This window comes from Paenibacillus sp. NPDC058174 (genome assembly GCF_042883865.1).
In the GTDB taxonomy this organism is placed as follows: domain Bacteria; phylum Bacillota; class Bacilli; order Paenibacillales; family Paenibacillaceae; genus Pristimantibacillus.
Genome location: NZ_JBHVUY010000001.1, coordinates 2,139,843 through 2,197,513, shown reverse-complemented (window position 1 = coordinate 2,197,513; position 57,671 = coordinate 2,139,843). Strand labels below are relative to the sequence as shown.

37 protein-coding genes and 1 tRNA gene are annotated in these 57,671 nt (G+C 45.6%); 33 read left to right on the top strand and 5 right to left on the bottom strand.

Annotation, left to right across the window (positions count from 1 at the left end; all coding sequences use genetic code 11):
* Nucleotides 1–164: 164 nt before the first annotated feature.
* The 4 genes from mutM (at nucleotide 165) to ACFVVF_RS09815 (ending at nucleotide 3,034) form a co-directional block, all read left to right on the top strand.
* The gene (gene mutM / locus ACFVVF_RS09830) at nucleotides 165–1,016 is read left to right on the top strand and encodes a DNA-formamidopyrimidine glycosylase (protein ID WP_387807771.1); all 852 of its coding nucleotides are present in this window, start codon (nucleotides 165–167) and stop codon (nucleotides 1,014–1,016) included.
* A gap of 139 nt (nucleotides 1,017–1,155) precedes the next feature.
* Nucleotides 1,156–1,854 carry a sporulation membrane protein YtaF gene (gene ytaF / locus ACFVVF_RS09825; protein WP_387807768.1) on the top strand — a complete coding sequence of 233 codons (699 nt, stop codon included), beginning with the start codon at nucleotides 1,156–1,158 and terminating at the stop codon, nucleotides 1,852–1,854.
* A 17-nt stretch (nucleotides 1,855–1,871) separates the two neighbouring features.
* Nucleotides 1,872–2,471: a dephospho-CoA kinase gene (coaE, locus tag ACFVVF_RS09820; RefSeq protein ID WP_387807765.1), complete on the top strand. Its 600-nt coding sequence runs from the start codon at nucleotides 1,872–1,874 to the stop codon at nucleotides 2,469–2,471.
* Nucleotides 2,468–3,034: a lytic transglycosylase domain-containing protein gene (locus ACFVVF_RS09815; RefSeq protein WP_387808979.1), complete on the top strand. Its 567-nt coding sequence runs from the start codon at nucleotides 2,468–2,470 to the stop codon at nucleotides 3,032–3,034. The genes coaE and ACFVVF_RS09815 overlap by 4 nt, the downstream gene beginning before the upstream one ends.
* A 100-nt stretch (nucleotides 3,035–3,134) precedes the next feature.
* Here ACFVVF_RS09815 and ACFVVF_RS09810 read toward each other — a convergent pair whose 3' ends face one another.
* Nucleotides 3,135–3,338, bottom strand: a complete 204-nt coding sequence (locus ACFVVF_RS09810) for an alpha/beta-type small acid-soluble spore protein (protein ID WP_042163543.1) — start codon at nucleotides 3,336–3,338, stop codon at nucleotides 3,135–3,137.
* A gap of 101 nt (nucleotides 3,339–3,439) precedes the next feature.
* On the opposite strand from ACFVVF_RS09810, the gene nrdR reads away from it, so the two are divergent.
* The 6 genes from nrdR (at nucleotide 3,440) to ACFVVF_RS09780 (ending at nucleotide 11,955) form a co-directional block, all read left to right on the top strand.
* Nucleotides 3,440–3,919, top strand: a complete 480-nt coding sequence (gene nrdR, locus ACFVVF_RS09805; RefSeq protein WP_042163624.1) for a transcriptional regulator NrdR — start codon at nucleotides 3,440–3,442, stop codon at nucleotides 3,917–3,919.
* 692 nt (nucleotides 3,920–4,611) lie between these two features.
* Nucleotides 4,612–4,684 (top strand) — tRNA-Ala (locus ACFVVF_RS09800).
* 536 nt (nucleotides 4,685–5,220) lie between these two features.
* Nucleotides 5,221–5,505 carry a hypothetical protein gene (locus tag ACFVVF_RS09795; protein ID WP_387807762.1) on the top strand — a complete coding sequence of 95 codons (285 nt, stop codon included), beginning with the start codon at nucleotides 5,221–5,223 and terminating at the stop codon, nucleotides 5,503–5,505.
* A gap of 75 nt (nucleotides 5,506–5,580) precedes the next feature.
* Nucleotides 5,581–7,281 (top strand): hypothetical protein, encoded by a 1,701-nt coding sequence (locus ACFVVF_RS09790; protein ID WP_387807759.1) that lies wholly within the window; start codon nucleotides 5,581–5,583, stop codon nucleotides 7,279–7,281.
* Between the two features lie 20 nt (nucleotides 7,282–7,301).
* Nucleotides 7,302–10,676 carry an ABC-three component system middle component 1 gene (locus ACFVVF_RS09785; protein ID WP_387807756.1) on the top strand — a complete coding sequence of 1,125 codons (3,375 nt, stop codon included), beginning with the start codon at nucleotides 7,302–7,304 and terminating at the stop codon, nucleotides 10,674–10,676.
* A gap of 16 nt (nucleotides 10,677–10,692) precedes the next feature.
* Nucleotides 10,693–11,955 carry a hypothetical protein gene (locus ACFVVF_RS09780; protein ID WP_387807753.1) on the top strand — a complete coding sequence of 421 codons (1,263 nt, stop codon included), beginning with the start codon at nucleotides 10,693–10,695 and terminating at the stop codon, nucleotides 11,953–11,955.
* A 554-nt stretch (nucleotides 11,956–12,509) separates the two neighbouring features.
* Here ACFVVF_RS09780 and ACFVVF_RS09775 read toward each other — a convergent pair.
* The gene (locus ACFVVF_RS09775; protein WP_387807750.1) at nucleotides 12,510–13,970 is read right to left on the bottom strand and encodes a DHA2 family efflux MFS transporter permease subunit; all 1,461 of its coding nucleotides are present in this window, start codon (nucleotides 13,968–13,970) and stop codon (nucleotides 12,510–12,512) included.
* Between the two features lie 101 nt (nucleotides 13,971–14,071).
* Between ACFVVF_RS09775 and ACFVVF_RS09770 the strand changes: the two genes are divergently transcribed.
* The 9 genes from ACFVVF_RS09770 to ACFVVF_RS09730 all read left to right on the top strand — a co-directional run bounded on the left by ACFVVF_RS09770 (nucleotide 14,072) and on the right by ACFVVF_RS09730 (nucleotide 29,314).
* Nucleotides 14,072–14,842: a TetR/AcrR family transcriptional regulator gene (locus ACFVVF_RS09770; protein ID WP_387807747.1), complete on the top strand. Its 771-nt coding sequence runs from the start codon at nucleotides 14,072–14,074 to the stop codon at nucleotides 14,840–14,842.
* A gap of 539 nt (nucleotides 14,843–15,381) precedes the next feature.
* Nucleotides 15,382–17,127, top strand: a complete 1,746-nt coding sequence (locus ACFVVF_RS09765) for a sensor histidine kinase (protein WP_387807744.1) — start codon at nucleotides 15,382–15,384, stop codon at nucleotides 17,125–17,127.
* On the top strand, nucleotides 17,124–18,746 hold the full coding sequence (locus ACFVVF_RS09760; protein ID WP_387807741.1) for a response regulator: 1,623 nt from the start codon (nucleotides 17,124–17,126) through the stop codon (nucleotides 18,744–18,746). Before ACFVVF_RS09765 ends, ACFVVF_RS09760 begins: the two co-directional genes overlap by 4 nt.
* Before the next feature lie 255 nt (nucleotides 18,747–19,001).
* Nucleotides 19,002–19,958 (top strand): ABC transporter permease, encoded by a 957-nt coding sequence (locus ACFVVF_RS09755; protein ID WP_387807738.1) that lies wholly within the window; start codon nucleotides 19,002–19,004, stop codon nucleotides 19,956–19,958.
* Nucleotides 19,959–19,978: 20 nt separating this feature from the next.
* On the top strand, nucleotides 19,979–20,863 hold the full coding sequence (locus ACFVVF_RS09750; protein WP_387807735.1) for a carbohydrate ABC transporter permease: 885 nt from the start codon (nucleotides 19,979–19,981) through the stop codon (nucleotides 20,861–20,863).
* A 123-nt stretch (nucleotides 20,864–20,986) separates the two neighbouring features.
* Entirely contained in the window at nucleotides 20,987–22,657 is a 1,671-nt protein-coding gene (locus ACFVVF_RS09745; RefSeq protein WP_387808975.1) for an ABC transporter substrate-binding protein, read from the top strand.
* Between the two features lie 227 nt (nucleotides 22,658–22,884).
* Nucleotides 22,885–26,016 carry a cellulase family glycosylhydrolase gene (locus ACFVVF_RS09740; protein ID WP_387807733.1) on the top strand — a complete coding sequence of 1,044 codons (3,132 nt, stop codon included), beginning with the start codon at nucleotides 22,885–22,887 and terminating at the stop codon, nucleotides 26,014–26,016.
* A gap of 379 nt (nucleotides 26,017–26,395) precedes the next feature.
* A complete protein-coding gene (locus ACFVVF_RS09735; protein WP_387807731.1) occupies nucleotides 26,396–27,949 on the top strand; it encodes an ABC transporter substrate-binding protein in 1,554 nt (517 codons plus the stop codon).
* 276 nt (nucleotides 27,950–28,225) lie between these two features.
* Complete coding sequence (locus ACFVVF_RS09730; RefSeq protein WP_387807729.1) at nucleotides 28,226–29,314, top strand: Gfo/Idh/MocA family protein; 1,089 nt, start codon at nucleotides 28,226–28,228, stop codon at nucleotides 29,312–29,314.
* A gap of 73 nt (nucleotides 29,315–29,387) precedes the next feature.
* Here the strand turns inward: ACFVVF_RS09730 and ACFVVF_RS09725 are convergent, their stop codons facing one another.
* The gene (locus ACFVVF_RS09725) at nucleotides 29,388–30,941 is read right to left on the bottom strand and encodes an SGNH/GDSL hydrolase family protein (RefSeq protein WP_387807726.1); all 1,554 of its coding nucleotides are present in this window, start codon (nucleotides 30,939–30,941) and stop codon (nucleotides 29,388–29,390) included.
* Nucleotides 30,942–32,391: 1,450 nt separating this feature from the next.
* Between ACFVVF_RS09725 and ACFVVF_RS09720 the strand changes: the two genes are divergently transcribed.
* The 4 genes from ACFVVF_RS09720 (at nucleotide 32,392) to ACFVVF_RS09705 (ending at nucleotide 45,041) form a co-directional block, all read left to right on the top strand.
* Nucleotides 32,392–33,720, top strand: a complete 1,329-nt coding sequence (locus ACFVVF_RS09720; RefSeq protein ID WP_387807724.1) for a hypothetical protein — start codon at nucleotides 32,392–32,394, stop codon at nucleotides 33,718–33,720.
* A 57-nt stretch (nucleotides 33,721–33,777) separates the two neighbouring features.
* Nucleotides 33,778–34,833: a tRNA dihydrouridine synthase gene (locus tag ACFVVF_RS09715; RefSeq protein ID WP_387807722.1), complete on the top strand. Its 1,056-nt coding sequence runs from the start codon at nucleotides 33,778–33,780 to the stop codon at nucleotides 34,831–34,833.
* Between the two features lie 533 nt (nucleotides 34,834–35,366).
* Nucleotides 35,367–43,664, top strand: coding sequence for an immunoglobulin-like domain-containing protein (locus ACFVVF_RS09710; protein WP_387807719.1), 8,298 nt, complete (start codon nucleotides 35,367–35,369; stop codon nucleotides 43,662–43,664).
* Between the two features lie 210 nt (nucleotides 43,665–43,874).
* A complete protein-coding gene (locus ACFVVF_RS09705; RefSeq protein WP_387807716.1) occupies nucleotides 43,875–45,041 on the top strand; it encodes a P1 family peptidase in 1,167 nt (388 codons plus the stop codon).
* Between the two features lie 105 nt (nucleotides 45,042–45,146).
* On the opposite strand, the gene ACFVVF_RS09700 is transcribed toward ACFVVF_RS09705, so the two are convergent.
* Nucleotides 45,147–45,704 carry a TetR/AcrR family transcriptional regulator gene (locus ACFVVF_RS09700; protein ID WP_387807714.1) on the bottom strand — a complete coding sequence of 186 codons (558 nt, stop codon included), beginning with the start codon at nucleotides 45,702–45,704 and terminating at the stop codon, nucleotides 45,147–45,149.
* Between the two features lie 149 nt (nucleotides 45,705–45,853).
* Here ACFVVF_RS09700 and ACFVVF_RS09695 point away from each other — a divergent pair, with 149 nt between their 5' ends.
* Nucleotides 45,854–46,843: an SDR family NAD(P)-dependent oxidoreductase gene (locus tag ACFVVF_RS09695; protein ID WP_387807712.1), complete on the top strand. Its 990-nt coding sequence runs from the start codon at nucleotides 45,854–45,856 to the stop codon at nucleotides 46,841–46,843.
* Between the two features lie 264 nt (nucleotides 46,844–47,107).
* Nucleotides 47,108–48,205, top strand: a complete 1,098-nt coding sequence (locus ACFVVF_RS09690; RefSeq protein ID WP_387807709.1) for an MBL fold metallo-hydrolase — start codon at nucleotides 47,108–47,110, stop codon at nucleotides 48,203–48,205.
* A gap of 94 nt (nucleotides 48,206–48,299) precedes the next feature.
* Here ACFVVF_RS09690 and ACFVVF_RS09685 read toward each other — a convergent pair whose 3' ends face one another.
* Nucleotides 48,300–49,148 (bottom strand): LysR family transcriptional regulator, encoded by an 849-nt coding sequence (locus tag ACFVVF_RS09685; RefSeq protein WP_387807707.1) that lies wholly within the window; start codon nucleotides 49,146–49,148, stop codon nucleotides 48,300–48,302.
* Nucleotides 49,149–49,309: 161 nt separating this feature from the next.
* Here ACFVVF_RS09685 and ACFVVF_RS09680 point away from each other — a divergent pair, with 161 nt between their 5' ends.
* From ACFVVF_RS09680 to ACFVVF_RS09645, 8 genes are all read left to right on the top strand, one after another.
* Nucleotides 49,310–50,284 (top strand): DMT family transporter, encoded by a 975-nt coding sequence (locus ACFVVF_RS09680; protein ID WP_387807705.1) that lies wholly within the window; start codon nucleotides 49,310–49,312, stop codon nucleotides 50,282–50,284.
* 107 nt (nucleotides 50,285–50,391) lie between these two features.
* Entirely contained in the window at nucleotides 50,392–51,180 is a 789-nt protein-coding gene (locus ACFVVF_RS09675; RefSeq protein WP_387807702.1) for a polysaccharide deacetylase family protein, read from the top strand.
* A gap of 87 nt (nucleotides 51,181–51,267) precedes the next feature.
* Nucleotides 51,268–51,840, top strand: a complete 573-nt coding sequence (locus tag ACFVVF_RS09670; protein WP_387807699.1) for a YdcF family protein — start codon at nucleotides 51,268–51,270, stop codon at nucleotides 51,838–51,840.
* Nucleotides 51,841–51,850: 10 nt separating this feature from the next.
* Nucleotides 51,851–52,669, top strand: a complete 819-nt coding sequence (locus ACFVVF_RS09665; RefSeq protein WP_387807696.1) for a GNAT family N-acetyltransferase — start codon at nucleotides 51,851–51,853, stop codon at nucleotides 52,667–52,669.
* 229 nt (nucleotides 52,670–52,898) lie between these two features.
* Nucleotides 52,899–54,479, top strand: coding sequence for a helix-turn-helix domain-containing protein (locus tag ACFVVF_RS09660; RefSeq protein ID WP_387807694.1), 1,581 nt, complete (start codon nucleotides 52,899–52,901; stop codon nucleotides 54,477–54,479).
* 172 nt (nucleotides 54,480–54,651) lie between these two features.
* A complete protein-coding gene (locus tag ACFVVF_RS09655) occupies nucleotides 54,652–55,836 on the top strand; it encodes an alpha/beta hydrolase family protein (protein ID WP_387808972.1) in 1,185 nt (394 codons plus the stop codon).
* 20 nt (nucleotides 55,837–55,856) lie between these two features.
* Nucleotides 55,857–56,834, top strand: coding sequence for an ABC transporter substrate-binding protein (locus ACFVVF_RS09650; RefSeq protein WP_387807692.1), 978 nt, complete (start codon nucleotides 55,857–55,859; stop codon nucleotides 56,832–56,834).
* Nucleotides 56,834–57,616 carry an IucA/IucC family C-terminal-domain containing protein gene (locus ACFVVF_RS09645; protein ID WP_387807689.1) on the top strand — a complete coding sequence of 261 codons (783 nt, stop codon included), beginning with the start codon at nucleotides 56,834–56,836 and terminating at the stop codon, nucleotides 57,614–57,616. The genes ACFVVF_RS09650 and ACFVVF_RS09645 overlap by 1 nt, the downstream gene beginning before the upstream one ends.
* The last annotated feature ends 55 nt before the right edge of the window (nucleotides 57,617–57,671 follow it).

Genomic DNA, 57,671 nt, shown 5'->3' with positions numbered 1-57,671 from the left:
TCGAAATGTTCGTCCAAGCAAAGCATTAGCTGCTGAATCAATTGGGTGTTTTATGATTTAGATGATGTCATTTATGGTTATATACAGGAAGGATGTACGGTTGGTATAGCCTTCCTGTCCCGCTGCGGGTGAAATCAGGTATAATGGGATTGAGGTGAATAGATATGCCTGAATTGCCAGAGGTAGAGACAGTTAAACGAACATTAATCGAGCTGGTCGCCGGAAAGCGGATTCAATCCGTAACGGTTAGACTGCCGAGAATTATACAGCGCCCGGATGAGCCGGAGCAATTCGCTGCTGCCCTCGAGGGGCACACGATTCAGACGGTGGAGCGCCGGGGCAAGTTTTTACGCATTATTTTGGACGGGCTGGTATTGGTATCGCATTTGCGGATGGAAGGCCGATACGGCGTTTTTCCAAGTGAAGAGCCTATTGAGCTTCATACGCATGTTCTGTTCCATTTCGACGACGGAACGGATTTGAGATATAAGGATGTCAGGCAGTTCGGCACGATGCATCTGTTCGAGGCCGGTAAGGATCTGGAGCTGCAGCCGCTTAAGAAATTAGGACTGGAGCCGCTGGATAATCCGGACTTTACATTGGATGCGTTCCGCTCCAAACTCGACAAGCGCTCGACGAAAATCAAGCCGCTGCTCCTTAATCAAGAATATATCGTTGGTCTTGGCAATATTTATGTAGATGAAGCGTTGTTCAGCGCCGGTATTCATCCGGAACGATCTGCGAATGAATTGAAGCCTGCAGAGTGGAAGAAGCTGCATGAATCAATCGTCAGCACGTTGTCCAGAGCAGTGGACGCGGGGGGCTCCTCCATAAAGTCCTATGTGAATGGACAGGGTGAGATGGGGATGTTCCAGCAACAGCTGCTGGTGTACGGCCGGAAGGATGAAGCCTGCTCAGCTTGCGGCCGTCCAATCGAGAAGTTTGTCGTAGGCGGCAGAGGTACGCATATTTGCAAGCACTGCCAGCCGCTTCCGAAAGTCCGTCAAAGCAAATAACGGGTTGTACGATGCACCGTCACTCATCGCCTGCATATGCTGTTGTTACATGACAATAGGCGAATGTCTATATTTCAGCGCTGAATGCAGTATTCATGCTGACTAACACAGACGTTCGATATGCGGGGAGTGATGCGAGATGTTCGCGCATATTGTATCTTTGCTGGTGCTTGCTTTCGCTGTAAGTGTAGACGGCTTTGGCGTAGGCATTACGTACGGATTGCGGAGAATCCGGATTCCGTTGTTTTCTGTCCTTATTATCGCATTATGCTCAGGATTGATTATTTGGCTGTCGATGCAGGTAGGCTCTTGGATTACCGGCTACTTGCCTCCAATTGCAGCAAAGCTTACGGGTGCTATCATACTGATGGTCATCGGAATCTGGGCGCTGCTGCAACTGCGCCGCAACCGGAAGGAAGAATCTGACGAAGCGGCTAAGGATCATACAGGTGTAGTGGGAGCAGATGCCTCTGTACCCGCAGAGCCTGCCAATCCTGTACTTGTAGTCATTGTAGAGTTGAAACGCATCGGTCTGGTCATTCAAATTTTACGCACGCCGCAAGCTGCCGACGTTGACAAGTCGGGGACGATATCCGCATCGGAAGCGCTTATGCTCGGATTTGCCTTGTCGCTCGACGCATTTGGCGCGGGCATCGGAGCTGCGATGATTGGTCTTCCGGCCCTGTGGACGGCAGTTGTCATTGCAGCGGCGAGCGCGTTGTTTCTGTTAACGGGAATACGCTTCGGCTTCCGGTTCTCCAATTGGAAGGGAATGCGGGCGCTGTCGGTGCTTCCCGGCATTTTGCTCATCTTGATTGGCATTACGAAGCTGTTATAAGAACGGGGTGAAGGCTTATGAAGATCGGTTTAACCGGCGGTATCGCTACTGGCAAAAGCACCGTTGCCTCCATGCTTGTGGAGCGCGGTGCGCTGCTGGTCGATGCGGATCAGGTGGCGAGAGAGGTTGTTATGCCCGGTGAACCGGCTTTGGAGGCGGTCGCCTCTAAGTTCGGACAAGCCGTTATACATAAGGAAGATGGCACGCTGGACCGTAAGGCGCTGGGTGCGATCGTATTCAATAATAAGGATAAGCTGGCGCAGCTGGAGGGGATTCTCCATCCCGCTATTCGTACCAGAATGCAACAGCGGATTCAGCAATACGAAATTGATTTTCCGCAAAAGCTAGTCGTAGCGGATATCCCGCTCTTGTACGAAACCGGACAAGCCTCGTTATACGATGGCATTATGGTCGCATACGTACCGGAGAAGCTGCAGCTGGAGCGTCTTATGCTCCGCAACGCTATTGATGCGGACGAGGCGCAGCACAGGGTCAAGCTCCAAATGGACATTGAAGAGAAGAAGCGGCGAGCGGAGTGGGTCATCGACAACAGCGGAACGCTGGAGGAGACAAGCCGCCAAATCAGTCTTTTCTGGAAAAGCCAGGGCCTGCTATGAGATGGCTGCTGAAAAAAAGGGTGTTTCTCGTCCTGCTCATTGGCTTTATCGGTATGCTATTTCTCAATTCGGATTGGATGGCCAGATGGATGTATCCGGTACAATTCCGGGAGGATATCCGGGCCAGCGCATCTAATTATAAGGTTGATCCCCATCTGGTTGCTGCTATTATCCGGGCGGAGACTAATTTCTCCAATGGCAAAGTATCTTCTAAAGGCGCACTGGGCTTGATGCAGATTATGCCGGATACGGCAGATTGGATCGTTGAAAAAGCCGGCTTCGAGAAGGTGACGCCGGATATTTTGCAGCATCGTCCGGATGTGAGTATTGAAATTGGAACCTGGTATTTGCAGTCGCTGCACAAGCAATTCGGGCAAAACAAAATCGCGGCAATCGCCGCCTATAACGCGGGACCCGGTAACGTGCGCAAATGGCTCGATTCCGGGCGCTGGGACGGCCGTGAGGAGACGGTAAACCTTATTCCTTTTGGCGAAACCCGGCACTATGTACAAAAAGTTATTTATTACTATAATAAATACAAAGACCTTTATCCCGATATGTAGCCGATTATTCCCTTCGCAAATAGAAGAAGCTTTGGCGTATCCGCGCCGCTTCAGGACGGGACAAGCCAAAGCCTCTAGTTATACATGACTGATGAAATCATTATTTACCGGCAAGGGATTGCTCGGCGATTTGCACCAGACGACGAGTGATGTTGCCGCCGATGTAGCCAGCATCTTTAGTCAGCAGGTTACCGCCGTATCCGTCTTGCGGAAACGCGATACCCAGCTCTTGAGCGACCTCATATTTCAGTTGGTCAAGCGCTGCGGATGCTTGTGGTACAACTAGTTGGTTGCTGTTGCTCATTGTTTGTCACCTCCTTGCGGTTGGTAAAAGTATTATGTGCGAAATTTCAAACTTCATTACAGGAAACGTATGGAAAATTAGACCAGAAGGAAGTGATGGATATGAAATGCCCTTATTGCGACAACTCCGGCACGAAGGTTCTTGACTCGCGTCCAGCCAACGAGAACAAGTCGATCCGCCGCAGACGCGAGTGCGAGCGGTGCAGCCGCCGGTTCACGACGTTCGAGATGATCGAGGAGACGCCGCTGATCGTAATCAAGAAGGACGGCAGTCGCGAAGAATTCAGCCGCGACAAGATTTTGCGCGGATTGATCCGTGCCTGCGAGAAGCGCCCGGTATCGGTTGAGAACCTGGAGGTTATCGTCTCCGAAGTAGAGAAGGAGCTCCGCACTACGGCGCTGGCCGAAGTGGAAAGCCGTGATATCGGCGAGATCGTGATGGGCCAGCTCTATCCGGTCGATGAAGTCGCCTACGTCCGCTTCGCGTCCGTATACCGCCAGTTCAAGGACATTGACATGTTCATGAAGGAATTGAACAGCCTGCTGTCCAAGCACCCGTTGAATGGGAATGGGCAGGGGTAGAAGTTGGCTCGTTCTTGCTTGATTGCGTGAGCCGGTGGGGTTAGCGAAGAGCGGGAAGAGTTAGGGGAAGGCAATGAGTAAGCGGATTTGAAATGGATTGAGAATAAGCAGCTTGTGATGCGCATGCTGCTTATTTTTGTTGTGTGCGGGTGGGAAGCTAATGTTAGCGGGTAAGAGAGGGCGGTTCATTGTAGGAGATAATGAGGGGTCTCATGTACACCTTTGAAGAGGTGATCTTACTCGATGGAGATTATGCTGATGATCAGATGCATATGTGCGTGACTACAACTTACGTTTGAACTGATGCGCTAAAGTAACTTTTTTCTCTGTTGAGTAACTAATTTCTTTATTTTTTTGGGAAAAGTCGTTTAAATCGAGGATAAGGATTAAAAGTTCATAAGGGCGGAAATAAATTTCGCAATAAGGAAAATTAGTCGGTTATTTGATGAGATAAAGAATAGACTGAATCGAATAACCCTTACATAATCTTGTTGGATTTTGAAATTAGAAACACACCGTCAAAGTGGAGATTAGCAACGTAAGAGTCAATGATATTCGAGCAGATAACCCTCAAGGGGAAGTTTTCCAGCACTATTGACTTCGATAATGGCAGCGTGCTAATATAAATCTTGTCGTTGCTTTAGTTTGAAGATAAGCGGTTACACAATTCAATTCCTTTAATAGTAAAATATGGGGCCTTAGCTCAGCTGGGAGAGCGCATCGCTGGCAGCGATGAGGTCAGGGGTTCGATCCCCCTAGGCTCCATAAAGAAAAAAGCCTTTAAACACAAGGATTTCCGAGTGTTTGAAGGCTTTTTTTGCATTTTGAAATAATGCTCGCAACTGTTCGTGGTCACACGTTTGGTTCACACTGAGCATTTTTTATGGTAGTTTGGCTACACTTCGAGTAATTAATGGGGATTGATGAACATACGAAATCTCTGTTACTGATATAACTTTTTGTTTTAACCACTATTCAATGATTAGAGTTGTTTGAATTATTCGAAAAGCTGTTCACCATATTTGCGTAGCGGTCTCTTTATGAGCAGATAGTAAAACATGGGAATAGTTATCTAAGGTCACTCTAATATCAGAATGACCAAGAATTCTTTTACCACTTTGGGGTTTATATTTTATGTTAGTAATTTTAAATTCTTTCAATCTCAGAGAAATTGGTAATCACTTTAAAAACAAACGTATGTTATCGGGCATTCAAAATTTTAACTAATGATTCTAAACCCTACTGAGTTAAAAGTATACATGATAAGAGAACTGTATGAATGTTGTAGGAGGTAACTTACAATGTTAAAGTTAAAAACCAAATCCGTCATTATTGAAATGGATAGGAATGACTTATGGCAAGTAGGTACTGCCTTAATTAATGGAATCATTATAGAAAGTCAAAATAAATGGATGGTATATTATAGAGGGAAGACAGAGGCAGGGTTTATACGTTATGTAAGACTTCAACATCATGTAATCTTCTTGTACCTTGAAGAAATTTATAGTTATCTAGACAGAATGGATTTACTGGAATCACTAGAAATAACTTTACGTTCACTTTATAGACAAAAAGCTTCATATTAGGACAAATGTAATTTACAGGAAACATCAGGTCATGTAAAATGTTGTTAGATTCTATAGATCAGCCAGGGGTGTGACATGACCGAATTTATTAACGTTTCAAGCCTCATTCCAGATCATTCTGGTCTTCAAGTTTGTCTTTCTGATACGACTCCAGTGCAAGTACTTCAATGGCAATGCAAAGGTAAGCCTTTTGCAGATATACATCGTGGTGTTTATTCAGATTCTGCTGTTCATCTACAGAAGGCCGAGTCTTTTATAAAATTGGCCAAAGAAACACGAGCTGACGTTGTACTTACTCCCGAATACTCGTTTCCAGATGAGATGTTAAATAAAATTGTTCATGAACCTACTCTGTGGCCTGGGAAAGGTGCTTTGTGGTGCTTAAGTATGGAAGGCTATTCTTTATATCAATTCGCTGAAAAGATGAATGAATGGGAAAGTACTGGTCGTACTGTAGTCAGACGGGATGCATACACTAGACTTTCAAATCGAAATTTTGTTGATGTACTTGTTTATCTGTTTTTAGTGGATGATGAAACTCTATGTATTCTTCCTCAATTCAAAACAGTTCCTATGTCAGAAAAATGGAATGACTACGAGGTGCCTGGTTTATGTACGGGGGAAATTATCTATATATTTGACCTTTCAGGATGCAAGGATGATCAGAATCGCTTTCTCTCCTTAATATGTTCGGATGCACTAAGTATTAATCTACAACGATTATTAGATGAGACACAGGGAAAACAGTTAACTATTTTTCACGCCCAGTTGAATCCTGATCCACGGCATCCGGGTTTTAGGGCATTTAGAAATGGACTTTTCGAACAAAATGCAGGTAGGGACATCAGGCTTATAACATTAAATTGGTCTGCTGAAACTTCAATTGATGAGATCTATTTTAATAAGCCGTGGTCGGCTTTTTACAAAAAGTCGAATGACGGAACTGTTGCAAAAAAAGATCTAAGAGTTAGAAATCTAGATAAAGGTACTTTTTATGCATTACATAGGCATACAGAAATTTGGTATAGCCATAGAGAGGAGCATTGTAAATGGTTTGATATTAATAAGGGTTTTCAAATAGGAGTCTCCCATACGCTAACTGCACACAATGAACCAATAACTCAATCCTGCTATAGTTTCGATGAATCTATAGATCAATGGATATCTGCAACATGCAGTCCATCATATTCAATTCAAGATTTGGTTAACAGTTTTGGTGAAGACTATGATTTTCCCCTATACGCTGACCCACACGATTGTGATGCCTTTTTTGGGCTGTGTTTTGGTCACTTTTTAACAGGTGAACTGAGGACCGAAGATGATGAGTTAGTCACACGAATGATGTTTGGTTCCGATTTGGAAGCAGACTTGAAAAGGAGGAGCAAAGCCAGTCAATACAAACGATTAGTAACTTTGCTTCAAAGGCAGCGACTCCCGCAAGAGTTTAAGGAGCTAGAAAATAATCATCGATTGTACATAGATCCGGAATCTGCAGAAACAACTAATATGTCTGGGAATGTGTATCCAAAAGATATTCCACTTGACAGATTAAATCCTTTTAACTCCATAATTTGCATCATTTCAGCCTATACTAATTCCTTTGATGTTGAGAAACAAATTCATGAGATTACTCAACAGTTACATTCTTATTTTCATAGTAGACTTATTGTTTATTATCGACCTGATGAATTGGATGAATATATTTATTATGATTTAAGTCAAACAAGAATAGATAAGGCAACACTTACCAGGGCTATAAGTTCTATAAAAGAATAGTATATATTGGGGAGATTACTATGCGTCTTGGGGATTTAGTAGAGCAGTTAGGGTATGGGACTGACATTGAACACGAGCTTTTTACATTCCAATTGGATTTGTTTAAAGTATATAAGATGAAGAGAAAAGAAGATTTCGTTAAAGGAGATGTTATTTCAGAGTACATTTTTGTTGAAGTTTCTAATTCTGCTCTAAAGAAATTGATTTCAGATACGGATATGAAGTATTTTCATGACTTTCAAGCGAAGCTATTGTCAGAACAATTTTTTAGCCATAAGAGTGACCTTCGCTGGAATCTTTATTTGATTATCATTGTCGAATCCTACGATCAGTTTAGTGATACGGGCATCCTGCAAATGATTGAAAATAATGCTGATTATGCAAGAAAGTTTGTAATGACTGCAAAAGATGCACTTCAATGGCTAGATAAATCATGGCTGAAGAGTTCATCTAATGAAGAAAACGTTTATATAGATCCTATGCAAGAGTGGCAAGATGAATTAATAAAAGCTGAATTGACGGGTTGCTTAACAGAAACATTTGCCCAACGGAATGTACAGAATTACCTAGATGGACATGTTATTCTTGCCCCTAATAATATTATATCACCTCGCAGGACTCGTCAGGATTTAGAATATGACGAAGTAATTGGGCAGATTGGTGTAGTGTCACTCAATGGTTTTCGAGCACATTGTTTTGATTCTTTAGAACCACTCTATCCATCACAGGTTAATCTACTACACGGACCAAATGGATCAGGAAAAACATCTGTTATGGAAGCCATTGAATTAGCCTTAACAAACGAAATTAACAGGTGTTCAGAATTCGGTGATGATATAATTGATTCATTTGAGTCGCTTAGAGTAAGTTGTATTACTGATTCAAGCAATACAATACACTTTCAGCCAGGGAAACCCAATTCTTTTTATAAAATGTTGGCTCAAAAGTGGTATGGATTACCTGCCGGTAGACAATCTTCTGAATTAAACAGTCTTTATCATCGGTATAACTTTTTTGACTCCGAAGCAGCCTACAGGTTCGCATTAAATGAGAGCAGTCAAGTTGAAAAGGGGAAATTTGATTATTCCGATAATCTTAGTCGTTTAGTTTTTGGTAATGATGTAATCGAAGCACAAAAAAATTGGACAAGGTATCTTCAAGAATTTGTTACAAGATCGGATGACTTGGCTAAACAGCAAAAAAAAATTTTTGCACAATTGGAAGCATTGAGGCAAGATCTTAGCAACAGTAGCCAGAATGACGATGTGCAACTTGATCAATTAGACCGTCACCTCAATGATGTATTCTTGAAATCGCCAAGGAAAAATCGTGCCGCCAATGAATCAACAAGTGATTACCTTTTACGCCTCTCTTTTCTTTTTCAATCTGTAGAAGCTCATAGGGAACAAATTGGGAACTATCGATTAAACGTAGATATACTATCATTAAATCAAATAGAAATGCAACATAAAGAACTTCAAGAAAATTTAAATGAGTTTTTGCAGAAAAAAAGAAATATGGAATCCGCTATAGCAAAATGGGAAGCCGAAAAAACAGCATTCGATCAACAATTACATCAAAACGAAACACAACTCATAAACACCAATCTGGCTTACGATAATATTAAACAAGTCCAAGAACAATGGGAAAAAATTAAGAAAACCATCGAACAGCCTGATCAAGTTGAAGTAAGAAAAAACTTAGATATGCGAGAAGAAGAAATTTCCAAGATAGTAGAATGGATCGATCAATTAAATTCCAAACACTATTTTTTGAATAATTTAACAGAAAATGATATAGCGATATTATCACCTGAAGATCACACTGCTCTATTAATAAGAATTAAAGAGAAAGAAGTTGCTCTTTCAAACCTCAAGGAGCAGCTTTTCACTACCGAACGACTTGCGGGGAAAATTGAGGCTATGCTCTCGCGTATTCATACAACTGGTGAAGAATTCTTATTAAATCATGAAAATTCTACTTTTTGTCCCCTATGTGCACAGGACTATGGTTCCCATCAGGCCCTTGTTGATGCTCTTTTACTAGCGAAAACAATCACTAGTGATAATGGAGAACAACTGGCAGAACTATATGAGAAAATTCGTTTATTAGAAAATGAAATCAAAGAGGCGAGCGAACAACATTTACTTCATGAAAAAAACATGCGAAATATAACGCTCATCAATAAAGCATATACTGAACTCTCATTAAGTCATTTCTTTAGAAATAGAAATCTCGATATTCCTTTAATTGAAAAGTTGAATGAATTTCGAATGTTTATTGCTACAAAAAGTGAATTCATTATTGAACTTTCCCAAGTTCAGGGACAAATACGAGTATTCGATGATTTTGGGATGAGTCGTCATTATATTCTTCAAGGAGAACATTTCCGCCAAGAGAATACTTTGTATAAAGAATTCAAAGTAAATGATCACCGTAATTCCTTCGAGGAGTTTCTAATGGAAAGGGAAGGGTCACTATTTCATCAATTATCTCAAGCTAGGAAAACTAAAGCAAAACTTGAAGAGCAGCGCCACGCTCTAATCGAATTAATTAAGCAGCAGTCCTTTGATTCTGTGGAAGCTTCTATTGAACACTTCGAACAAAAGATCCTGTATATTACGAAGATTTTTGAGAATGTAAAATTGCTTCTTGACGATTTTGACCTTGGAAGTGATGTCAACTTACTCGCTTGGTCCACTCAGCTTCAAAAGGTGCAGGTTTATATAGAATTGTTAGTTAAAAATCAAGAGCGTTTGAAAGATCAGGCTCGGCTACAAGCTGAGCTGGATGAAAAAGTAAATACACTTTTAACAATTGAGAATCAATTGAAAAAGTGTACGGAAGCATGTACAGCACTTGGGAAGCTCAAACCATTGAGGGATTACACAGAAGGTTTTATTGTGCGAAATATCTCATTAATCGAACGGTTCTTCAATGTACTTCATACCCCAAGAGAATTTGATCAATTGGAATTGGGTGAGAGTGGATTATCACTTCGTCGGAAGTGGGATGAAAAGCCAGTAAAGGCATACCAGATGTCATCAGGACAACGAGCTTCTTTAGCTCTTTCCGTTATGTTTGCGATTCACTTGGCAGCACCTAGAGCACCAAGAGTTCTTATGATGGATGAGCCTGTAGCTAATATGGATGATCTTCATCTTATGAACTTGCTAGATCTGCTTCGTGATTTGTCGTTATCTGGAAGGCAGATATTTTTTACTACCGCCAATCCGGATGTAGCAAATCTTTTCCGGAGGAAATTCAGTTTTTACGGTGAGCGGTTTACACACTTTGAATTCATGCGCTCATCAGGTGAGCCTGTACAAATTCAACCAATCCACTATTCCCCAAATATAGAACCTCCTGCTATCAAGCAGGTTAAACAGAGATAGAGGAGAATTTTAAAATATGATGACTAGTTCAAACATTCATAACCTTTTATTGCAACATTTTGAGAGTGGTGGTGGTGCTGCTGGCTACTTAAGAGGGAGGATTCCAGGTTTTTCAACACTCTTGTCAGGCTTCTTTGCATGCCGTTCAGATATCGACCGGATTCAAAAAGCAGAATATTTGAGTGAACGAATTTTGTCGTTGACTGACTTTGCAGATATGATTCCTTTACGTTCTGAAGTAGCAACGCTTGAGATTAAGCGCATGATTTCATACAAAAAACAAACAGATCATACGGCTCATACGTTGTACTTGTATTTGCTCGGTGTTTGGGTGTACGATAACGTCACTGAAATTAGAACTGCTTTAGATGTTAGTATTAATAGTTCGAAGCCCGTTAAGTTATTTCTTTTTCAGTGGACGTTTGCATCTCTACTTCACGACGTAGGATACTTGTTTTACGACTTTGATAGTGGAGCTAATGCTGGTTCTTGGAAAATATTTGATGATATGCTCTCCATTAAATATTTAAGTTCATATACTGAGGAGTTATCAGATAATGGAAAGTCGGAATTAAATCAAGCATGGAATAATTTTATAACAACCTACGATTTGAAGGAACATGCTTCGAATCTGACGTCTTCACAATTAATAGCCTCATTGGATCATATTCCGTGGCTCTCTGACCTCCTTCCTGGGCATCAGACAGGATTGCTGGCTATGGAATTAGGAGAAGTATTAGGACCAGGTTTGCAGAGTTTTGCTTATGATATGGCTAATAGTGGATACGATGGCACACCAGTTGTCGATCACGGGATTGCAAGTGGTTTAATGCTATTAAAATATACTTCAATTTGGTACTGGCTAAGCAAACATTCAGAAATAAACTATCCTCAATTGAACGCTGAACTTAATGCAAGTTTTCATTATTACCCGAGTATTTTAAATAAACATGTTATTTCTGCCTGTAAGGCAGTAGCTTATCATAATTTGCCGAATGTCACGTATTCACTTGAACAGGATCCATTGCTGTATCTGGCTGTATTGTGTGATGAATTACAGATTTGGGATCGTTTTATGTCGGGTGAAGGACACATTGACAATTGGAGAACAATTGACCATTGTGTCGCAGAGAAGCTCAAAGCCGAAGTGATTATGAATGAATTTAGTCAACCACTGCTTCACTTAATGACATCTAAAGCTCATTTTGAAAAGCTAGTAGGCTCATTAGATAAACGAGTCTCAAATTGGAGAAAGTATGTCCAGATTACTATGATTTGATCAGGAATGATCTATAAATAGTACGAGAGAAGTTCATTGTGGAACCTGAAATAATTAGATTGATTATATCCTTAGTTTTTTATACTAAATAGTAATAACAAAAGTTAGCTACACGAGATTAAAATAAGTATTAAATACTAGAAGTGAATATTTGGAGTAATGAACCATCCGGCTTTCATAGAAATCAAATGTTTCCTTTTCAAAAAACACACTTCAAAGAACTTATGTTACATTGGAAGAAGCGCTTCTTGGTCACACTTTTTCATTTTCTAGCGCTGCGGTGCACTCGAACGTAGAACCATCAAAATTAGAAAAGCCTTGTCCCACAAGGCTTTCTCCCGCATTTCCCTTACTTACAAACCGCATCTCTCCACGGCAGCGATGCGGTCGGGGAGAGATCCCCCTAGGATCCACCAAACTTAAACTCTACACGCCGATTCAGGGGTGTTTTTTGTTTGTGGAGTCTCAGGATATCGAGAGAATCCCAGTTTTAAAAAAATCGCCATTCTCTAATTTAGTGAGAGTGGCGATTTTTTTATATTTAATTTAAGCAATCACATCTCAGCAACTCCAACTGGAGTTTCTGCACGATCGGCAGTGGTTCTCTTTAGCGTTGCGGCCAACAGCAGGCTGACTGCTGCAAGCGCCGCAAGCAAAACATAAGCATTATGATAAGCATGTGTCATAGCATCAGTCATTACGGTTTCGCCTTGGCTTACATAATGAGTGGTGCGGCTCACAATGAAGGTCGTAAGCCCAGCGACCGCAAAAGAAGTAATAACCTGTTGAGCCGCACTGGTTAGCGATGTAACCCGGCCGACAAGCTCTCTTGGCGCGTTTTGAATCAGATGGGTGTTCAAAGCGAGGAACGACATGCCCATTCCTAAGCCGATCATGGCTCGAGGAGCGAGGAACGTCCAAGGGCTATTGCTCGGGTCGATGAAGGAGAGCAGAAAAGCTCCGATTCCCGCAAACAGCAATCCGGTAAAGACGAGAGGCCTTGCGCCAACCCGGTCGTACAGACGGCCGCCAATTGGCATCGCGATTCCTGCTGCAATCGCGTGAGGCAGTGTCCATAAACCGGCTTTTAGAGCGCTCATTCCCATTAATTGCTGCATAAAATACGGTACGGCAAACACAATTCCAAACATTGTGAATTGCAATGCCCATTGCAGCACAATCCCTCGTGTGAATTGGGAAGAACGGAAAACTCTCAATTCAAGCAAAGGTTCACTTTTACGGGTCAGCTCAACAATGACAAACAAGATTAATGCGGCGGCGCCGACGGAAAGACCGATGATTGTTTTCGCAGAATGCCAGCTTGTGCCTCCTTCGCTAATGCCGTAAGAAAGACCGCCAAATGCAAGCGGTGCTAGCGCCATACCTAGTAAATCGAGCGGAGCTGAAGCTTTCTTTGCCAAGTTCGGGAGCGCCGTCATGCACATGATTACGCCAATGATGCCAATCGGAACATTAATCAGGAATATCCATTGCCAATTGACATAGTCGATCAAATAACCAGAAACAATCGGCCCAAGAGCCGGTGCAAGCAGAACAGGGATACCCATCATGCCCATAATGCGGCCGACTTTATCGGGAGGGCTGAAGCGATACGTCATAGAAAAGGCAATCGGCATTACCATGCCGCCGCCAAGGCCCTGCAAAATTCGGAAAAAGATGAGCTGCTCAGCTGAGCCGGCAAATGCGCATAAGATGGAACCAAGCGTAAACAAAATGATTGAAATAATGAATATGCGTTTAGCGCCAAATCGGTCCGACATCCAGCCAGCAAGCGGAATAACCGCCGCTTGTGCGAGCGCATATCCGGTAACTGTCCATTGAATGAGACTTAAGGAGCTATTGAAGTCTTTTGCAAGCTCAGGAATGGCGACATTGACGGCCGTCGTGTCCAGAATAACCATGAACATTCCGATAATTAAAGCGATCAACGGGGCAACTAACGCTCGCATGGACAAGGGCTGTTCAGAGCCAAGCGACTCGGAATTTGTAGACATGGTGATCTCTCCTTATTTGTATGAATTTCATAAGAGTAATTTAGCACAGTGATCGAACGATGTAAACTAAAAACGTAAAATTAGTTTAATTGGTTTAAACGGTGTACTTATTTTTGATTTACGCTATACTTGTTTACATAGGCAGGAGGCGGGATTATATGATGGATTGCGAAGGTTTAGATGAAGCAGAAGCCAAGAAGCAGACAAATAAATTGAAATTTATTATTAAAATATTACCTTATATTCAAAAAAACGGCTTCAATTCATTGAAAATGGATGATGCCGCTAAATATATGGACATAAGCAAAGCAACGATGTACAAATATTTTTCTTCCAAGGATGAAATTATTGAATCGTTGGTTCTTCAGAGCGTTACCTACATCGATCAACTGTTGCTGGCGGAAGTGCCATCAAAATTAACGGCACAATCGGAACCTACTCATCGGGATATGATGCTCTATGGAGAAACCTTCAACATTACTTTTAAAATATCGATGAAGCTGGCTTATTATTTAAGCGATGTTCTTCTTGAAGATTTGAACAATACTTATCCCGAATTAGCGGCAACGCTTACAGAAGGATTGGAGCGTTGCCGGCATAAGCTGATGTCTTATTATGACAGCGGCATGGAGCTCGGTGTTTTTCATCGGCTGAACTCCAGAGTCTTGCTTATTCAATTAGACGTCGTATTTAGAGAATTGCTCGATCCGAAACTTCTGATGCTGCACAATATGACATTAAAGCAAGCATTGCTCGATTTCTATCAAGCGATGAAGTGTCAGGTCTTTAAAGAACAATGGATCCACGAGGATCAGCCGGGGATGGAGCCTTTTATCAACGAGTTCATTTTGAAAAAGTTTTCTAATGAATAGCGGGAGAGCGCATGGCTGGCAGTAATGGAGTCAGGGGGTGATCACCCTGGAATCCACCAACACCGTACACCAAAACGGCAGACTTTGCCGTTTTTTTTATTTTAAGATAAGTTGCTTGGGCAGGATGCCCTATACAGGACTGTTCTTGATATTGTGTGCAGACCAATGCATTGTGGCTTGTTGGAGGATTATTGCTGCCTCTGAGCCAATAACGATTATGAATTAACAAAGTGAGAAGCTCATGCTCTTAGAAGCATGGGCTTTTTACGTGGTGTTTATTGCTACAAACCAATTTACGAAGGCAATCAACAATCAGTCCCTAGAGGACTTATTATCTCCGATAAATAAGCGACGATGAAACATGACAAACCCTTCATTATCGTGGGCGTTAACGATATATGACCACTACCTCAATCTCACATTGCTCAAACACCGCTTAAATCAGTAACAATAGTGTTTACATTCGTCATCAAAATGATAGATGATCGAATAGCGCCGTAATATTCTAGAATAATCTAAATTCAACAGGGTGGTTGATCATGAAAGCTTCGCGGTCCGTTCGTTATAAATTTGTATTCGGTTTTATTGTTGTTCTTCTTCCGCTAGTATTCTTCTTATTCTACAACAACTATTACGCTATGAATGTTGTCCGTGACCAGGTATCGAGGTCCAATGCGAACCTGTTAAGAAGCGAGATTAATCAGATCGATAATACATTGAAGCAGACGCTCATTTATTTGTACAGGATTGCAACGCAAGATCAGGATGTCATGCTATTAGGCGCTTACTTGGATGGAAGCGACGATTATAACTTAACGAAGCAGCGAATATTTAATCAATTGTCCTTGTATATCGGACTGTACAATATCGCCGACAGTATGTTCATTTATAACAGCGGGAACGGCAATTTAATTTTGTCCACGCAAGGGAATTACAAAGAAACGACAGACACTCTTCAGCGCGAGGTTCCTTCGGTTATCAGCAGGATGAAGGAATCGCCTTCCCCCATGTGGCGAGTTATTCCGTCCGGGTCCGGGTATGCGATGATTCAATTGATACAAGCCTATGACAGCACTTATGTCGGGGCGCTCATACAGATTAACGAGAATAATAGAGAGATGGCTTTCTGGAAAGACGAGATTGGCAAAGGGTTCATGATGAACGGATCAAACGTGATCTCCCATATGCGTGTAACCGGAAGTCAGATCAGAATGATTGCGGAGGCGGAGGGGGAAGTAACGGACAAGCCCTATCTTATGGTCAGCGATTCAGATACCGATGAGAAATTCTTACTGCTTCGCCAGCGCTCGGAGATGTCCGACCTTTCGTTCAACGTTATGGTGCCGGAGAAAGAAATATTGGCCTATTTGCCGTTCTTCCAACGGGCGATGATTATTATCCCTATTGCTACAGCGGCGCTTCTCGTCTTTTATTTGGTGTTCATGCAGCGCGTGTTTTTTAGGCCGATGAGCGGGCTAATCAACGGGATGAACCGAATCGCGACAGGACAGGCGGATGTACGGATCAAGCCTGGAAAATCCAGAGAATTCGCCTTTATCAGCAGCGTGTTTAACCATATGTCTTCGCAGATCGAACGGCTGAAAATCGATGTATATGAGGAGCAGTTACGCGTCCAGCAAGTCGAATTCAAACGGCTGCAGATGCAGATCAATCCTCATTTCTATCTCAATACACTTAACATTATCCATAGTTTAGCAGGGATTAAGGACTTTCTTTCCGTGCAGAAGATGTCTCTGTATCTGGCGGACTATTTCCGCTTCACGATTCTGAACCAGAGCGATGTCTCGATTGAAGAGGAAATCCAGCACATTACGAATTACTTGAACATCCAATCGATCCGTTTCCCGGACCATCTCGATTATGACGTATCGCTGGAGGAGGCCGTTAAATTCATTCGGATCCCTCCGTTAACGCTGCAGCCGTTTGTAGAAAACTCGATCATTCATGGCATTACGAAAAAAAAGAAGAAGTTCACGATTCATATATCGGGCAGCATCCGGCAAGAGAATGATGACCGGATTCTAATCATGACGATTACCGATAACGGGGTCGGAATGGACGACCAGCTTTTGCAAAAATTGAATCAGCTGCAGCAGCATGATTCCTTCAGCAAGCATATCGGTATTTGGAATGTCAGACATCGGCTGCAGATGCGATTTGGGGAGCAAGCGAACGTTATTTTTGCACATGCGTATGGCGGGGGTACGGAGGTAGTCATTTCGTTGCCTATCCTGCAGCAAGGCATTGGGGAGGATTCTGCATGAATTGGAATATGCTCGTCGTCGATGATGAAATCTATGCGGTAAAAGGGATTACACAGGGGATAGATTGGTCGGATACCCCCATCCAGAACATTTATGAGGCGACGGATGCAGAAGAAGCGAAGCGGCTTATTCGATCCAAATCGATTGATGTGCTCATATCGGATATTGAGATGCCCGACGAGGACGGGATCCGATTGCTGGAATGGGTCCAGCAGCATTCGCCGTCAACGGAGACGATTTTTATCTCGGCCCATGCCAAGTTTTCTTATGCCCAGCAGGCGATCCATCACAGCTGCTTCGGCTATTTGTTGAAGCCGGTCGATTATTCGGTGCTTAAGGAGATGGTGCTTAGGGCATTCGAGAAAGTAAGCCAGGAGAACGAGCATGCTCAGTTCCATGAGATTTACCAAATAAATTACAATAACTGGAGAAATCAGCTGCCGATTCTAGTCGAGTGCTTTTGGATCGATGTTCTTGCAGGGAGATGGCCAACTGATGCCGAGAGATTGACCAGAGGCTATGAGCTGTATGATATTCCCCTTAATGAGAAGGGCAAAGTATTGCCGGTTCTGATTAGTATCGAGCAGTGGAAGGAAGATCTCAGCACGCGTGATGAGGAAATTATGGAATACGCGATTCGTAATGCGGCGTCAGAAATTATTCTTGGCTCTTTCAAAGGGGCAGTCATTCAGGAACGCAGCGGCGTTAATCTCGTCCTGGTGTACGAGTCCGACGATCAACCGCTTCAATATGAAGCGCTGCTTCGCAAATGTGAAGATTATATCGTGGAGAATGACCGGTACTTCCATTGCAAGCTGTCTTGTTATGTGGGGTTATCGGTTCCAGTCTATCAGCTTAGCGAATCAGTGCGAAATCTGCTTCGGTATGAAACGAAGAACACCATCCGTATTAACCAGGTCATTGATACGCGTTCATTCGCTGCTGAGACAGTCCATACTGAGCATCCTGCCTTGCAGCCGGAGGCGCCTCTCGACGAATGGGCAATGCTCCTGGAAAGCGGAAAAACCGAAGAGTTGTTCAGCCGCCTGGATCAATATATGAAAAGCATGCAGCACTCTGGCACTCATCCCGAATGGATTGAATCTCTTTATTACGGCATCATCGGCATGCTATATCAAGTTGCCCGACGCAAATCGGTCAGCGTCCAAGACATCTTGGCAGGTCAAGCGATAGCCGGGCAAGAAATGACGATTCGAACGGCCGCTCAGCTGCGGCCTTGGGCATTTAAGGTGCTTGATGCCGGAGCGAATTTCTTTTCTGTAAGGCATGATTCCGTTCACGAAGTTGTGGCGCGAGTAAGAACCTATATCAAGGAGCATTTGCATGAAGAGCTGACCCGGGAAGAGATCGCATCCAGTGTTTTTTTGAATCCGGCATATTTGTCCCGCTTGTACAAGAAAGAAACCGGAGTCTCTTTAACTGACTATATTCTGAAGCTGCGAATGGATAAGGCGAAGCTGCTGTTGTCGCAAACAAACGAACTAGTGAGCACGGTTGCGGATGCGGTTGGCTACACGCATTTCTCTCACTTTGCCAAGATGTTTAAGAAAATAACTGGCGTTAGCCCACAGGAATACCGTAAAACGTTCCAGGATTGATTCCGTTGTGCCGTAACAGCCCCCAGTAAGGACGTCATGTTCCTTGAACTGGGGGCTTTTTGTGCCGATCCGTCCCTGTTCACGACAAATTTCTTAGTCACAATTGTGTTCATGCAGGTCACAGGACAGTTAGAGGCAACCTAAGACTCTGTCTTACAATAAGGCTAGACATATTGGTAGAGAATTGGAGTACCGGGGATTTCAAGCTGATTTAGGTAAAAGAGAAATTCATTAACAGTCATCAAGGAGGTCCGCATGACAAATGTATCAGTCGAACAGCAGCTCATAAAACAGTCCAAGCCGGGCGGTCGATTCTGGAGAACGTTTCTAAGCCAAAAATATTTGTACCTTATGTCGATTCCGTTTGTTCTCTGGATCTTGGTATTCAACTATTTGCCGATCTGGGGCTGGACGATGGCTCTTCAGCAGTACCGGCCCGGATTATCGTTCTGGGATCAGCAGTGGGTCGGATTCGATCATTTTCGGGAGCTGTTTCATGACGAACGGTTTTTCGCAGCTCTTAAGAATACGCTTGCGATGAGCTGCATGGGTCTAATTGCAGGATTTTCCATTCCGATCATCTTCGCTCTGCTGCTGAATGAACTGCGAGCTCCAATATTTAAGCGAGTCGTTCAAACCGTTTCGTATCTGCCTCATTTCGTATCTTGGGTTGTAGTAGCCGGAATCGTGAGCAAGATGCTCTCTCTTGATGGCGGCTTGAATACGATACTCGTTAATTTGGGCTTTATTCAAGAGCCGGTTCAGTTCATGGCCAAGTCGAGCTGGTTCTGGGGAATCGTAACCGGATCCGACTTGTGGAAGGAAACCGGCTGGAATACGATCATTTATTTGGCGGCGATGACTTCTATCGATCAGGAGCAGTATGAGGCCGCAAAGGTGGACGGAGCTTCGCGAATTCGCCAGATGTGGCATATTACGCTTCCAGGAATCCGCAGCACCATCATTATTCTGATGATTATGTCAATCGGTAATCTCATTAATATCGGCTTTGAAAAGCAATTCCTCTTGAGCAATCCGATGGTTGCGGATAAAGCGGAGACTCTTGATCTGTACGCCTTGAATTACGGTCTGCAACTCGGACGGTATTCGTTCGGTACGGCGATCAATATATTTAACTCGGTCGTTGCGGTTGCCCTGCTCTTCACGGCCAATACCATTTTCAAGCGAATCTCCAAAGAAAGCATTATGTAAGGAGGAATCAAGGCCAACTTATGAAAGCATCCGCATCCGACAAGTTATTCGATATCGGCAATTACCTCATTATGATTGTAGTGTTCGTCGTTACGCTATACCCCTTTCTGAACGTTCTGGCCATATCGTTGAACGATTCCATGGACTCTGTTAAGGGCGGCATCTATATTTGGCCCCGAAAGTTTACATGGGCCAATTACGAAACGATCTTTTCCTTTCATGGCTTAATGACGGGCTTTCAGATATCGGTTCTGAGAACGGCTGTTGGTACGATACTCGGGTTATTGAGCTCGTCCATGCTGGCGTTCGTTCTAAGCCGTCGCGACTTTCAAGCGAGAAAGTTTGTGTCTACCGCGGTCATTCTGACGATGTACATTTCCGGCGGATTGATTCCTGGATTCGTACTCATCAAAAGTCTGGGCATGATGAATACCTTCTGGGTGTACGTCCTTCCCGGCATGGTCAGCGCATTCAACGTGTTCCTCATCCGCTCCTTCATCGATGGTTTGCCGATTGCGCTTCAAGAATCGGCCAAGCTTGATGGTGCCAGCGACTTCACGATCTACAGGAAGGTTATTCTTCCGCTCTGCAAGCCTGTATTGGCAACTGTTGCGCTATTCGTAGCAGTAGGGCAGTGGAATTCCTGGTTCGATACCTTTCTATTCAATAGCACGGCGAGTCATCTGACAACTCTGCAATATGAGCTGATGAGGGTGCTGCAAAGCACGCAGGTCGGCGAGAACAGCATCCGCGATCAAAGCATAACGCAGGTCATGAACAAAGTGTCACCGGAATCGATCAAGATGGCCATTACGATTGTGGTCACGCTGCCGATCCTCGTCATCTATCCGTTTCTACAACGTTATTTTGTCAAAGGGATGACCTTGGGAGCAGTCAAAAGCTAATCGTGACCTTCGGTATCAACAGGCTTGCCTGTTATACAATACGAACCAACCACATATTGGGAGGCGGAACAGTTGAAAAGGGGAAAAACGAAACAATTATTAACGGCGTTACTCATCATGTGCATGGCGACTACGTTGTTCGCATGCAGCGGCGGCAACTCGACAGAAAATGCCGGAAAGCCATCGAATAAACCATCCAATGGTGAAGGGACAGCAGCCGATGGGAATCAAGATCCGGTCACATTCAGCTATTACGCGTCGGATCCGAATCCGAACTGGATGAAGATGCAAGATGAGATCGGCAAGGCCATTACCGAGAAGACAGGCGTCACGCTCAATGCGGAATTCGCCGTCGGAGATCCTGCCCAGAAGGTCTCCCTGATCGCCGTAAGCGGCAAATATCCGGATCTGATTAGCGCCAAGAACGATGTCAACAAGCTTGTCGAAGCGAATGCCTTGCTAGACCTCACCGATCTGATTGAGCAGCATGCGCCTAACATCAAGAAGCTGTACGGCAAGTATATGAAACGTCTTCGATACAGCGATACCGATTCGAGCATCTACGTCCTGCCGACATATGCAGGCGTTGATCACCAGCAATTCATAGCATCGGGAGGCTTCGAGCTGCAGCACCGCGTGGTCAAAGAGCTGGGCTATCCGAAGATCAGAACGGTGCAGGATTATGAGAATGCACTTAAATCATACTTGGAGAAAAATCCAACGAATGATAGAGGTGAAAAGAACATTGGCTTGTCGCTGCTCGCAGACGACTGGAGAATCCAGATTTCGGTGACGAACCCTGCATTCTATACGACGGGGGCTCCGGATGACGGAGAGTACTATATTGATCCGAAGACGTACGAAGCAACCTATCACTTCAAACGTCCGGAAGAGAAAGAGTATTTCCGTTGGCTTAACCATATGCACGATATCGGCTTACTCGATCCCGAGTCGTTCGTTCAAAAGTATGATCAATATATTGCGAAGATTGCATCTGGCCGCGTACTCGGCTTGATTGACCAGGATTGGGAGTATGGAGACGGAGAAAGAAGCTTGAAGGCGGACGGGAAATTAGATCATGCATACGGCCACTATCCAGTTACGCTGTCGGAAGAATATAAGGACCATTCGTTCCAGTCGACCGGTTATTTGGCCGGTTACGGCATTGCGATCTCCAAGACGTGCAAAGATCCGGTACGGGCGATCAAGTTCCTGGACTTCCTTGCATCGGAAGAAGGGCAGGTGCTGACGAACTGGGGCATTGAAGGCAAACATTATGTTGTAGAAGACGGTATTCGTAAGGTTCCGGCCGACGTCAATGACAGAAAGATCAACGATGCTATCAATTTCTCGAAGGAATCGGGTATCGGATTCTACACGACAATGTCGCCTCATTACGGCGACGGCGTGAAGGATTCGACGGGCAACTATATTACAACGAACTTCCCAGAGCAGATCGTAGCCGGTTATAACGATATTGAGAAAGAAGTGTTCCAAGGCTACGGTATTTCGACGTGGAAAGACCTGTTTCCGAAAGAGGACGAGTTCCCGGTTAAGCCTTGGGGCGCAGCATGGAATATTTCTGTTCCGGCTAATTCCCAAGTGAATGTCATTGCCGAGAAGCTGAAGGACATTACTTGGAAACGCATTCCAGAGGCAATTCTTGCCGACCCTGCGAAATTCGACGCATTGTGGGATAGCTATATGAAGGAAATTGATAAGGCAGGCGTTAAAGAGATGGAGGAAGGTTATACGAAACTCGTTCAAGCTCGGGTTAAGCTATGGAACGAATAGTACTTCGGCCTCATTCATAACAGATTTATGACGACGGCGGTGGTCAAGACGAATAGGGCAGGCTGCTCGTTCGTGTTGACCATCGCTTTTGAATATGCGGCTGGAGAATAACCGAAAGGTGGTGGTACGTGGCATAACCACAAGAAGTCATACAGGAAGGAAGTAGAGGAAGCGAGTAGTTGAAGAAGACGAATCATTCATTGGAAGGAGATGCTGCAATCTTGTTTATGAAAAAAATGAAGGTTCCTGCTTTAGCGCTTGTACTATTATACTCGTCAATACTTAGCAGCCTGATCAGCATTATCCCATCGACAGCTTCAGCCGCGGCACCTAATCCCGTCAGCTATTACGGCGAAATGAAGGCCAACGGCAATCGCATTCACGGCTCGAAGACGAACGCCCCTATGCAGGTGAAGGGTGCCAGCTTCTTCTGGAGCAATTGGTCCGGCAGCTTCTGGAATGCAGGCATGGTCAACCGGATGGTCGATGAATTCAAGAGCGAAATCGTAAGAGCAACCTATGGGGTCGATGACAGAGGAACGCCATACAATACAGCGGATGAAGCCAAGGTGCGTGAAGTAGTAGACGCAGCGATTAATAAAGGGGTGTATGTTATTATCGACTGGCATACCCATGGCGCTGAATATAATGTGAACGCTGCCAAGGACTTTTTCTCCCGAATGGCTCGGCAGTATGGAAGCTATGACAATGTGATTTTCGAAATTTTCAATGAGCCGCTTCAGGTGCCTTGGTCCACGGTCAAAGGATACGCCGAGCAAGTTATCCCAGTGATCCGCGAGCATTCGGACAACCTTATTGTAGTCGGCACGCCGACTTGGTCGCAGGATGTTGATAATGCTTCTTTCGATAAGATTAATGCCGATAATATCGCCTATGCTTTGCACTTCTATATCGGTACTCACGGTCAAGGATTAGTGAACAAATTGAATACCGCGTTGAACAACGGAGCAGCCATCTTCGCAACGGAGTGGGGATTCTGGAATCAGAATACGGATCCGATGACGGCTGACCAATGGATGAATGTATTGGATCAGAACCAAATTTCTTGGGCGAACTGGGCTGTTAACGATAAGGATGAGCCGGCAAGCTTCTTTCGTGCGGACGGAGGCCTGACTCCTGCCGGACAATATTTCAAGGACCAGTTAGCGAAGCATGCCTTGACGGCGGAATGGAGACGAGATACGGTCATTCACAGCATACCGGGTAAGATTGAGGCTGAAGCATATTCCGCTTCCAATGGGATTACAATCGAAGAGAGCACGGAAGGAGGCAGCAATGTCGGATATATCGATAACGGGGACTGGCTGGATTACCAAGTTAATGCTGCAGCCGCAGGGTCCTATAAAGTAAGCTTCCGAGTGGCCAGCTTGACAGGAGCAGCGAATGCGTTTCAGCTTAAGAACGGAGCAAGCACGCTTGCAACTGTAAGCGTTCCCAATACGGGAGGCTGGCAAGCCTGGACGACCGTAACCGCTGATGTCAATCTGAATGCAGGTCCGCAGACGCTGCGAATAAGCGCGATGAATGGCGGCTGGAATGTGAACGCGATGCAATTTACAGGGAATAGCGGAAATCCGCCCACACCGGTCAACGTGGCGCTAAATAAGCCTGCGACTGCTTCATCTGCGGAAAGCGCTGCGAATGGTGCAGGGAATGCGTTCGACGGCAAAGCAGCAACCCGCTGGTCTTCGTCATTTGCCGATCCGCAATGGATTTCGGTCGATCTTGGCGCAGTATACGATATCTCACATGTGAAGTTGAATTGGGAGGCAGCCTACGCTTCTTCGTACAAGATTCAAGTGTCTTCTAACGGAACGGCTTGGAACGATGTGTATAGCACGACGACCGGCAATGGCGGGATCGATGATCTCACTGTTGCGGGAACAGGGCGTTATGTGAGAATGCACGCAACTGCAAGGGGCACACCATACGGGAATTCGCTATTTGAATTCGAAGTGTATGGAACGCCTAGCGGTTCTATTGATCCTGCGCCGGTCGTCAATCTGCTTACGAACGGCAGTTTTGCGAACGGAATGACCGATTGGGACTTTAATGTGAACACGGCGAATGCTTCAGTGGCAGTTACGAACGGCGAAGCTGCAATTGCGGTTACGACGCCGGGCGTTCAGACGTATATGCCGCAGCTGGTTCAGGACGGATTTGCGATTACGAACGGACAGTTGTATAAACTCACGTTCGAAGCCAGAGCCTCCGTTGTCCGGCCGATGGAAGTAAGTATCAATAGCGGTCCGGCCGATTACGCGACGATCTGGAACCACACCGTCAATCTGACGGGCAGCAAACAAACGTATACGTACACCTTCACCGCGAACATGACGGACAGTAACGCTAGGCTTGACTTTAATATGGGCGGCCAATCAGGCAACGTGATAATTGATAACGTTGTGCTGAGCCGAGTAGGGGAGGGTCCCAATGGCCCCACTGCCAGCCCCGTCAGTTATTTCGGCGAAATGACTGTCAGCGGCAATCGGATTAACGGCTCCAAGACAGGAGCTCCGATGCAAGTGAAGGGGATGAGCTTTTTCTGGAGTAACTGGTCCGGCCAGTATTGGAATGCCGCTACCGTGGACCGGATGGTGGATGAATTGAAGGTGGAAATTGTCCGGGCCTCCTATGGAGTAGCCGACGACGGGACGCCTCACAATCCGGCCGATGAAGCGATAGTGCGCGATGTTGTTAATGCAGCCATTGATAGAGGCGTCTATGTCATTATCGATTGGCATACGCATGGCGCGCAATATAATATAGGGGCAGCCAAAGCCTTCTTCGCCAAGATGGCACAGGAATACGGCGGCCACGACAACGTTATTTTCGAAATTTATAATGAACCGTTGCAAATTCCTTGGTCCACGATTAAATCATACGCCGAAGAAGTTATTCCTGTCATCCGCCAGCATTCGAATAACTTAATTGTCGTAGGCACGCCTTCATGGTCCCAAGAGGTGGATCAAGCATCGTTTAACCCAATCACAAGCGCTAGCAACATTGCATACACGCTGCATTTCTATGCGGGAACTCATATGCAGTATTTAAGAGACAAAGGCAATACCGCGATGAATAATGGCTTGGCTCTGCTCGCCACGGAGTGGGGCTCTTGCAACGCAGACGGCAACGGTGGCATCAACTATGCTTCCACCAGCGAATGGCTCCAGTGGATGGATCAGAATCAAGTTTCGTGGGCGAACTGGGCGATTAACGATAAAGCGGAAACGTCTAGCATCTTTAGACCCGACGGCAGTTTGACGGAAGCGGGCAACTATCTTAAGGACATTCTGACCACCCACGCGCAAACAGCTGAATGGCGGCAAGTTCATTAAAGAGAATACGGATTACTGCAGAAGCAGGGGCAATAGAAGGCTGAGAGAGGCTAGAGGCTGGCTTACCAGCCTCTTTTGTTGCCAGCTCGATAGGAGTTTTTCTCATGCGCTTCTAGGAGTGACCAAAGTGTTATATCTAGTCATAAAAATGGCAGTTGCCTTTTCGGATACAAGGTAATATAGAATATTACTGCTACGAAATCCGGCTCGACTACACGAAACCGGGAATGCAGGCGGCTTGGACTTCGTTAATCTGCTAGGGAAACTATCCATTATGCTGTATAATACGTTGCTGAACAGACTTTGAAGGCAAGGGCTTCTATTTCAAGATAGCGGTTTTCAGGTATACGGTTCTAGATGAAGGAGGTTGGCACCACGAATGGCAAGACGATGGTGGGCGATTATGGGGTGGTTTGGGCTAGTTCTATGTCTATCTCTCACCTTATCGGCATGCGATAATGGACAGAACATTTTTGATAAGATTAGCGGTAGCTCCCAAGCTCTCGATATTGCCGATACGCGTTCTGCAAACGGGGGTCAATCCGAGGGGGCGGCCTCCTATCCGGTTCATCTCAAGATGCTGTATCCGGGGATGCCGCAATTGGATGAAGCGGTCGTGGAAGAGGTTATGAACGAGTACTTGAAAGACAAAATTAATGCCGTTATTGATCTGCAGCCGATAGACTGGACACAATGGGATAATGACATTACGCTTAGGATCGCGTCCGGCGAAGAGATGGATATTATTTTCACCGCTCAATGGAACGGTCATGCATTAAATGTGTCCAAAGGGGTGTTTGTCGAACTGGAGAACCTGCTGCCGAAGTATGGCCAAGGGATTCTGAATACGCTGGACCCAACCTTCCTTCAAGGCGCCAGAATCAACGGCAAAAACTACGCAGTACCGACGAATAAGGAGCTTGCCGTTCAAGGCGGAGTCATTTACCGGTCGGACATAGCTGATGAACTGCATCTCGATATGTCGAAGGTCAAGACGGTTGATGATCTTGGTCCGATACTGGAGCAGGTGAAGCAGAAGCGGCCGGATTTCATTCCATTGGCGTTGCGGCAAGGGGAGAACTTTAACGCCCATTATTTTACCCAGTTCGATTATCTGGGAGATATCTTCCTGCCCGGAGTGATCGACAAGACGAAAGACAATAAAACGGTCGTCCCTCTGTATGAGCTCGCTCAGTATAAGACAAACCTTAAGATTACCCGCGAGTTTATGCAAAAAGGATATATTAATGCCGATGCCGCAACGACGAGCATGTCTACCGGAGAGTTCTTAAAGAACGGGAACACCTTTATGATTACGTCCTCTCTAACACCAGGCAAAGCTGAGGAGTTAGCGAGCGCCTACAACCTGCAGGGTAAACTGAAGCAAATCGTCATGACGGAGCGTACCGTATCGACTGGAGAAATTACGGGATCCATGCTGGGCATTTCGGCGACAAGCCAGCATCCGGAAGAGGCTATGATGTTTATTAACTTGCTGCATACGGATAAATATTTGAACAATCTAATCAATTTCGGGATTGAGGGCGTTCACTATACCCGCAACGGAGAAATCATTACGGCAACGGAGCGAACGAAGGATTATGCACCGGGCGCAAGCTGGATGTTCGGCAATCAATTTCTTAATTATTTATGGGATACTGAAGATCCGCAGAAGTGGGAGAAGCTGAGGGAGTTCAACAACGGCGTCAAAAAGTCCATCGCACTAGGGTTTACCGTGAATGCGGATAAGATTAAGACAGAAGGCGCTGTCATTCAGAGCATTCTGAAACAATACGATCCTGTGCTCGATACGGGGATGGTAGACCCGGATAAGATACTTCCTGAGTACATCGAACTGTTGAAGGCTGCAGGTATTGATAAAATTATCGCCGATAAACAGTTGCAATTCGATCAATATTTGGCTTCTAAATAAAAACAAATGCTAGGACTTTGCTAGAATGCGAAATACTCGCGCTGAAATACAGTTAGTAGAGTATTGATTTATTCTGAAGTACACCCAACAGTAGCGTTGCTACTGTTTGGCGTAGATCATGAAAACGAACTCTAGAAAAATTGAATCCGTAAATTAATAGCTTCCAACCCGTGATGTCGCAATTTCATACATGAAAGACATCAAGTTAGAGTAAACTTTATCGCTACTATATGCTATTGTCAGTTCATATACATTCATAGAAAGAGGGATTGGACAATGAGCAAAAAGTTGCGTATAGGAATTATCGGAACGGGTGGCATAGCTAATGCCCACGTTGCCGCGTATAAAAAGCTTCCATATGTAGAGATCGTAGGCGTCGCGGACGTCATTCCGGATAAGGCGGCTGCTTTCGCGCAGGCGCAGGGTTTGACGGAAGCGGCTTCATTCGACAGCCATACTGAGCTGCTTCGTATGGAGCTTGATGGTGTCAGCATATGTACGCCAAACATTTCCCATCACCGGACAACAGTCGATTCTCTGCGCAGCGGCAAAAACGTGCTGCTCGAGAAGCCGATGTCCATCACTTTGCAAGAAGGCATCGAAATGACGCAGGCAGCGAAGGAAAGCGGGAAAATGCTGACTCTGGGCTTCCAGCCGCGCTATGATCCGAACATGAAGCTTCTGCAAACGATTGTGCAATCGGGACGTCTCGGCAACGTATATTATGTTGAGACAGGCGGCGGACGTCGCCGCGGCATGCCGGGAGGCACATTTATCAGCAAAAAACTCGCGGGTGCCGGCGCTATGGCCGATATTGGCTGTTACTCACTGGATATGGCGCTGAACACACTTGGCTATCCTCGTCCGGTTTCGGTATCGGCGTTCACGACGAACCACTTCGGGACCAATCCATTGTACCATCCGGAAGCAAGCAAGTTTGAAGTCGAAGATTTCGGCGTCGCTATGGTTCGCTTCGAGAATGATCTCGTGCTGCAGTTCAAAATCTCTTGGGCTATGCATATGGACACGCTTGGTGCGACGATGTTCCTCGGTACGGACGCAGGCCTGAAAGTAACACCGGCTGGAACGGGGCCATGGTCGGGCGTATGGGATGGATCAGTAGGTTCCATCACGTTGTATCATGATGAATACGGCACACAAACCTCAACGCCGATTCCGACGATTGGGCATCAATTGAATCTGTTTGACCGGAAAGTGCATGATTTCGCAGAAGCGGTTCGGGATGGCAGAGAGGCTCCAATTCCAGGCGAGCAAATTCTCATTCAGCAAGCAATCATCGACGGGGTGCTGCGTTCGGCAGAAGCACGCCGCGAAGTATCGATCGAATTGCCTGATTTCCGTTAATCCTATATTACAAGCAAAAAGAACCGGCTTCGTGAGAAGCGGTTCTTTTTGCTTTTGTCAGGATATTGTACATTCAGTTCGTATAAGGACTCAGCAGCGGAGCCAGCTTTTCTGCAATTTTGACATGACCGGCATCGCTTGGATGAGTACCGTCTACAGTATCGGCCGCTGTGATCCAGCCTGTTGTATCGATGTAATGCAGCTTGTTGTCCCCGCCATTATAGACAGTATTGAAGGCTAATAGTGTCGGTAACGTCATGGAGCCATTGAACGTTTTCATTACAAAAATGTCCGCCGACGGATACTTGGCTCTTATATTTTGCAAGAAGGTGATATACGTTTGCTTGAAGTCGTTGTCGGTCACATTAAAGCCGTTATCGTTCGTGCCGAGATTGATCACGACTGCACGTGCCTGATAAGTATTGAAATTCCATAACGTCGAGTCATTGTCATACACGGATTTCATCTTGAAAAACTGATTGCTCATGCCGACACTGTTCGGTGAATGGCATTGGATGTTATCCACTAGGCAGATGCCCGGAAAAGCGATCTGGGTGTGCTCGGCACCTAATTGCTCACCGACGAGCCATGCGTAGTCTGACAACGCTATTTTCGAATTGAGGTAGCCGGATGTGATGGAATCCCCGACAAATTCAATGAGATGGGTGCTGAGAGTAGTTGGCTGTGTGCTTGCTCCCGCATCTAGTTCTAGGCCCTGAATTTCCAGCATATCGTTCTCGGAAGCTGATGTAATTCGCAGGGAGTGCGAACCGTTTGCCAGCGCAGTTGGGGTCAAGTACACCGTGCCTGACACTTGGCTAAATAGAACATCCTCTCCGCCGTCGATAGAAACGTAAATGCTGGCCGATCTGCCAAGCTTAAGGGTGACATGAGTGCCCGTAAAATTTGTTTTCATATACGAACCGCCCCAATAGCTCTTGTACACAGAGGGTGAGCTCTTATCCCATCTTCCTACAAATTTAAGATTGGGATCCGTAACGGAAATCTCCTGGCCGGGAAGCGGCTTAACTTTCTTGACGACGCTCACTGAAGCGATTTTCAACTCTGCACCGGGATTACTTCCTCCTTGAATGGAGAACCGAAAGTCTGCCCCGTTTGCCCGGTTGCCAAAGAAAGCGTTCGTAAGCAGGTAGGTTTGTGTTTTCCAGGTGTCCGTGCCGGTGAAGGAAATTATTGGCGCATTCGTAAAGGCTGCCGTCGAGGAATCGAATTGCATGATTAATTTCCCGTTGCCCGAATCGAAGTAGGTAACACTAACCTCTACATCAAATTCCGTATTGTTTTTGAGATAGGTATCGCTGACGTTCATATACAGATAGTTTGTGCGAGGCACGTCGGAATTTTTGTTCGTCTGCCAGTAGCTTTTTCCAGCTATCGTGCCCGTTATGAGTCCGGCCGGATTGTCTCCGGCAAAGGGATGAATACCGTTCTCGATGGGGGTTCCGCCCAGTGTGACGCTGACTTCTTCTTCATCTTCTTCATTAGATGTGGCGTTGATCACCTGATGCTGCGTGCAGGAGACAAGTATGAGCATAGACATGATCAGAAGGCTGTTCACCCAGAAATGAATAGTGGACCGCTTGAAGCCGTAATGCTTAGTTGCCATCGAATTGTCCTCCTCGAGGGGAATTGGTATAAATCTATAGCTTCCAAAACAGAAAACACCGCTTCAATTAGTCGAGTGAGAGCTGTTGAGCAAACATAACTAGACTGAAGAGGTGTTTTTTATCTCGGGATGGCTACCACAGGCAGCTGCATGAATTTGAAAGCAATCACAGGAGGTAGTATAAACCAAAAATGTAATTATTCCTGGCGTTTATAAACAATTGTAGGGTAAATGATTCAATTAGTTTTCTAAAGAAGGGTTGGATATCCAAGTTGTACGATTCAAATCCGATGTTGGAATTTATGATATATACTTAAATGAAGACATGGGGGCTATATGATATGATAGTAAATATTTGGGGATGGTTCAGGGCAGAAGCTGAAAACAATTGTGGTTCCACGATTAGGAGGAAAAGCATGCCTGATTTCAAGATCGATGATCTTGGCTTTAGAATTGCACTTACAAAACGATGAGAAAAAATTCTTGCTCTAATAGTAAGAAAATCCGAGGATGGAAACGCAGAATCAAACAGATTGAACAATGGAAATTATTTTTAAAGTTAAAGCTGGTGATGTTTGGTTAGGTGAAATGATATAGCATAAAGATTAGTCTCAGAGACAATTGCTCTGAGGCTTTTTTGCGTGAAGGGACGGGTGTCGAGAAGATTTATTTCATTTTACCAGTAATTTACCCTGCAAGATTACTATGAATTTGTACAAGAGGACGCTTATAACAAATTTCGTGAGAAAGGTAGATTGAAATTGGTGAAGACCATATCGATTAAAGTTGCCCAACCGGGAGATGTTCTTGCAAGACAGGTTGTGACAGCCAGCGACAGCATACTGCTACAGGCAGGAGTGAAGTTAACGAGAGAGCATTTGGATAGGCTGAAAAAATTCGGGATCACCACCCTAGCTATCAAATAAAACAAGATTACAAGGGCATTCAAGCCTGAGCAACAGGAAGCCTGCCAATACAGCTTTCAAATCAGTTAATACGACCGCATCCGGCATTGAACCGGGGGTGGCCGTTTATTTTTTTGCTCTGTTTTACCGCACTTTTACCATGAATGATTAAGCTATGAAAGGCAAAGGAGCAAACCAATTTGCTTCTGGCGATAAAACGACAAGAGCTGAGGCTGTAACTGTCTTGCTCAAGATGATGACGTATAAGAGCAAGTAATGTTTTAGCATATCATGAGGGTCTCTATAATTTGATTTATAAACTATATTATGCTGTTTAAGCCTCCTTCTCGAGCACAAGCTGTTCGAAAAGGGGGTATTTCTATGACCAACTCATTTATGCAGTGAATGGTTTAGCGATCCGTAAGATAGCGAAATGCGCTTCGTAATGTACTTTCTTGTGGAAATATTATAGGGATTACTGTTAAAATATGGCTTATAAAAACCGATATAGATGGATATAGAATCTGTTCTGAAGGAGCAACCACATGTCAGTGTCAGGAATACAGCCAGCCGCAATTTATAACAAAAGTTCAATTCCAAACCCGCAGACCCCGCCAACAACTCAGATCAATCAATTGACGCAAGAATCTGGCGGCGATAATTCTGTAAATACGGATCCAGTGCAATCTGCGTCTTCCTATGTTTTTGATAAGAGCAAGATTACTCAGGAACTAAGAGAAGCAGCACTTGGCCAACTTAGTTCAAGTTCATATTGGAATATAAAGCTCGAGAACTGGACCAGCCATTTCGTTGTGAAGCAAGCTTACCTGCGTGATCAGATTATTAAAAATACAGACGGTGAGGAACAGAAGCAGCAGCTTCAACGTTTCGATTATGAAAGTGAGCTTTATGTGGATTGGATCGCCAATGTGGCAAGTAATTCTATCACCGATATTATGAATGGTGATGCACGGGTCATATTCAATGAGATTGAAAGCGAGAGGGAAAAGTTCCTTCAGAACTTTACTCCTGTATTTAACAAAGAGGGGCTAAAGCAGCAGTTTGTGGATATGATTCATGCTGAGCAGGAACTGTTTAGCCAGTCCAAGCCGAACGATGCCGAGTGGGACAAAATTTTGACTTCAGGCGGAGTGGGGTTAGAGCAGCTAGAAAAGAAGCTTAAAACAGAAATGTTTAATCAGCAAACGGAGGATTCTGTTTCTTTTGATAAGCTGAATTACCGTGATCTTGTTGGAACATTTAATGCTTTTAAAATGGGCAGCTATGGATTATCCACTATAGGCTCAACAGAACTTATTTTTCCTAGAATTGGGCTTGATCAGGCCATGGTTGGTCTATATCTTGCGAATACATCAATGAGCTCGTTTGTCAAAAACAAAATTACTGAAACGCTCGACAGAGCAATGGACAACAAAATCAAAATTCAAAATTTCCAGGATGCAATGTGGTCACTTCGTCTAGGAAGCGGAGGGAAGGAAGGATTTTCTTTTAACCAGCCCCTAACAGATGAATTGCGTTTGAAAGTAGAACGGTATATGAAGAGCGATGACTATAAACCTTCCCCATCCCAATTCATTCAAGAACAGTTTGCTAAGTTGAGCACCATCAATTCTAAATTGTTCGTACAAAATTTTCTCAAACTACAGCAACAAGTCAAAGCAAGTCTGTTGTCGGGTCCGGAGATTCTGGGGGATGTCGGGAAAGATAAGAAAGTTGCTTTTGCCGACAGCATCACTCGGGGCTATGCTGAAACCTGGAACAAATTCATTGATTACCTTTCTATAGATGAAAGTACGAAAAAGGATTATTACGTGCCGACACGCATTGGAGATACACTGGATGTAAAGGCCTAACTTGTCTAGAGGAGGAATTTAGAAGACTACATAACTTGGATGCTTCGTAAACAATAGATGAGATGGTATACTATATCTGTATCTATAGTGAGAGGATTTGAGTATGTAGTGTCAAACAATTTTTGGCGTGATTTACCACGGCCATTTTTTATACTTGCACCGATGGAAGATGTGACGGATGTTGTTTTTCGGCATGTAGTAAGCAAAGCAGGCAGGCCCGATGTGTTTTTTACAGAGTTTACAAATACGGAGAGCTTCTGTCATCCAGAAGGGACCTATGGTGTACGAGGACGTCTAACCTTTACGGAAGATGAGCAGCCGATGGTTGCGCATATTTGGGGGGATAAGCCCCAATATTTTGAGCAAATGAGTATTGGTATGGCTAAGCTTGGCTTCAAAGGCGTGGATATTAATATGGGCTGTCCCGTCCATAACGTTGCCACGAAAGGCAAGGGAAGCGGCCTTATTCTGCATCCGGAGCTTGCGGCAGAGATTATTCAGGCGGCAAAAGCGGGAGGCTTGCCTGTCAGTGTCAAAACTCGGCTAGGCTACAACGATGTAGAGGAGTGGCGGGACTGGTTAACCCATATTTTGGAGCAAAATATTGCGAATCTGTCTATTCATCTCCGTACAAGGAAGGAAATGAGCGTAGCAGATGCACATTGGGAGCTGATTCCGGAAATTAAGCAGCTTCGTGATCGTATAGCGCCGGATACTCTGCTCACAATCAATGGAGATATTGCGGACCGGCAAATGGGCTTAAAGCTTGCAGAGCAATATGGAGTGGACGGCATTATGATTGGGAGAGGCATTTTCCATAATCCTTTTGCCTTCGAACAAGAGCCGAGGGAGCATAGCAGTGACGAATTGCTCGAACTGTTAAGATTGCATCTGGATCTTCATGATAAATATGCAGCGGAATTAACGCTGCGCCCGTTTAAAGCGCTTCTGCGATTTTTCAAAATATATGTCAAAGGATTTCGAGGGGCAAGTGAGCTGCGAAATCAATTGATGAGTACAAAGTCAACGGATGAAGTACGTGCCCTTCTTAGCACCTTTGAAAAGAATGCTGATGCCATTATTGAAGCAGATGTACTTAAGAATCAGCTTTAAGCATCTGTATTTATCTGTTAGTAAAGCCAGACAGCCCGAATTCTTCTAGGATTCGGGCTGTCTTTTTAGCTTTTAATCCAAGGATTATTGAAGGCATTGAACGGCTAGCATAACAAGCAAGCGTTTTCATGAATGTAATATTGCCCCCGTAAAGGATAAGACTGCCCCATTGGAACTCAATAGCAACACTCGTATGATAAGGTAAGTCCACAATATACAGGTTATGTTCCGGAAGAGTATGGCAGGGTTTAAAAGAAGTTGTGAGATTACGTTGTTTGCACGTACGCTTATCGCTCTTTGGATCCTGTTCTTTTTTTGAGCTCATGAAAACGCTAACATCGGGCCGGTTGTGGACGGATGCGCTTTTACAAGATTATACATAAGGAATAGTAGAGGTGATGCGGCGGCTAGCATAAAATTACAGATTGCTTTTATGCAACGCTACTGGAGGTTTGATATTGAAGTGAAGAGGGTTTTAAAGAGTCAGCGAAATCTTCAAAACCTAAAATATGAAATATGGAGGAAATTTAAGCATGATGAAAAGACGGTTTCTAGCACTTTTACTTGCGACGTCAATGCTGTTTACTTTAGCTTCTCCGCCTATGCTGGTCAGCGCGGCTTGGGGCGATAATGTATCTTTGTTGACCGTAAATGCGGGTACAGACGGCAATACAGCGACAAACGCCGATGCGCCGGACGGACAGAAAGCGTGGAGCTTAAACACAGGAACCTCAAAGGGCGGCGGCCCTTGGGATAACCTCTTCACGCCAAGCGTTGCGCCTCTAAGAGATGTATCCGCTTATAAAGACGGCTATTTTGTTTTCGAGATGTACGTCCCTAGTGCGAGTTTTAAAAATATGCAAGGCAATAACTGGCTTGTTATCGTAAGTGACAGTAATCCCGCTGAGGACAAGTTTAACAACAATTCTCGTCTCCAGCTTGATGTGAGCGGGGTTACAAATGCAGCGGTAGGCACATGGGCGACGGTCTATACGAAGCTGTCTTCGTCAAGTACGGTAGCCGGGAATTTCGATGATGCCTGGCTGGACAAAGTAACCAGACTGGCTATGCATCTGCAATGGGATACTAGTGTTCCTAGCACTGGCATTTTCATAAAAAATCCGCGTTTCCAAAAAAGTGCGTTAGGTGTTCCGGCTTCACCGTCAACTGCTCCTGCATTTGATACAGCAACAAAAACAGTAACGGCTAACGCACCGGCTAGCGGGCAAGCTGTGGAATTCGCAATTAGCGAAGATGGTAACGCACCTGCATCTGGTTGGGTGGATGGAAGTCTAAATGGTAATGTTTATACTCATCAATTTGCCACAGTACCTTCAGTAGACACCTACTACGTGTTCGCGCGCGCGAAAGCAGGCGGCAATTACAACTTCATCGGCGCATCTGCAAGAACGACTGTAACGTCTATTGACAACGAAACCTTGGTAAATGATGCGGCGGCATCTCTGACATGGGATAGTATTAAAGGAAGTAATACTGGAGAAAACGATGTAAAATCACAACTTAATCTTCCGACAGCAATCGGAACAACTAACGTAGCATGGTCTTCGGACAATGCGGCAATAAGCAGCACCGGAGGCGTAAATCGTTTATTTAACAGAGAAGCAGACAAAACCGTAGTACTCACGGCGACTATTACCAAAGGTAATGCAAGTGCTATGAGAATCATTACGGTTGAAGTGAAAGCTGTGCCGGCGGCGGTAAATGCCCGGGCTGCGACGTATTTCCCTAATATTGAAGAGGGAACGGTCGCTACTGCTGCACCAGACGGAAATAGTGCGGTTAAGCTGGGCGCAGGAAAAACAGGCGCTGGCGCTGAACGGCTTTGGGATGCCCGCTTTATTAATAGCAGCGGCAATCAGGATTTATTAGGCTACGCGAATCAATATTTTGTTTTTGATATGTATGTTACGCATGCCGATCTTTTGAATTTCAACGGTAACAACTGGGTTGCTGTGGCAGCTGGCGGCAACAACGTTGATACCAATTCCCGTCTTAACTTTAATGTTAGTGACATGAGAAATGGCAAGGTAAATGAATGGTTTACGGTTTATGCGCAATTATCATCAGCAAATTCTCCGAATGGTTTCAATCCCGTTAATTTGGATACGGTACAGGCAGCGAGACTGCAAATGCAATGGTCATCTGTGCCTCAAGGCGATATCTATATTAAGAACCCTCGGTTCCAAAGCTCTGCGGATTCGCCGAAGCCTGTTCCTGCTGCTGCTGAAACAGCGGGCAGCATTACGTTATCGTCAGCAGCGCCGGCAAACGGCCAGGCTGTCCAATTTGCAGTCAATACCACCGGCAATGCTCCGGCAGAAGGAGATTGGACAACAGGTACCCTTAATGCAGGCGAGTATAGTGCGACATTTACAAAACCAGCAGGAAGCACTTATTATACATTCGCGCGCACGGCTCAGAATACGCAATATCCTTTCGCAGGAACGCATACAAGAGTCAAAGTGGAGCATCTCGACGACAACCAAGCAGTAGCGGACGCGAAGACTAAACTGACATGGGACACAATCCGGAAATCGAACACGCTTCAATCCGAAGTAAGAACGGAGCTGACTCTTCCGGTTACGGGTGCGAATAATACGGCTATCGTATGGTCGGCTGCACCGGCTGGTATTGTAAATACTGCAACCGGCAGCGTAACTCGCGACCCTGACCAGGATAAAGCGGTAACGCTTACGGCGACAATATCCAAAGGCAGTGCTACACCTGTTACTAAAACCTTTAGTTTGACAGTATCCAGCATTACGAATGAGCTTGCAGAAGTGTTCATTGATTTCAACAATTCCGGAACCTTTACCGCAGTTAATGCAATCGGAAGCGGATTCGGCGACGGCGGAGATCCGGCAGGACCGTTCCCAGGGCTTCAGGGCAACGGCATAGGCGTTAGCCTTACCGGAGACGGCGGCACCGCAGTGGAGACAGTTACTCAAAGCGGTGTAGGGGCTGTGAAGGTCGGCAACTTTATGTACGTAATTGTTGACAACGCTAAGCTTAAGCAAGCAAACAAGGTTGAACTAGCAGTCACATACTGGAGACCAAGCGCAGCAAGCGGTATTTCGCTGCAGTATAACACGATCTATCCAGGCAATTTCTCTGGATTTGAAGCGTACCGGTCAGCGAGCATTCCAGCGGCAGGAAGCGGCAACTCCTGGGTAACTTCAAAAGTTGTGCTTAACGGAGCTAATTTCGCGGTAGGCGCACAAAACCAAGGAGCACATTTCCGCATCGGTACTGCTGGCGCAATCATTCAGAGCATACGGATAACTGAAATTCCTCCAACGGATGAAGAAGCGGTTCAACTGGTTTCAAGTGCACTGACATGGGATGCTATCAAGGGCACGAATACGAGACAGGATCTGGTTGAAACCAATTTGACCCTTGCTAAGGCAGGTTCTGCGGGCACGAACATTGCTTGGACATCTACCAATAACACGGTAATAAACAGCGACACCGGTGCAGTAAGCCGTCAAGAAGCCAATACGGCCGTAACGCTCACGGCGACAATAAGCAAAGGTGCAGCAGTTCCTGTTGTGAAAACATTTAGTATAGTCGTTCGCGGAACAGGTATCGGAAACGATGAGGATGCGGTAAACCATATGTTGAACAAATTGACATGGGATTTAATCAAAGGCGTAAATGCTTCTGAGGATAATGTAACGACGAATTTGGTTCTTCCGACAATGGGCGAGAATATGACGGACATTACATGGACGACATCCGCAGCTGCTCTCATAACGACTGAAGGCGTGATCCCGACAAACCGTCCGGACGGCGGCGGTGATGTTACGCTGACGGCGACGATAAAAAGAGGGCCGGTGTCCGCTCCTGTAATCAAGACGAAAACCTTCGAGTTGAAGGTTCCGGATCGATATGATTATGCCAAGCATATGAGAACGGCAATCGCTCAGCAGCATGATGCGAAGGATTGGGCGATATCGGACTTTAACGTTCTTGCTTTCGGTGCGAAAACAGTAGCGATGGCAGAAGCGGAAGGCTTAGATGAGTTCGATAACAGAGAGGCTTTCCAAGCGGCGATTGACGCGGCTTATAATGACGGCGGCGGCGTCGTTTATATTCCGGCGGGAACCTATGCGTTCTACTCGGAAACGACCGGAGCAGTAAGCGTTAAAAGCACGACTGGAAACACAACCTATGAATACAAACAAGTATTGAATTTGCGTGCAGGCGTACAGCTTCGCGGCGAATGGGATAACCCGGATGCGGGTAATTATGACGGTAAAATCGACGGGACTGTTCTCGCTGTATATGCCGGACATAATACCGCCAACTATGACACGTATGTTGATTCTGACGAGAGAGAGAATCAGACAGGCGGCAAAAAAGTAGCTAACGTGTCCGACAGATTTATAGACATGGAACAAGGCACAGGGGTGTCGAACCTCTCCGTATGGTATCCGAATCAGGATATTAATGCTCAAACTGTCGTTGAGAAAAGGGGAGAAGACGGCCAGAAGACAGGAGAAATGGAGACGATTCATGGAATTCCATATCCTTGGACGTTCTTCCAGAGAACCGGAAACAGCGCGACGCTTGATAACGTTACGCTTGTAAACGCATGGGGAGGCTTCATTTCCCTGCCGAGTGAAATGCATTATGTTGTGAACAGCAATATGACGGCTCTCTACAAGGGCATCGTTGTTCACACTTGTACAGATATCGGACGTATCGAGAACGTTAACATCGATCCGAAATACTGGGCGAATTCAGGACTTGACGGCGCACCGGCTCTCTCGGATGTGAGAGCGTACACAAGAGCGAATGCTGTCGGATTCATGATGCACCGCTCTGACTGGGAGTACGTATCAGGTCTGTACGTTTCCGGATATAAGACGGGGATGTGGATCGGAAGAGAGCCTGGCGGGGACGAAGCTCCAAACGCGCAATTCTACGGATTGAAAATTGAAGACAGTGAAACAGGCATTTATATTGATAACGTTAACGGCTTCGGTCTGCTTTTCTCCGGCTCGGAATTCGGGGGCGACACGGCCGTATATGTCAACGAGCGTTTCAACACTTCCGTTCAATTCAACGGAGTTGACTTCAAAGGTCCGATTGTAAGCAACGCGAGAGGCGGAGTTCTTTCATTCGAGGATTGCACGTTCGATCAATATGACAACTTCGCGCTGAACTTCCTGGGCCGAGGCAACGCATTGGTCAGCCAAAGTAATTTCAAGAAGTCAGATAAACATGTCAATCTCGGAGCAAACTTCGGAACATTCAAATCAGTCAATTCCGGTTATAACCTGAACATTGAGAGCGCTAACCTTGCCGCTCATATCGATGACCTTAAGCTTGATGTTAAGGGCGGCGGTACGAGCACCACAGTACAGGTTGTTAATGACTTGGAATATCTGTTTGAACCGATTCCGAAAAACGTAAAAACAGATATTGATGTGCACCCGAGACCAGCATCAAGCGCTGTGCTCAGACTGGACTTCCCGCGCTCGTTAACAGGCAATGCACCAACCGTGGATATATCTGCAAAATTGCAGGAAGCTCTAGACTATATTAAAGCGAATCATGGTGGCGGCACGGTCTACCTGCCGGGCGGAAGATACAGGCTGAATAATCCGGTCATCATTCCAGAGGGTGTTGAGCTCAGAGGAACATGGGACGTACAGCACCATACACAAGGCGGCGGTACGGCAATATTTACAGCTTACACCGGCGGTGCCCAGGGAGAAAACGGAAGCTCTCTCATTCAGCTTAAAGCACATGCAGGCATCAGAGGACTTAACCTTACGCAAGCGAATTTAACCAGCGTCAGCCTGGATAATCCTAACCAAACGCTTAAAACTCCGTTCATGGTACAGGGTCAAGGTGCAGGCGTATATGCAATCAACTTAACGATCCCGATTGGGGATAAAGGTATAGATCTGGCTTCCTATAAAACAGATGGCCACTATGTGGACTATTTAGGCGGCACGCTCTTGAGAGCAGGCATCTGGGTCGGAGGAGGCGCAGAAGGCGGATTTATCCGAAATATGCAATTCAATCCGCATTACGCTTTGAGACTTCCAGGAGGCCAAGGCTATACGGCCCCTAGCGGCGATTTGTACGGATTCGTACAAAGGTACAGCAGTGCGCTCAAATTCTCCGACGTGGAAGACCAGACGATTTTCAACAATTTCGTGTTCGGTTCGGTATACGGCATACACTTCCTGAAGAGAGACTTGGGCAATGGCCAATTCGCATATCCGGGAAAAATGACGATGATCGGCCACGGCTCGGACGGAACTACGTACGCTTTGCATGTGGAAGATGCGGACGAACACACCAAAATTATCGCGATCAACTCGGAATTGGTTAATACAAACATTGCGACGGAGCCGAACCGGGCTTATGTCAAAATGGGTGATGCAGCTGATCCTGCAAAAATTCACCCTGACGCTGAACTTGTATTGTACAACAGCGCATTCTGGGGAAGCCCGACTGTAGCCGGAGCGGTCGTATATAACGGTAAGGTTCGCTTCCAGCAAGCAAACTTTACTCAGCTGCCTGGCAATAATCCGGGTATAGACGTTCAAGGCGGAAAAGCGTATGTGTACTCCTCGTACTTCCAGCCGACGAAGAACGGCCAGAATAATAATGTGTACGCAATGCTGCGCGAGGGCGGCACATCGATCGAGCTTAGCAACAATTACTACGCATCCGGTCTGAGAAACAGCACGCCAGCAGGCAATCCGTACGGAATTTACGGCTCAGATCTATTGGCGGAACCGTTTGTATTTAACCTGACTAAGAACGGAGATAAACAGCAGTTCAGCGCTAAGTATAATGTCGGAGGAAGAGCTTCTGCACCTGGTACTTTGAAGATTGCTTCCCCGTCGGCTTATGCAAATAATTTTACTCCAATCCAATTTAACTCGCTTGCGGCAGGCGAATCCGTAACTATAGATTTACCGTATTATGTTGCAGGTCTGGTCACATTTGAGCTTCAGCTCGAAGGCGGAAAAGCATACACGTATACGGCAAAATTTGATACAGCTTATGCGGAGAAAGTAAGTAATGCCGGTGCGGAGAATCCGGCAAAGAATGCCGCAACTCCGGGATATGTGATGGACACCAAAGATTATGTCACTTCCGGAACTTGGGATGGTCCGCAGGACCTTAGTGTAGGCTCGCATTTCGCATGGGATGACAGCAATTTGTATGCGTACATTGTCGTTACAGATGACGTGCACTACAATAGCCAGACCGGCGGAAATATATGGAGAGAGGATAATTTGCAGCTAGGCATTGATTTGCACAATCCTGCTACCAACAGTAATACACGGAATGAATTGGGATTTGCACTCACCAATGACAAGCAAGTGATTAAATGGGCTTGGACGCGTCCTACGGGCGCTAATGCCCCAACTGCTCCGATAACAGATATCGCGGCAGATATTACGAGAGATGAAACTGCGAAAAAGACGATTTACAGTCTAAAAATTCCGTTTAATACCGTTCTCAATAATCCTGCATCGGAGCTCGCGAACGGAAGAATCGGAATCTCCATCATGCTCAATGAATCAGACGGTCCGCAAGAGTCTGACGGCAGCAGAACGACTTTTGAAGTTGAAAGCGGACAATTAAAAAATTCGAGTCTATTTACAGATCTGTATCTGTTAAACGCAGGCAAATACAATGAAATGATTGAAGCATCAGCGGATGCTGCCGTTACAAAGGCTCTCGGGTCTGGAACGGCTGCCGATCTCGCTGTGGCTCGCAACTTTGTTGCTATTTTGGCCGACGGTGAAGTGAAGACGGAGCTGCTTAACAAGCTCAATATTGTCGAACACTACAACAGCGAGATCAGCCCGACTGCTGTCCAGTTTGACCTGAACCCTGGCAAGCAGCAAGCAGCTGTCATTCAACTGGAGCTTAAAGGGAATACGCTGACAGCTATTAAGAACGGCAGCACTCTGCTGCAGGCCGGCACCGATTATGTTGTGAATAATGATCAGGTAACGATTAAGTCGTCTTACTTGGCCCAATTGCAAAAGGGTACTGCGCAGCTGACATTTGAGTTTAGCGCAGGCCAGCCGCAGGTGCTGACGGTTACGGTCGTTGATACAACGCCTGACAACAACGGTGGTAACAACGGTGGTAACAACGGTGGTAACAACGGTGGTAACAACGGTGGTAACAACGGCGGTAACAACGGCGGCAACAACGGTGGCAACAACGGCGGCAACAACGGCGGTAACAACGGTGGCAACACCGGTGGTAACAATGGCGGCAATCAAGTTGAATTGAAGGATATTGCCGGACACTGGGCAGAAGATGCGATTCGCAAAGCAGTGGAAAAAGGCTTTGTGCTTGGCTACCAGGATCATACCTTCAAGCCAAATGCGGCGGTTACCCGTGCGGAATTTGCCGTGATGTTGACCCGCGCATTGACTGTACAAGGCGATGGAAAGCAGCATACCTTTAAAGATGATTCAGCCATTGCTTCATGGTCGAAAGAAGCGCTTGCTCAGGCAGTAGAAGCGGGAGTTTTGAGCGGCTACTCGGATGGAACATTGCGTCCAAATAGCGGTTTGACACGCGCTGAGCTTGCAGTAATGATTGCTCGCGCTTTGAAGCTGGAAGACCAAAAGGACAAAGCGGCAAGCTTTACTGACCAAGACAAACTGCCAGAGTGGGCAAAGGGCGCGATTGGCGCAGTAGCTGAAAAAGGCATTATGCAGGGCAAGGAAGGCGGCAAGTTTGACTTCAATGCCGTGGCTACCCGTGCGGAAGTCATCACAATTCTTCTCCGTGTTTTGGAGATGAATGAGAAGTAAGAAAATCAGTCTGCACAATTGCAGTCTGTTGGCTGCGGAGTTTTAAGCAAAAAGGATGTCAGCGGCGATTAGCCAAGGCTGGCATCCTTTTTGCTTTGTCTTTGTAGGGCTAAAGCGCACATTTATGATCGCAAACATATGATTTATAGGTGAATGTCATGGATACGGCTTTAAGCAAGTACCATTTTGCATGAAATCGGAGTTGAAATCATGGAGAGAAAGAAAGTAAATTTGACCTCGAAAATGAAACCAGCAGCGGTGTACCGGAGCAAAGGAATTTCTAAAAAGTACAACAACATTTATAAGAGCGGGAAGCATCCCGAGAAGGCAGCAGATCAAGATGATCGCGGCATACTTAATCATCCGATTGGGCCAAGTGCAAGCCGTTTAATTGGCCGGGGAGTAAAGGTTCAGGGCAAAGGGAGCATTACCGATATTCCGGGCATTCTGGTGGGGCATGCAGAGGACCAAAGCGGCCGTACCGGTTGTACCGTTATTTTGTACCCGAAAGGCGCAGTTCCCGGTGTGGATGTGAGAGGCGGTTATCCGGGTACGGAACAGACAGATGCGATTAAACCCGGAACGTCTACGGATCTCATACAGGGGGTTCTTCTAACGGGCGGCAGCAACTTTGGACTTGCGGCAACAGCAGGAATTGTGAACTGGCTTGCAGAGCACGGGTATGGTACCCCGACAGATGCCGGGCCAGTCCCCACCGTGCCTGCGGCTGTTATATTTGACCTTTATTATGCAAAAGGCTCGCCAAGGCCAGATACACAGCTGGGCTACAAGGCGGCACAAGCTGCGAAGGGCGGTAATGTGGCGCAAGGAAGTGTTGGTGCCGGAGCGGGTGCAACAGTTGGGAAAATCTACGGTACACCGATGAAGGGCGGTGTTGGAACCGCTTCTTGGCAAATCCCGGGCGGGCCAATCGTAGCTGCTATTGTCGTCGTCAATGCTCTGGGAGATATTTGGGATGATGATCATATTATAGCCGGGGCGCTCAAGCCTAATGGGAATTTTGTTAATCAGACCAGGGCGATTCTTGAAGGAATACCGCCAATGACGAATTCGACCCAGAACAGAAGCACAACGATCGCTGTTATCGCTACGAATGCCAAGCTAGACAAAGCTGAGGCAGGAAGGGTTGCGACCCTTGCCCATGACGGAATGGCGCGGGCGATTTCCCCGGTGCATATTCAAGCTGACGGGGACACTATATTCTGTATGGCGACTTGCACCGATACTAGCGGGCTTATTGGCAATGCTGCCGTAACTGCAGTCGGCACTGCCGCAGCCGTTGTGCTCGAGCAAGCCATCGTCCGGGGAGTAAGGGCAGCCCAAGCGCAAATTAAACATCAGCAATACCGGAAGTAGAGGCTTTTAGTGGGGCAGAATTGAATGAAACAGAAAAACACGCCGAATTAAGGCGTGTTTTTCTGTTTCATAAAGCTGCTCGCCGTCCTGATTCTGAATCCTTTGTTATGGTTCGAGAATGACTTCGACCAGCTGCTGAATTAATTGCTGCAGCTCGTTTGAATTTTTAGCAACGATTTTGAACCCGCGCAAGGAGCTTGTTAGCAGGTAAGCCAGCTGCTGAGGATTCAGCCCTTCACGTTTTCCATAAAGCTCGAATTGTTCTTCTATCAATGAAGCCAATATCTGTTCGAATTTCCGATAGCTCACGTCTAACGCCTCGCGGGCGAATTCATAGGAGCTGTCTGTAATTTCTCTAATTTCCGGTGAATGCAGCGCTTGGTCGAATATATTAATCGCCCAAACCTCAAAAGCATAAAAGATTTTTTCCTTCGGTGTGCCGCTCTTCGGCAGCCCTTTTTGTATTTCCTCTATCAGGCTGTCCCCATTATATAGTATGGCTGAATTAAATATCTCCTCTTTACTGTTGAAAAATAAGTAAAGACCGGCCCGTGAAATTCCAGCGGCCTGAGAAATATCATTCATTGAAACTCGCTTATATCCGTATTTGTAAAATACCTCTAGCGCGGTTGAAACAATGTGAAGCTTCTTTTGCTCGTCCATTTAACACTGCCCCAGTCTTGATTACTGTCATTTTATTATATAGACACTTTACAATATTTGTCCACTCGTTTATTATACGCATATAGACAATTATCGTATTTTGTCTAGTTGTATAAATAAATGAACCTCAAAAGGAGAGCATGATAACGATGAGTACAGAACAAAAGCCGCTGCAATCCGGATTTGGATTTCATACTACAGCACAGGAAGCTTTGGCGGGGCGTGATCTCCATGGGAAAATAGCCATCGTAACAGGCGGTCATGGAGGCATTGGACTTGAAACGACCAGAGTTCTCTCGAAAGCCGGAGCTACCGTTATTGTCGGAGCCCGGAATGTAGAGCAGGCACAGCAGCAAGTAAGTCAATTGAGCAGCGTAGAAGTCCTTCAATTAGATCTTTCCGACCCAGCCTCCATCGATGCGTTTGCTGCCGAGTTTCTGAATTCCGATCGTCAGCTTGATATGTTAATTAACAATGCCGGTGTTACAGCGCCGCCGGAAATTAAAGATTTTCGCGGCTATGACACGCAACTGGCGACCAACTATTTGGGTCATTTTCAATTGACCGTCAGACTTTGGGAGGCATTGAAAAACTCGGGCAACGCCCGGGTCGTATCGCTTTCCTCCATCGGTCATATGGACGGACAGGTTGAATTGAGTGATCTTAACTTTAACACCAGACCGTATAACACAGACATTTCGTACGGACAATCGAAAACGGCATGCTCGCTTTTTGCCATTGAGCTGGATAAACGGGGGCAGCAGCATGGCATCCGCGCATTTGCTGTCCATCCTGGAGGTATTTTGACAGGCTTAACCCGTCATTTATCGGATGAGGTGCTCGCACTCTGGGGCGTACATCGTGATGCTGCAGGAAACTTTATTTCCCCTGAAGGGTTTAAAACCGTCGAGGAAGGTGCCGCTACTACGGTCTTCTGTGCAGCAAATTCAATATTAGAAGGCCAGGGCGGCGTATACTGCGAAGACAGTGATATAGCGGAGCTGGTTTCTGATGATTACAGTGAGCGCAGAGGTGTTCGCAACTGGGCAATTAATCCGTCGCTTGCGGAGTCACTGTGGGAACAAAGTGAGGTGCTGCTGAACATCCCTCATGGCACGATCCCTCAAGCTTCGAATTAACCCGATGCAACCGGTAATCATTTATCTTTCGAAAGCTATCATAACTAGAGCTAACAGGTACAAAAGCGATCGGGACTTTTCCTGGCAGCCTGAGGGGCAATCATCGATTGCCCCTCATTTTATATAGACGTGATATTGGCTGGCAGAAGGCAGAATAGCTAAGCATTCGTCAAATCCTAGGCCAACACTTGACTTAAAGTTCACTTTAAGGCTTACAATAGAAGCTGCCCGTGTTCATCCCGATAAAAGAAGGAGAAGCCTTGAATGTGGAAGTTTATCATTATTTTAGTTGTAATCGCTTTACTGATTTATTTGGTTATCGCATATTATCCGCCGCTGGGCGGTAAAAGCTCGGCAGACAGTCAAAAACGAATTCACAACTCTCCGAACTTTGCCAATGGGAAGTTCAGCAATCAAATTGACACCCCTATGAAATATAGTTTCAAGGATACCGTGGAAGCTTTATATAAAACGGTGAAAGGAACTCCCAATAGCCGGCCAAAGAAAAGCCTGCCTTCCGTTCCGTTTGATTCAGAGGCTTTCTCGGATAGCGGTGACGATCAAGTCATCTGGTTCGGCCATTCGACCCTATTGCTGAAAGTGAGCGGAGTGAAGCTGCTAATTGATCCTGTATTTTACGACTATGCAGCGCCGGTCCGCTACTTCGGTCCAAAGCGCTACAGCTACGAGCTCCCGGCAACGATTGAGGACTTGCCTGAGATTGATGCTGTTCTTATCTCGCATGATCATTACGACCATCTGGACTATGACTCTATCCGCAAGCTGAAAGAGAAAGTAAAGCAATTTATCGTGCCGTTAGGAGTCTCGGGCCACTTAACGAAGTGGGGGATCGATCCGGAGCGTATTGTGGAGCTTGACTGGTGGGAAGAGCAGCCGTTCCAGGGACTTACGGTGGTCAGCACGCCTGCCAGACATTTCTCCGGCCGCAGCGTGAATGATTCAGGCTCGACCTTATGGAGCTCGTGGGTCATTATGGGCGACAGATCGAAAATTTATTTTAGCGGGGACAGCGGATATGCGCCTCACTTTAAGGAGATTGGCAGCAAATATGGGCCATTTGATCTTACGCTGATAGAAACGGGTCAATATGACGAGAAATGGGCAAACATTCATATGACTCCTGAAGAGTCGCTGCAGGCTAATCAAGAAGTGCAAGGAAAGCTCATGGTTCCGATTCACTGGGGAGCGTTCACGTTAGCGTTGCACAGCTGGACAGATCCGATAGAGAGGGCTAAGCGGGCTGCAGAACAGCTCGGTACTGCACTGGCGACCCCAAAAATAGGAGAACCGGTCATTATCGGAGCCGAAGAGTTTCCGGCTTCAAAATGGTGGGAAGAATAAACGGAATGATAATAAGCAATCGCTCTGCCACGTAATGGTGACGGAACGATTGCTTTTATTTTTATTTTTATTTTTGTAATTATTGGTGTGTTATTTAAACGAGCTGTAATTCTTCGATAAAAGAACGAAGAGTAGGGGTCAGATAGGAATCTTTTTTACAGATAAATACGGTTGTGACCTCATGATACGGTTTCGGTATGCTGTAGCCTCTAATCATTCCTTCATCAATGAGCCGGCGGACGGATGATTTCGGTACAATCGTAACGCCAATTCCGGCCGTTATACTGCCGATAATAGTATCAAACGATCCGAATTGCATAATCTGCTTCGGAATAATTCCTTCGTCTTTCAGCCAGCCTTCCAGTCTCTCACGATAACCGCAGCCCTTGTTGAAGAGCAGCAGCGGCTTCTTCAGGAGATCATCCATTGAAAAATCCTCATTTTTTGAAACGAGTATAAGCTCCTCCCGAAAAACCTCATAACAATCAATGAGCGGATGCTTCACTGGGCCTGTAACAAATGCCCCGTCCAATTTCATGCTTGTTACGTCTTGGAGCAGCTGTGCGGTCACACCTACTGTCAGCGATAAATCTACATGGGGGTGCTTCTCAAGATACTCGGACAGCAATCCAGGCAAACTGAAGATGGGTTCGACAACCCCAATGTTAAGAATCCCCGAGGGATCGTCGCTTCCTTGAAAAGCACGTTTTATTTCTTCCATTTTCCCTAATATATCTTCAACATATTCAAGCAATCGCTTGCCTTCTGCATTCAAAACCATTCCGCGCTTATGACGGTAGAACAGCTCCGTTTGGAGCTCCTTTTCCAGCCGCTTGATTCTCGCTGTTACATTGGACTGGACATAGCTTAATTCAAGTGCAGCTTGACTTACACTGCCAAATTCAGCAACCGCTTTGAAGATTTTCAAGTCATTAATTTCCATTGTACTTCCCCCGCGCACCTTGCAGCCTATAAATATATGATTGAATAAGTATCATTTTAAATGATAGTAATGTCTATTTTCAATCGTTTTACTCAAGAGTTGCGAACCCTTATGATTAAGAACGTTATAGAGATCAGACAGCATGAGGGAGATGTAGAGAAGTGACAAGCAAGCAAGTTTTATTGGGCTCAGCATTATGTCTGACCGCCAGCGTTTCATGGGGGGCCATGTTCCCGGTTGCGCGTAGTGCATTACATAGCATTGATCCGTTTTATTTTTCTATGATTCGCTATTTGATCGTAACCATGATTCTCGTATGTATTCTTTGGATGAAAGAGGGACGCTCCGCGTTTCGATTTGAAGGTAAAGGACGAAAGCTCCTCTTTTATGGGACAATGGCATTTACAGTGTACAATTTTTTGGTATTCTCAGGCCAGAAGCTTATGGGAGATTCAGGCACGATTACAGCCTCGATTATGGAGGTGCTTATGCCTTTGATTTCCATCCTCATTCTTTGGTATAGGACGAAGAAAAGACCTGCTAGAGCCACACTAATCACCATATGTATCGCTTTAGCTGGCACATTGCTCGTCATAACGGACGGGAACCTTTCGTTTTTTTCTATGGCTGCTCAACATTTGGTTCCGGTAACTCTTATATTTTTCGGTGTTGTGGGCTGGGTGCTGTATTCTTTAGGGGGCAGTGAGTTTGCAGAATGGTCGACACTGAGGTACTCAACCTTAACCTGTCTGCTGGGGACATCCGTTTCAGTGGTGATCGTATTGTTTGGTACCCTATTCAACCTAATTCCTCTGCCAGCTTGGGAGACATTAGTCTCCGTTAGGTACGAGATGTCTTTCATGGTTATTATGCCGGGACTACTGGCATTATTGAGCTGGAATGCCGGTCTAAAGAAACTGACTCCCGTAAATGGAATTTTGTTCATCAGCTTAGTTCCGGTGACAACGTTTGTCATTATGATTTTTCAAGGCTATACAATAAGCATTTATGAATTTTATGGCGCTTTGCTGGTGATTTTCGCCTTAATCCGTAATAATATTAATCAGCGAAGAGCAGGGAAGATGCGTCTGCAAGCCGGCCGGAAGACAATTCAAGAGAATGTGTATGAACGTTAAGGAAGTGTAGCAAAATGGATTTCCAATATTCCTATCAAAAATCAAGTGAGGATTTTACACCGCAGAATAATAAGCACCCGCGGAAAAGAAAGAGAAATTACCGAAAAATGATCATCGTTACGGTTGTATTGTTGTTGATCATCTTTGGGACGGTTTATGTGTCAGCTGATCTGATAACGACATGGAGAAAGCATGATTTAAGTACGGATGTACCTGTAAGAGAATCAATAGAAAATCACCTCAATATCGATGTGTCGCCAACACCAAATGATAATCAGGCTGCGCATAAGGTGGTATATCTGACCTTTGATGATGGCCCCAGCAAATATACGAATGATATTCTGGATATTTTAAAGCAGAACGGGGCAAAAGCGACCTTTTTCATGATTGGCTCTCACTTAAATCGCCATACAGACGCGGTTATTCGAATGGTTGAGGAGGGCAGCTACCCGGGCCTTCACAGTATGTCGCATGATGTGAATAAATTGTATAAGAGCGGCAGTTCATCATGCTTTATTGAGGAATTCAAGCAGGAGCAGGAACTGGTGGGAGATCTTGTCGGCTTTGCTCCGGATCTCATTCGTGCCCCTTATGGAAGCAAACCTCATATCGATGAAGGGTTTCGCGGCGATATTGCCGAAGCCGGCTTTCGCATGTGGGACTGGACGGTAGATTCCATGGATTGGCATTTGGCGGGAAAGCCAGACAAGATCGTGGAGCAGGTTAGCCATAGCGTGCATCGGGATCTGGAAGTGATTTTGCTGCATGAGCGAGAGCAGACCGTTAATGCACTGCCGAAAATATTGGAGCTTCTCCATGATAGCGGCTACGAGTTTAAAGCCTATGATTCCAGTGAGCACGTCATAGCCAATTTTAGCGGTGATTCACGATTATAGTTCGATATGAGGTGGAAGGTTTCACACGCCCAAGTGTGGTAATATTAGGGAGGGTTGGACAATAAATGATAGATTGCAGGTGAGAGATTGAAATCAGTTTTCGTTAGAAGATTTTTAATAGCAGCAGCAGTTCTGTTCCTCTGGTTTATCATTCACACGACAATCATAATCATTGATGGGTTGAATGATGAATTGAAGCCTGTTGATGCAGCTGTAGTACTAGGGAATAAAGTAGAAACGAATGGTCAGCCTGCTGACCGGTTAAAGGCCAGATTAGACAGGTCTGTAGAGCTTTATAAAGAGAACTATTACAATTACGTCATTGTAAGCGGCGGTATTGGCAAGGAAGGCTTTGATGAAGCAGAGGTTATGAAGGCTTACTTAGTAGATAAGGGAATTCCGGGAGATAAAATTATCGAGGATAACAACGGGTACAACTCCTATATGACCGCTCAGAATACAAGCAAAATTATGAAAGATTTGAATTTAGATTCGGTTATGATTATTACGCAATATTTTCATATATCGAGAACCAAATTAGCTTTTAGCAAAATGGATATGAAGCACGTGTATTCCGCCCATGCTAAAATTTTTGATTTTAGAGATATTTACTCCTTAATACGAGAATTCCCGGCCTATTATAAATATCTCCTCAAATAAGGAGGAAGAGATGATTAAAGCAGATAGTTCGCATAAGGTTATTCATTATAAGAAGATAACAAGCGATCATTGCCCCAGTTTCTCAGGAATAGCTGCTGGTGAATGCAAGGGAGAATTATGGGTTGATCATTTAGAAAATGCGAATATTGCGATTGCGAATTCCTATGCAGTTGGAGGCTTTGCATTTCTTGGAGAGATTACATCCGAAGAACAATACAAAGAAGTTGAAAGGTTTATCCATGAAGAGCTGTTTGCATGGCTGAAATCGAAAGGGATTAATTACTTTGAATTTTCCATTGAAAATGATAATTTAAGAAGCCGTGTGCTGAAGATGTTCGGGGACAGAAATATAAAGAAAGAACAAGAATTCAGCTTCAGGAAAAAGGACGGAATTCCCGAATTGCTAAGTCTGCCAGCGGAATATACGATTCAACAAATAGATGAGAAGTTTTGGAATTTAATCGATGAAGGAAAGGTCGGAAATGGAGCTTTTGTCACGAAGAGAATACTGGGGTCATGGGAAAGCTTTGATGATTTTTGCGAAAAAAGCTTAGCCTATTGCATGACATACTTGAATCAAATTGTTGCGGTCATTGCAGGAACTGCAAAGTTCAATGACGTAATTGCGATTGACATAGAGACAAAGGAAGCACATCGGAATAGAGGCTTGGCACTAATAATGACTGAGAAGTTTGTGAACGAATGTGTAAGAAGAGGAATGACGGCTCAGTGGGATTGTGTGGAGTCGAACCTTGCATCCAGAAAACTGGCGGAAAAAGCAGGCTTTACATTCGTAAGAGAAAATGAAGTGTACGGGTTTGATCTATAAAGATCTGGAGGTGGGACGGTGAACTCCATTATCATTATATTTTCCGCCATTGTTTCAACGGCTTTATCATTATCTCCGTTGTTAGAAATAGAGAAATTAAAGCAGTCGTAAATTAAGAGTGCTTGCCTAGTTGTGGAAAATAGCGAAACAGAAAGACAGCCGTATCACGTTGACGGTATACTTAGAATTACTAATGACAACGGCAACGGGTATGCGGAGGTATGCTGTCTTGAACTCACTCAATGGATTTGGCAGGGAGATCCTGCACGTTATCGATATGCAGCGCATTGATTTTGCAGTAAACGGGGAGAAGAGTTATGCAAACTCAGATGCATACAATCTCATTATTTGCATACATGGGCAAGGATTGCTCGAATGGGGGCAAGAGGCTCTTTCCTTAGCTGAAGGAGATATTAGCGTACAGCCTCCGGGCCGCGAGCTGAAGCTGCGCACAGGTGACGGTGCTCCTTTAAAAGGATGGCTCATTCAATACCACTCCTATGTTCAGCAGGATAACGGCATGCTAATAAAGCCAACCAGCACACGTCATGAGTGGCTGAGCGTTCAATCTGTCAAACCATTGACGGATCTATGCGATACTTTACATCATACCTTCAGTATGGAGCAGCCTAACGGATACAGCATTCAGAGCGAGTTTTATCGGCTGATGGCTTTTATCGAAAATTCCAGGAAAACAGAGACCATAGAAGAGACAACAGCTGAAGCTATTGTTCGGGTATCCAATTTCATGCGGGAGCGCCTCGGTCAGGACTTCACACGGGCTGAACTGGCTCAGATGGCAGGTCTTAGCCAAGGCTATTTCTCCCGTGCTTTTCAGGAGCAGCTGGGAATAAGCCCGACCAAATTTATGATCGATTTGCGGATTGCTAGAGCGAAGCAGATGCTGCTATATGGAAATAGCGTCAAGGAGACGGCTGCTCAAGTCGGCATTGAAGATGAGTTTTACTTTAGCCGAAAATTTAAGCAGCATGCTGGCTTATCGCCAGTCGCATACATGAAGAGCAGAAGAAGGAATATCGCCAGTGTATCGGAGCCGATATCAGGCAGCTTGCTCGCCCTGCAGCTTCTGCCCAGGGCGGCGGCGTTTTATCCCACTCATAAGAAGTACGCGCAAATGCTCCATTTGCATGCGAATGAAGCGGGAAAGGGACAGTCCTGGCATAAAAATGTGGAGATGCTGCAAAACGCGGCTCCCGAGCTTATTTTCTGCACCGACTTTTTGTCAGACGAAGCGCAGTATGAGCTAGAGCAGGTTGCGCCTGTCATCCGTGTGCCTTGGCTTAAGGCGGATTGGCGGGAGCAATTGCTTCTCGTAGCCGAAGCAACAGGCTGCCGGAAGGACGGAGAGCACTGGCTGAAGGAGTATGAGCGTAAAGCAGATCAGATCAGTCGTAAAATCCGGCACCTATGGGGAAGTGCGACGATTAATATTTGCCGCATTACGGAGCAAGAATATCGGATATATGGAGATCGTAATGCAGGGGCAGTTCTCTATCAGGATTTGCGTCTATCTGCCGGTCATGAGCTGAAACAGATTGATGTGTACACTACGGTAGATGAGCAGGATCTAGCTTCATACGATGCTGACGCGCTTATTATAATGGTTGATCCGTCACCAAAGGCAGCAGCTGCTTGGCGGACGCTGCAAAGCAGCAGGACATGGCAAATGATGAATGCTGTGAAAAACCGCAGCATTTATGAGATCGGAACAGAGAAGCTGTTCGAGTATTCGGCGTGGTCGCATGACCGCTCCTTATCTTTTTTTGCCGAGCTGTTCGGGAAACGATAAAGCAGGCCCAGAGTAAGTGAAGTAACAAAAGTACAAAATAGAAGTTCCTATTGTCCATGTTAAATGACGGCACGCAGTGCTATCTTTTATTGAGAAAGAAAATCATTGTCACCAACGAGAGGAGGTACATCTAATCGCTGACTCTCCTTGGAACCTTGCACAATTGAGCCAAATGCCTTCTATCTATCCGTTGTTTGAGGATGAGGCAAACGGCATAAAAGCTATTTTTTATGACGGGGTTTCTTACAAAGGCAAGAAGACACGTGTTTTTGCTTACTTTGGCGTACCCGAAGCAACAGGATTAGTACCAGCCATCCTATTGGTTCATGGAGGCGCGGGGAGTGCATTTGCACAGTGGGTAAAGCAGTGGAATGACCGGGGATATGCGGCGATTGCAATGGATTTGGAAGGGCAAATTCCTTTTTCCAGCTATAATGAACTGCAACGGATATTAAACGGAGATCGCTGCATTGAAACAAGTGCTGTCCCGGCGGATTTTTCTCCGCACCCATGGAGCGGTCCGTCCAAACAGGGGGTATTCGCAGACTATGCGGAACCGCCACAGGATCAATGGTTCTATCACGCTGTTGCTGCAGTACTGTCTGCGCATACGATTCTTCGCAGCTTGCCTGGCGTAGACCCGGATCGGGTCGGTATGACCGGTATATCTTGGGGAGGCATTATTACAAGCTTAATGGCTGGTCTGGATAACAGGCTTAAGTTTGCTATGCCCATTTATGGCTGCGGCTATTTGTATGAGCCGGGCACATTTTACGGTGCGGGGTTTGCCGCCATGCCGCCGGATGCTGCAGAACAAATTAAAAGGCTCTGGGACCCGTCATCCTATTTGCATGACAGCCGAATCCCGATGCTGTGGCTGAATGGCAATCAGGACACTCATTTTCCCTTATCGATCTTTATGAAGTCTTATGAGCAGCACACGAGTAACGATGCCAATGCTCATCTGCATAGCAGAATTAGCATTCAGCATGGGCTGCCGCATAGTTATCCCGCCGCTTGGTCTTGCACGGAAAGCTATGCTTTTGCCGATAGTATGACAGGGAAAGGCTCTCCATTGATTCGGATTACACAAACGGAACAATGCGGTCAGTTGCTGCAGGTAAGCTTTGAATCTCAAATTGAGATCGCGGAGGCTGTTTTATACTGGTGCGAAGAAGCTTCAGACTGGCGAAGGACAAGCTGGAATTGTGTACAGGCTGAATTGATGCAAGAAGAAACGAGCGCAGAGCAAGGAAAGGCAGCCGTTCCTTTGCCCGGTGGAAATTGTACGTTTTATATGGAGCTTGTCAATGTGAAGGGCTGGAGAACGAGCACCGTCTTAATGAAAACAAATTGAACGGATTGAAGGAGAACTGTATGATGTCACGTACACTACTTAAAACTATTTACTCAGCATTTATTATTATAGCCTTGCTGCTGGTCGCAGCTGCATGCGGGCAGGCAAGCAATGAATCTGCACCAGAACCGACGGCTAGTCCTGAGGCTAGCTCAAGCACCTCCCAAGAAGCGGCATTTACATTCAAGGATACAAAGGGTGAACATTCTCTCGATAAGCAGCCTGCGCGTATCGCCACAACGGTTACTTATTTGACAGACCATATGATTGCGCTGGGTCTTACACCGGCATCGACAGTGAAATCGCAAAATCAGGATTTCCCTTTATATTTAAAGCCATTTTTGAACCAGGTAGACATTATTGGCGAGCAAGGCAAAGTGAACCTGGAGAAGCTGCTCGACCTGCAGCCTGATCTGATCATAACCGATACGAACAGCATCGATATTTATGACCATTATGCAAAAATCGCGCCAACTGCTATGTTGGAAAATGGCTATGTTGCCCCTGATTGGCAGACCGCCTTCCGTGCAACGGGGGCTGCTTTTGGGCTAGATGCTAAAGCCGAGCAGGTCATCCAGGATTATGACAAGCATATGAAAGAGGCTATAGCTCAAATCCATGATAAGGTTGCTGGTAAAACATTAATGGTGCTCCGTATCCGAAATGATATTCGCTACTACGGTGATATGGATTATAAATGGCTGTATGATGAATTTGGATTCTCACGGCCAGCTGTTTATCCTGTGACGAGCCCGGAGAGCCGTTATGAAGTGTTGTCCAAGGAAATTCTTCCGGAGGTTGATCCCGATTACATTCTGCTCATCAACGACAATGATGAAATTTACAATGAACTGGCGGGCTTCTCGTTGTGGAAAAATTTAAAGGCTGTTAAAAATGATCAGGTATATTCGGTTGCTTCCGATTCATGGTTTGGCGGTTATGGTCCAAATGCTGCAAATTCTATGCTTGATGATTTAGTAAGATTATTCGCGAAGTAATGAATAATGGGCTATGGGAGCAGCTAAGCAGCCATTTCGGCATCCAATTGCAGCAGGAGAAGGAAGCGGTCTGTACCCTGACCGGAGCTGAACTGACGGACCGAGAGGCTATGAGACATTTTTTGACCCTGTACAGTCAGCTTATTGAAGGAGAAGACCTGTCTGTTGGCGCAGCTTATTTCGGCAGCTGGTTTGGAGATTTGGCTGCAGCCTTGCTTTACAGTCTAGCCATACACCGGGCTGCCCCGCAGTTGCCCATATCCAATCTAACCGTACATCTTATACAAGAGAAGAACTTTGTACGTATCGCCTTTCAATTAGCAGAGGATGAAGTTCTGGCTGCGGACAATTGGACGGATTGGCAGGCTTGGCGTGAGGAAATTTTCCGACGTTTCTACAGTGAAACGGTTCAGCCCTTGTTTGCATTCCTGTCAGAGGCTAGCGGAATAAAGGCAGCGATTCTATGGGGACAATTGCCGACAGCGCTTCAAAACTACCGGGAAAAGCTGCATGGCATGTTCTCCGCGCAGGGTATGGATAAGGAGTTAAGCCAACTAGCTGAGTCGGATAACTATATGTGTCATGTGCTTGCTCCAGAAGTGTTCGGCCTGCGCAGAAATCCTTTTCAAGTGAAGGTCCGGTTTCTTGATCATCCCTTGGCGGCAGGGCAGAAGCTGGCTATCAAAAATACATGCTGCTTGCAATACAAACGAACAAATCGTTCCTACTGTTATACGTGTCCTCGGGTAACGGTGCAGGAAAGAGCCAATTGGAAGTTTTAGGCGGGCGTCATCTCACCGTGTCAGGCACGGGAGAGGTGACGTTTTTTTGCCAATT

What these genes read in the sequence shown, in the direction of transcription:
- mutM (WP_387807771.1), top strand. Translation starts at nt 165, where the DNA reads ATGCCTGAATTGCCAGAGGTAGAGACAGTTAAACGAACATTAATCGAG.
- ytaF (WP_387807768.1), top strand. Translation starts at nt 1,156, where the DNA reads ATGTTCGCGCATATTGTATCTTTGCTGGTGCTTGCTTTCGCTGTAAGT.
- coaE (WP_387807765.1), top strand. Translation starts at nt 1,872, where the DNA reads ATGAAGATCGGTTTAACCGGCGGTATCGCTACTGGCAAAAGCACCGTT.
- ACFVVF_RS09815 (WP_387808979.1), top strand. Translation starts at nt 2,468, where the DNA reads ATGAGATGGCTGCTGAAAAAAAGGGTGTTTCTCGTCCTGCTCATTGGC.
- ACFVVF_RS09810 (WP_042163543.1), bottom strand. Translation starts at nt 3,338, where the DNA reads ATGAGCAACAGCAACCAACTAGTTGTACCACAAGCATCCGCAGCGCTT.
- nrdR (WP_042163624.1), top strand. Translation starts at nt 3,440, where the DNA reads ATGAAATGCCCTTATTGCGACAACTCCGGCACGAAGGTTCTTGACTCG.
- ACFVVF_RS09795 (WP_387807762.1), top strand. Translation starts at nt 5,221, where the DNA reads ATGTTAAAGTTAAAAACCAAATCCGTCATTATTGAAATGGATAGGAAT.
- ACFVVF_RS09790 (WP_387807759.1), top strand. Translation starts at nt 5,581, where the DNA reads ATGACCGAATTTATTAACGTTTCAAGCCTCATTCCAGATCATTCTGGT.
- ACFVVF_RS09785 (WP_387807756.1), top strand. Translation starts at nt 7,302, where the DNA reads ATGCGTCTTGGGGATTTAGTAGAGCAGTTAGGGTATGGGACTGACATT.
- ACFVVF_RS09780 (WP_387807753.1), top strand. Translation starts at nt 10,693, where the DNA reads ATGATGACTAGTTCAAACATTCATAACCTTTTATTGCAACATTTTGAG.
- ACFVVF_RS09775 (WP_387807750.1), bottom strand. Translation starts at nt 13,970, where the DNA reads ATGTCTACAAATTCCGAGTCGCTTGGCTCTGAACAGCCCTTGTCCATG.
- ACFVVF_RS09765 (WP_387807744.1), top strand. Translation starts at nt 15,382, where the DNA reads ATGAAAGCTTCGCGGTCCGTTCGTTATAAATTTGTATTCGGTTTTATT.
- ACFVVF_RS09760 (WP_387807741.1), top strand. Translation starts at nt 17,124, where the DNA reads ATGAATTGGAATATGCTCGTCGTCGATGATGAAATCTATGCGGTAAAA.
- ACFVVF_RS09755 (WP_387807738.1), top strand. Translation starts at nt 19,002, where the DNA reads ATGACAAATGTATCAGTCGAACAGCAGCTCATAAAACAGTCCAAGCCG.
- ACFVVF_RS09750 (WP_387807735.1), top strand. Translation starts at nt 19,979, where the DNA reads ATGAAAGCATCCGCATCCGACAAGTTATTCGATATCGGCAATTACCTC.
- ACFVVF_RS09745 (WP_387808975.1), top strand. Translation starts at nt 20,987, where the DNA reads ATGGCGACTACGTTGTTCGCATGCAGCGGCGGCAACTCGACAGAAAAT.
- ACFVVF_RS09740 (WP_387807733.1), top strand. Translation starts at nt 22,885, where the DNA reads ATGAAAAAAATGAAGGTTCCTGCTTTAGCGCTTGTACTATTATACTCG.
- ACFVVF_RS09735 (WP_387807731.1), top strand. Translation starts at nt 26,396, where the DNA reads ATGGCAAGACGATGGTGGGCGATTATGGGGTGGTTTGGGCTAGTTCTA.
- ACFVVF_RS09730 (WP_387807729.1), top strand. Translation starts at nt 28,226, where the DNA reads ATGAGCAAAAAGTTGCGTATAGGAATTATCGGAACGGGTGGCATAGCT.
- ACFVVF_RS09725 (WP_387807726.1), bottom strand. Translation starts at nt 30,941, where the DNA reads ATGGCAACTAAGCATTACGGCTTCAAGCGGTCCACTATTCATTTCTGG.
- ACFVVF_RS09720 (WP_387807724.1), top strand. Translation starts at nt 32,392, where the DNA reads ATGTCAGTGTCAGGAATACAGCCAGCCGCAATTTATAACAAAAGTTCA.
- ACFVVF_RS09715 (WP_387807722.1), top strand. Translation starts at nt 33,778, where the DNA reads ATGAGATGGTATACTATATCTGTATCTATAGTGAGAGGATTTGAGTAT.
- ACFVVF_RS09710 (WP_387807719.1), top strand. Translation starts at nt 35,367, where the DNA reads ATGATGAAAAGACGGTTTCTAGCACTTTTACTTGCGACGTCAATGCTG.
- ACFVVF_RS09705 (WP_387807716.1), top strand. Translation starts at nt 43,875, where the DNA reads ATGGAGAGAAAGAAAGTAAATTTGACCTCGAAAATGAAACCAGCAGCG.
- ACFVVF_RS09700 (WP_387807714.1), bottom strand. Translation starts at nt 45,704, where the DNA reads ATGGACGAGCAAAAGAAGCTTCACATTGTTTCAACCGCGCTAGAGGTA.
- ACFVVF_RS09695 (WP_387807712.1), top strand. Translation starts at nt 45,854, where the DNA reads ATGAGTACAGAACAAAAGCCGCTGCAATCCGGATTTGGATTTCATACT.
- ACFVVF_RS09690 (WP_387807709.1), top strand. Translation starts at nt 47,108, where the DNA reads ATGTGGAAGTTTATCATTATTTTAGTTGTAATCGCTTTACTGATTTAT.
- ACFVVF_RS09685 (WP_387807707.1), bottom strand. Translation starts at nt 49,148, where the DNA reads ATGGAAATTAATGACTTGAAAATCTTCAAAGCGGTTGCTGAATTTGGC.
- ACFVVF_RS09675 (WP_387807702.1), top strand. Translation starts at nt 50,392, where the DNA reads ATGATCATCGTTACGGTTGTATTGTTGTTGATCATCTTTGGGACGGTT.
- ACFVVF_RS09665 (WP_387807696.1), top strand. Translation starts at nt 51,851, where the DNA reads ATGATTAAAGCAGATAGTTCGCATAAGGTTATTCATTATAAGAAGATA.
- ACFVVF_RS09655 (WP_387808972.1), top strand. Translation starts at nt 54,652, where the DNA reads ATGCCTTCTATCTATCCGTTGTTTGAGGATGAGGCAAACGGCATAAAA.
- ACFVVF_RS09650 (WP_387807692.1), top strand. Translation starts at nt 55,857, where the DNA reads ATGATGTCACGTACACTACTTAAAACTATTTACTCAGCATTTATTATT.
- ACFVVF_RS09645 (WP_387807689.1), top strand. Translation starts at nt 56,834, where the DNA reads ATGAATAATGGGCTATGGGAGCAGCTAAGCAGCCATTTCGGCATCCAA.